Below are 57099 nucleotides of genomic sequence, written 5' to 3'. Positions count from 1 at the left end.
ATTTGAAAAGCATAAACGGCCAGCATCCATGGTATATTTACCGCCAAGGACCTAGCAAGCTAGCAGTTATGTTGGCTCAGATTGGGGCTCCGATGATAGTTGGCCAACTGGAGGAATTGGTAGCTAGAGGCTTCAAAAATTTCATCATTCTAGGTTCCTGTGGCGTTTTGGACCGCTCAATTGAGGCTGACAAGATTATTCTGCCTGCAGCCGCATTGCGAGATGAAGGAACTAGTTATCACTATGCTCCACCGGGTGACGAAGTAGCCTATGACGACTCTCTGCTAGTTAAGCTGGAAGCCATCTTTGACAAGCACGATATCGAGCATATCCGCACCAAGTCCTGGACGACTGATGCCTTTTATCGGGAAACGCCTGATAAGGTCAAGCGTCGCTTGGCTGCTGGAGCCCAAGTGGTGGACATGGAGGCTTCGGCTATCATGGCTTGGAGTCAATTTCGCAAGAGTAAAGTCTATCAGTTCTTCTACACAGCTGACTATGTGGATCATCATAACCGAACCTGGGATGCCCGCCATGAAGAGCGGACAGCTGATGCCATGACTTTTTTCACTATCGCTTTGACAATAGCAAAGGAACTAGAAAGGTAACTACAAGAATGGCAGTATATTTTTACGGCTGTATCACCATGGATGGCTACTTGGCAGACAGCCAGCACAGGATAGACTGGCTGCATCAGCTTGGTTCTGTAGAGGATACAGGCTATGATGACTTTTACAGGCAAATGGATATCACCATCATGGGCAAGCGGACCTTTGAGGAAATCCAAGATTTGCAAGATGTAGAAAGTTTTTATCAAGCTACTGAAAACTATGTCTTTACGCATGATAGGCACCTGCCTGTCAGCAATTACCAGCCAGTAGCTGGGGATGTGGTGGACTTTGTTCACCAGATTGACAAAGGCAAAAATGTCTTTGTGATTGGTGGTAATTCCTTGGTAGGACCGCTCTTGGATGCGGATCTTTTCGACCACCTCATTATTCAGATAGCGCCCCTTATCCTAGGAAAGGGGGTTCCCCTCTTTACCCAAGAGGAAGGGCAGCGCTTTTACCAACTGGATAGCCTCAGACAATTTGGCCCTTTTGCAGAGCTGGTTTTCAGCCGAAAAAGTCAGAAATAGAGAAGGGAGTGGACCGCATGATTAAAATTTACGACACCATGACCCGCAGCCTACGTGAATTTGTGCCCATTGAAGAGGGCAAGGTTCGAATGTATGTCTGCGGTCCGACGGTTTATAACTATATCCATGTCGGCAATGCCCGCTCAACAGTAGCTTTTGACACAGTTCGTCGCTATTTTGAGTATCGGGGATTTGAGGTCAATTATATTTCCAATTTTACAGATGTAGATGATAAGATTATCCATCGCGCCAAGGAAGAAGGCATCACACCAAAAGAAGTGGCTGATAAGTATATCGCAGCTTTTCGTGAGGATGTCTCAGCTCTGGGTGTAAAACCTGCGACTCGTCATCCGCGGGTGGTGGAGTTTATGGCTGACATCATCCGTTTTGTTGAGGACTTGGTTGACAAAGGCTACGCCTATGAGTCAGAGGGCGATGTCTACTTCCGCGTCGAAAAATCTCACAATTATGCCAAACTAGCCAACAAAACCTTGGCTGACTTGGAGTTGGGTGCTTCTGGTCGGACAGATGAGGAGACCGCTCGTAAGGAAAATCCAGTGGACTTTGCTCTCTGGAAGGCAGCTAAGCCAGGTGAGATTTCTTGGGACAGTCCTTGGGGAGCAGGTCGCCCAGGCTGGCACATCGAGTGTTCGGTCATGTCGACGGAGATTTTGGGTGATACTATTGATATCCACGGTGGAGGAGCAGACTTGGAGTTTCCTCACCATACCAATGAAATCGCCCAGTCAGAGGCCAAGACTGGTCAGACTTTTGCCAACTACTGGATGCATAATGGCTTTGTCAACATTGACGATGTTAAGATGTCCAAATCTCTGGGCAATTTTATCACTGTTCACGATGCCCTCAAGACTATTGATGGTCAGGTGCTGCGTTTCTTCTTTGCTACCCAGCATTATCGTAAGCCGATTAATTTCACGGAAAAAGCTGTTCATGATGCAGCGACCAATCTCAAGTATTTGAAGAATACCTATGAGCAGCCTTTTACTGGTCAGGCAGACTCTGCTCAGCTTCAGGCCTTTCTGGATAAATTCACTGCTGCTATGGACGAAGATTTCAATGCAGCCAATGGTATCACAGTTGTCTTCGAGCTAGCCAAGTGGATCAATTCTGGCAATTACACCGCTGAAGTTAAGGAAGCCTTTGCCAAGCTCTTAGAAGTTTTTGGTATTGTTTTTGTAGAAGAAGTCCTGGACGCGGACATTGAGCGCTTGATTGAGGAACGCCAAGTGGCGCGTGCTAATCGGGATTTTGCGACTGCAGACCGTATTCGGGATGACTTGGCCGCTCAGGGCATCAAGCTTTTAGATACCAAGGACGGAGTGAGGTGGACCCGTGACTGATGTCAACCTGATTAACGGCATTGCCCTCGCCTTTGAGGGAGATGCTGTCTACTCCATGTATATAAGACGTCACCTGATTTTTCAGGGGCTGACCAAGCCCAATCAGCTGCATAGGGAGGCGACCAAGTTCGTTTCTGCCAAGGCTCAGGCCAACCTCATTTCTCTCATGCTGGAAGAAGGGATTCTGACGGAAAAGGAAGAGGATATCTACAAGCGTGGCCGCAATGCTAATAGTCACACCAAGGCCAAGAATGCAGATATTGTTACTTACCGTATGTCTACTGGTTTTGAAGCGGTCATGGGCTACCTGCATATGACGGAAGAAATCGAACGCTTGGAAGAATTAATTGACTGGTGTGTCAAACGAGTGGAGGAAGCTACTCATGAAAACAAATGAACTGCTAGCTTTGTTTCCAAAGGCTAGTCTACAAGATAAACCCAGTCAAGATAGCCAGAAAGTCTCACTTCGTCTTGATCGGCAACATTGGCTAGTTTTGGCGACAGAAGATTTAACAGATCGAGAACAGCAACTGCTTGCTCTGCTGACAGAAAAAGAGTCCGTTTTTTCACAAAATCCCTGGTATAGGTATTTAGTATCTGAGTCCGAAGAGACGCTCCCCCATGAGGTTGAGACGTTACAGTTCATTCATTGTCATCTATTTCATTATGAGACAGAATCTATTTCGGCCTGGCTAGATATGATGCGAACTCTTTTGACCAATAAAGTCGCTTATTTTCAGACCAGTCCGCAAGACTATATTTTTGTTCTTGATCAAGGGCAGCAGTTGGCTGTTAAAGAGTTGCTAAGGGATGTCTTGTCAGCTGTTGAATATGACTTTAACCTGCGTTTGGCTGTTTTGATTGGACAAGTCTGGCCCAAATCGGCAAAAGATGAGTTCCCCCAGCTCTATCAGGCTGAAAGCAAACTCTTTACCCAATGGCTCAATCGCTATCAGCAGTCTTTGGTTTTACCTTTCTCACAGCTCTTCTTATGGGGCTTAGACGAGGCTAAGGACACTCTTCTTCCTCTGAAGAAGAAACTGCATCAGCTTATAGAGGGACAAGAGCAATTAACCGAGATTATCTTAGCCTTGTGGGAGAATGGAGCAGTTGTGACCAAGGCAGCTCAGCAACTTTATATTCACAGGAATACTCTCCAATATCGCTTGGATAAGTGGGAGGAGTTGACAGGCTTGCAGTTAAAAGAGTTGACGGATTTATCACTCTGTTACCATATCATTTTGAAAGATTTATTTTGATGTTTTGTGCAGGATGCACAAAACATTTTTTTTATTTTAGGCAGTTTGCCATAGTATTGTAAAACGCTTTCAAATATAATAAGAGTATAAATTTAAAAGGAGCCTATCATGGTAGAATTAAATCTAAAAAATATTTACAAGAAATATCCAAATAGTGAACACTATTCTGTTGAAGATTTCAACTTAGAAATTCAAGACAAAGAATTTATCGTATTTGTAGGACCTTCAGGATGTGGTAAGTCTACAACTCTTCGTATGATTGCTGGACTTGAAGACATCACAGAAGGTGAATGTTCAATCGATGGTCGAGTGGTTAACGATGTGGCACCAAAAGACCGTGATATTGCCATGGTTTTCCAAAACTATGCCCTTTACCCTCACATGACTGTATACGACAACATGGCCTTTGGTTTGAAATTGCGTAAATACAGCAAAGAAGATATTGACAAACGTGTTCAAGAAGCGGCTGAAATTCTTGGATTGAAAGAATTCTTGGACCGTAAACCAGCTGACCTTTCTGGTGGCCAACGTCAACGTGTTGCCATGGGACGTGCTATTGTCCGCGATGCAAAAGTATTCTTGATGGACGAGCCTTTGTCAAACTTGGATGCCAAACTTCGTGTATCCATGCGTGCTGAAATCGCTAAAATCCACCGTCGTATTGGAGCAACAACGATCTACGTAACACACGACCAAACAGAAGCGATGACTTTGGCTGACCGTATCGTTATCATGTCAGCAACTAAGAATCCATCAGGAACTGGTACAATTGGTCGCGTAGAGCAAGTTGGTACACCACAAGAACTTTACAAACACCCTGTCAATAAATTTGTTGCTGGCTTTATCGGAAGCCCAGCTATGAACTTCATCAATGTGAAGCTTGAAGGAAACGAGATCGTTACTGAAGGTGTAAGATTGAAAGTGCCAGAAGGGATCTTGAAAGTTCTGAAAGAAAAAGGCTACGAAGGTAAAGAATTGATTTTTGGTATCCGTCCAGAAGATATCAATACAGAACCTGCTTTCCTTGAAACTTTCCCTGACTCAGTAGTACACGCAACAATCTCTGTATCAGAGTTGCTTGGTTCAGAGTCTCACTTGTACTGCCAAGTTGGTAAAAACGAATTTATCGCAAAAGTAGATGCGCGTGACTACTTGCAAACAGGTGAGGGAATTGACCTTGGCTTTGACTTGAACAAGGCGCACTTCTTCGATAAAGAAACTGAAAAGACAGTTTATTAATGTTTTCTACAATGAAGAAAATTTAGTTATCAAAAACGAGCTTGGACATCCATGCTCGTTTTTTTTTTTCTATTAAGACTTATCAATCCTACTCGATAGGCTCAAAAACCTCATAGTTGAAGAGACTATTTTTATAAGTGATAGCAAATGAACTTTGGAAAATATGAATTTGTCCTTCGAAGTTATTTCATTAGAGATGAGGAAGTTCACTTCACATCTTTAAGGATAACTGAATCTTTCTCACAATCTATTAATTGCTACTAGCTCACATTGTTGAACAAGAAGAGGTTGCTTAAAAATAGAAAAAATTTCAGAAAACTGTTGACATGTTTTCCGAAAAAGAGTAGAATAGCCCTTATTTTTTAATTGAGGAGGAACTTATGTTTTCCAAGTTAAAAGGATTTTTTATTGGACGTCCATTAAAATCCGGTAAAGAAGGAGAGGATGGTCATTTATTGACAAAACTACAGGCCTTGGCTATGCTCTCTAGTGACGCCTTATCTTCCATCGCTTATGGACCAGAGCAGGTAGTTCTGGTCTTAACTTCTGTGTCTGTCGGAGCGATTTGGTGGTCACTTCCAATAGGAATTGTTGTATTGGTTTTATTAGCGAGTTTAACCATTTCTTATCGTCAGGTTATCCATGCTTATCCTCAAGGAGGAGGAGCTTATATGGTAACGACAGAAAATCTTTCTCCAACAGCAGGCTTAATTGCGGGTGGAAGTTTACTGGTAGACTATATGTTGACTGTAGCTGTTTCAGTTGCTTCTGGAGCGGATGCCATTACCTCAGCTATTCCTGTCTTACACCCTTACAACTTACACATCTCTGTCTTGTTAGTCCTCTTATTGATGCTAATGAATTTACGAGGGCTAAAAGAATCAGCGACTTCCTTAATGATCCCTGTCTATCTTTTTATTTTAAGTACTTTGCTGTTGATTGCTTTTGGATTTGTGCAAATCATGACAGGAAACTTGGAATATCATGCAACTGCTCATATTGGCACTTCTATTACTGGAGTAAGTTTGATCTTGTTGCTCCGAGCATTTACTAGTGGTTCAGCTTCCTTGACTGGAGTGGAAGCCATATCTAATTCAGTTCCCTTTTTCAAGAAGCCAAAGGCTCACAATGCTGCAACAACCCTATCAATCATGGCTTTAATCCTAGGGATCATGTTTGCAGGAATCACTTTCTTGAACTATTGGATTGGGATTGTTCCTGTCAAAGGTGTAACTACCTTGGCTCAGATGGCTCAGGCTATCTTGGGAGGTTCTCCACTTGGTCGTGTCTTATTCTATGTTTTTCAATTGTCAACAGCTTTGATTTTGGCAGTTGCAGCCAACACAGGTTTCTCGGCTTTCCCTGTACTTTCTTACAATATGGCTAAAAATAAATATATGCCACATATGTACATGGAAAAAGGAGATCGCCTAAGCTATTCAAATGGGATTTTTACATTAGCCTTTGGTGCCATTGCTCTCTTGTGGATTTTTAAGGGGAATACAGAGCGTTTAATTCCTCTATATACCATTGGTGTATTTGTGCCCTTTGCCCTCTCTCAAACTGGTATGGTTGTCCATTGGAAGAAAAAGTTTGGAAAAGATTTCTTGAAGCATTCAGTTGCGAATATTCTTGGTGCTGTTATTTGTTACGGGATTGTTCTTATTTTACTTTTATTCCGTCTTGGCGATATTTGGCCCTTCTTTCCAATTATCATTGTCTTGACCTGGCTGTTCTTAGCGATTAAACAGCACTACAACAGGGTCGCAAGACAGCTGAGATTAGAAGAACATATCGAGCGTCAGAATTATACAGGCAATACAGTAATTGTGCTAGTCGGAAATGTCACCAGAGTTAGTGTTGGAGCAATGAGCTATGCTCGCAGTATTGGCGACGATGTCGTCGCAATGCACGTCTCAACAACTGAAACTGCTAAAAAGGATGCTGAAGTTGCAGAGGAATTTGCTGACTATTTCCCTGATATTCGATTTGAGACTGTTACGACTAGCTACCGCAATATCATTACTCCAACAGTTCAGTATGTGATCAAGGTAGCAAAGCGGGCTAAAAAAGAAGGAAGGACAGTGACAGTCTTGGTTCCTCAGTTTATCCCGAAAAAGAGCTGGCAAAATATCCTTCATAATCAAATGAGTTTAAAATTGAAATATTATCTAAAGTGGTACGAAGATGTTGTAGTCGCAAGCTATTCTTATCACTTAAAAGAATAAACTACTTTCTTAATGTAAAAAAGGAACCAAATTTTTTTGGTTCCTTCTTTATTTTGTGTAGAAAGAGTTAGTTCCTTTCTTCTTGATAATTCCTATAAAAATCAACCTTTAGCTTAATAAAGGTTTCCAAGTCCCGCAGGAGCTGAAGGAGCGTAGCGCGGGTTTCAAATTCCTGGCGAGTCTTAGGAAGTGGCCGTTTTCGAAAGACTGCCAGATATTCCTCGATTTCATCCAGCAAATCATGACCTGGATTTTCTTGACTTAACTGTTTGGCTGTTTTTAAAAAGAGTTTAGCCAATATGAAGCTTTCGCTAGCTGCTAGGCGACAGGTATTGATATTACCGGCCATATCCAGCAAGATACGATTCTGAGCTCTTCGCATTTCAAAATAGTGGATATGGTAGTTGGTTTGATGAAAGAGATGGTTAGAGCGGTCCAAGTAGACCAGATTCAAGGCTTGTTCTAGAGTTTTATCAAGCTCTTTTATTAGGGTCGCATCGTTTCGTCCGTCCCCTGATTTTAAAAAGTATTCAAAACGAAGGAGAATCTTTTTTAGTTGTTCTTCCACTTGCTCATGATAGTTGTCAATCTCCTCTTGACGCGAGGGCATGTAGAGATTGGCTAAAAGAGCAAAGCCAGTTCCAATGAGAAATAGAGCAAGCTCATTGCTAAGGAGTGACCAGGAGGTGGATTTTTCTAAGAGCAGATGAGAGACCAGGACAGTGCTGGGGGTAATGCCAATTTCCCATCCAAGTTGAAAAGCTAGCGGAACGTAGATTGCGATATAGAGGGCCAATGCTCCGAGATTAAAGCCTAGAAAGCGAAAGGCTAAGCTTCCAATAGTCAGCGCCAATATGGTCGATAAAAAGCGGTCTCTGGCTAGTCTAGCTGTACTCCGGCGTGTATCGCTAACACTCAAAAGAGCAATAATACCAGCAGAGACTGAATAAGCTAATCCTAAAGTTTTTGCTAGCCAAGCCGCTAGGCAGGTGGCGAGCATCAGTTTGATCGTTCGGTGGAGAAGGGACATATGAGTCAACTTTCTTTTTCTAGAGTCGTTTAATTATATCATGACTAGAGTATAAAGTTGGTTAGGATGATTCCTTCAATTCGGATTTCTTGTTTTGTTCAGTAAAAGCTGTCGCAATTTAGGAGGCATTTATGTTATACTGAAATCATGGAAAAAAACGATATTGTCTACGGTGTGCATGCGGTGACAGAAGCGCTCGCAGCCAACACTGGAAATAAACTCTACATTCAAGATGACCTGCGTGGCAAAAAGGTCGATAAAATCAAAGATTTAGCTGCAGAAAAAAAGGTTTCGATCTCCTGGACGCCCAAGAAGACCTTGCAGGAAATGACTGACGGAGCCGTTCACCAGGGCTTTGTTCTGCGAGTCGCAGAGTTCGCCTATACTGACTTCGAGGTTCTGTTGAAAAAAGCAGAGCAGGAAGACAATCCACTATTATTGATTTTGGACGGGCTGACTGACCCGCACAATTTGGGCTCTATCTTGAGGACGGCTGACGCAACCAATGTGGCTGGAGTCATCATTCCCAAGCATCGTGCGGTCGGTGTGACACCAGTTGTAGCTAAGACCTCAACGGGTGCCATTGAGCATATTCCCATTGCTCGTGTGACCAATCTCAGCCAGACTCTGGACAAGCTCAAGGAAGCTGGTTTCTGGATTTTCGGTACGGATATGCAGGGGACGCCTTCCCATAAGTGGAATACAACTGGCAAGCTGGCCCTCATCATCGGCAATGAAGGCAAGGGTATTTCCAGCAACATCAAGAAGCAGGTGGACGAAATGCTGACGATTCCCATGAATGGCCATGTCCAAAGCCTCAATGCCAGTGTCGCAGCGGCTATTCTCATGTATGAAGTCTTTAGAAATCGGGTGGGCTAATGCAAGTACTTGGAAGTTATGAGTTAGAAAAATATCAAACAGAAAAGTTTGAACCGATTATTTATGATATCTATCATAATAAAGGAGAAGATAATTATTGCTTTTGCTTTGAAATCACTGAGGAAGCAGATCAGTATCCCTTAGAGGATTTATTGACCCAATATTCCTTGAATTGCACGGATTTATACGGTCAAGGAAGTCAGGTAAATGGTGCTTTGAAATACCTAATTGAGGTCGAAACCTTATCCAGTGATAAGGCGGATTTTATCAGTATTCTCAATTTTTCTACAATTTTAAATAAAGAGATTGTGAATTATGTAAAAGGAAAATATGAGTGCCTTGCTGAAAAGAGGTGTATGAGTTCCTTTTATATGGGAAATCAAAAAGTGGAAGTTCCTGTGCTTGCTTACCGAAATGATAACTCTGGGATGGTTTCTTTCCAAAATCAATATCCAGAAGGACAATTGACAAATTTATTTTTAGAAGATAAAAAATATGATGTTGAGTGTTTAGATGGGGAATGGACCTGTATTGAATTGCTTAATGGCAAGGCAAACCTGATTTTAAAAGATTCACAAGATGAATATTTCCAATATATTTTTGATTTGAAAGGCTTTCAAAGTGTCAGTCCTGTTTTAGACTGACCTAGCGAAATAACTTTCCTAAAAAGCAAGAATGTTTAATAGTTAGCCCCAATAAGGTGGTCATTCAAAGCACCACTAATAACCCGCTTATATCCATGGAGAAACGCTTCTGTGGGAACTAAAAAATGATGGAGAAATAAGATGACCTTTAAAATTTTAACGGATTCTACAACAGACCTGTCTGAAAAATGGGCAGCTGAACACGATGTTACAATCCTAGGCTTGACCATTCAGCTGGATGGAGTGACCTATGAAACAGTAGGGGAAAACAAACTGACCAGTAAAACCTTACTTGAAAAGATGAAGGCGGGAAGTCAACCAACTACTAGTCAAATTAATGTAGGTCAGTTTGAGGATGTCTTTAGAGAATATGCGAAAGCTGGCACACCGCTGTTGTATGTAGCTTTTGCTTCCTTACTATCTGGAACCTATCAGAGTGCAGTTATGGCTCGGGACATAGTCTTGGAAGACTATCCTCAGGCTGTGATTGAGATTCTTGAGAGTCGGGCTGCTTCTATGGGGGAAGGGCTTCTGGTAATGAAGGCGGTTGAGGCACGATCAGAAGGTAAATCACTAGCTGAGACTTTAGATATTTTACTAGCTTTACGACCAAAAGTTCAAACCTATTTCTTAGTGGATGATCTGAATCACTTGGTGCGGGGTGGAAGAATTTCAAAAACAGCTGCCATGATAGGTAGTCTGGCTAGCATTAAACCGATTATTGCAGTTCAAGCGGATGGAAGTTTAAAACCAATTGCCAAGGTAAGAGGAAAGAAGAAGGCCCAAGCAGAGTGTGTTCGTATGCTTTTAGAAAATATAACAGATGACCGTGCAGTGATTGCTCATGCAGACGCTGATCAGGATGCTGAGAATCTGAAGGAACAGCTCTTAGCAGATGGTCGAGTGAAAGAAGTCTTGATTGAACCACTTGGACCAGTTATTGCAACCCACGTTGGACCAGGAACTTTAGCTTTATTTGGCTTCGCAAAAAACGACCGAGATTAAGAAACAAACTTGAAAACGAAAACAAGCTAAAAAGTGAAATATTTCCGGCAAAGATATTGACTTTTGGCCTAAAAATTTGGTATGATAGTAGGCGGTATTGTTTACCCCATTTGTAAGGCCCCGGAACCTTTCAAATAACTTGCGGACCGGAACATCCGCCCTGTAAACAAAAACGATATTCAAATAGGAGAAATCATGAACAAAACAACATACATGGCTAAGCCAGGTGAAGTTGAACGCAAATGGTACGTAGTTGACGCTACTGATGTACCTCTTGGACGCCTTTCTGCTGTTGTAGCAAGCGTACTTCGTGGAAAAAACAAACCAACATTCACACCACACACTGATACAGGTGACTTCGTAATCGTTATCAACGCTGAAAAAGTTAAATTGACTGGTAAAAAAGCTACTGATAAAGTTTACTATACTCACTCAATGTACCCAGGTGGATTGAAATCTATCACTGCTGGTGAACTTCGCTCTAAGAACGCTGTTCGTTTGATCGAAAAATCAGTTAAAGGTATGCTTCCACACAATACTCTTGGCCGTGCTCAAGGTATGAAATTGAAAGTATTTGTAGGCGCTGAGCACACTCACGCTGCACAACAACCAGAAGTTCTTGATATTTCAGGACTTATCTAAGGAAAGGAACAAATAAGCTATGTCACAAGCACAATATGCAGGTACTGGACGTCGTAAAAACGCTGTTGCACGCGTTCGCCTTGTTCCAGGAACTGGTAAAATCACTGTAAACAAAAAAGATGTTGAAGAGTACATCCCACACGCTGACCTTCGCTTGGTTATCAACCAACCATTTGCAGTTACTTCAACTGCTGGTCAATACGACGTTTTCGTAAACGTTAATGGTGGTGGTTACGGAGGACAAGCAGGAGCTATCCGTCACGGTATCGCTCGTGCCCTTCTTCAAGTAGACCCAGACTTCCGCGATGCTCTTAAACGCGCTGGACTTCTTACTCGTGATGCTCGTATGGTAGAACGTAAGAAACCAGGTCTTAAGAAAGCTCGTAAAGCATCACAATTCTCAAAACGTTAATCAATACGATTATATCAACGTTTACAGACATTCAAGAATTATTTCTTGGATGTCTTTTTTGTTTCAAAAAATCAAAGTTCACCCCAAAATTCACCCCATATTCACCCCATCAATTTTTTAAACTACGAAAAGCAATATCACCTACAGTCTGATTGACTTTATCTTTGATATTAACGTAAGTTTTTGTAATCTCTTTATCACTATGAGTAAGAGCTTCTGAGAAGGCTTCAAGAGAAACACCTGCTTGTTTAGCAAGAGTAGCACCAGTATGTCTTAGTTTGTGTGGTGATGCTGGTGCTAATTCGGGATGTCTTCGTCTGACTGATTTCATCTTGATAAAACTTAAAATTTTTCTAATTATAACGAAGCATAGTCAAAAAGCTATGACCTCTATATTCACAAAAAAATCCAGACCAATACTAGTCCAGATTTCTTGTCTATTAAACATTCTTTTCAAAGAATGGAAGAACGGCTGTAACGGCTTTGTCAACGCAATTATTTAACTGTGAGAATCCGACGCACATAAATTTTAAATGGCGTCTCAGTCACATTTAAATTTATGAGACGCTTAGACGTTAGGCTTTCAATTTGTCAAATTTTGCTTTGACATTTGCCTTGAATTCTTCAAGTTTAGCCTTGCGTTCGGCTTTACGTTCAGCCTTCATTTGTGCACGTGCCTGGTTGTAGAGGTCTTCTTGGACTTGCAGAGCTGCTTCGATTTCGGCTACGACGGTTGCTACATCCCAACGCACGATTTGGGTGTCGTACTTGGTGAAGTAAGCATCGATGACTGCTTCGTTGTTTTCTTGCACCAAGGCGACAACGGCTGTTTCGCCGTCGATCAATTTTTGAGACACAACGTCAATCAAGCCAGCTTCTGCCGTATCAACGGTATCACCAGCAGCCAAACCATAGAGGCTGCCAATACCATAACCAAACAAGACGCCGATAGGACCACCCAAAAGCCCGATAACTGCACCGAGCAAGCCACCTTCTAGGGTTGCATCCGTCGTTGAATCTTCAAAGTCATAGCGTTCTTTTTCAACGATGTGACCGTTTTCATTTTTGACCAAGGCGATTTGAGCAACCTTGGTCGTCTGAGTTTGGCGGAAAGCCTTCAAATCCGCAAAGGACTGATAAGCTTCGCTTTCAGTGTTAAAGACTGAAACTACTAGGTTTTCCATAGTTAGTACCTCTTTTCTAAATATATACGTTCATTATAATACAGTTTCAATCACTTTTCAATCATTTTAGTGCGACATTTTAATTGATATGTCGCGTTTATCAGCGTCAAAGAACAGTTTCAGGCAGCGGTATATCTTTGCCATATCCCAGCCCAGACACTCTGGCGACTCTGAGTGATTATCAAGAAAGGCGTCCAGCAACATCTTAAAGCCTCCCGTGCAAAAAGTAAATAAATAGTGTTTTTCCTGTATGCCTGTCACACGGCTAAAAGACCGCTTGACCAAATCTTCCAGAAAATTATAGCAGATATTATGTACCAGCTCTGTGTAGCGAGTCTGATGAGCGTGCCGAATCACATCGACACTTTTATAGAATCTGCCAACTGTTTCCTTATGGTCGAATCCTTGAAAGAAGTCGCTTTATTCGTCGGTCAAGACAATTAATTTGGCTGGTGCAACTGATTCGCCAAGCTATGAACAAGCAATTATTACCTTTTGAAAGCAAAAATGGCAATTATGAAGGTGAAGCTACTCAGGTCTTAGTTCTTCTATCCAATTACTATGCAGACAAAAAACTATTTGATGAAAATACAGATGAATATGGAAATATCTTGATTTTAAAGGATTCATCCATCATTTCTAAATTATCGGCTATCCCAGATTTATTAAAAAGGGGATCTAGTAGGTAACAATAATATCGAATATATCAAAGTACGCAATATTAGGATTTCTTCAGAGGTTGAGTTAGAGTCAGATGTTGATGGGGATAAGTCGGATAATCTGCCAATAGATATAAAAATACTAGAAAACAGGCTTGAAAAAGGCTCGTAAAGCTAGCCAGTTCTCTAAACGTTAATTCGTTGCTGGACAGCAGAATACAAACGAAAACACTTTGCATCTTGCAAGGTGTTTTTTTCTATGAGAACTGGCGGTGCGCAATTAGGATAGCTCTAGCGACTTTAGTCGCATAGAGATATGCTATGCACAGTTGCCCCAAGAAAACAAGCGAAGCGATGTTTGATTGGATGGCAACCACTGCACTCAAAACGTTAATCAACACGATTATATCAACGTTTACAGACATTCAAGAATTATTTCTTGGATGTCTTTTTTTGTTCAAAAAACTAAAGTTCACCCCAAAATTCACCCCAAGTTCACCCTATTACTTTTTGAGACTTCTAAAGGCTATTTCTCCTGCTGTTTGATTTACTGTTTCAGTAGTATTGACATAAGTCTTCGTTATTTGGATGTCACTATGAGTAAGTGCTTCTGAAATAGCATTTAATGATGTTCCAGCCTGTCTTGCCAGAGTTGCTCCGGTGTGTCTTAATTTGTGAGGAGATGCTGGAGGAAGTTCCGGATGTCTTCTTCGAATAGAATTCATTCGATGATTAAGATAATCAATATGAAGTGGAACGTTAATACCGTTTGTTCTATTATTGTATGTGAAAACGAATTGCTTTTCATTCTGTCTGATTCCAAACAGCTTTAGTTGCTTTTTTTGTTCTATTTTCCAATCGGTCAGGATATTCATTAGTTCTTTAGGTGCTTTAAATAGAGTTTTTTTATTTCCTTTAGTTGATTTAACATTTCCGAATTTGTCTAATGCTTGTTCAATGAGAATTTCATTTTTTTCAAAATTGATATGTTTCCATTGGAGAGCGTAGGTTTCTGATTTTCTATCTGATAAAAAGAATGTCGTATAGAACAAAGCATAATCTTTTAATTCCATTCGATCATTTTTTAGATCGTCATCAAATGCTTGTAGCCATTGTTTAAGTTCTTCCTCATTTAATGCTAGGTCTTCAAACTTTTTACTTTCTTTGAGGGCTAATTTTTTATTAGCTTTAATTCTACTGATTGTCTTTTTTACCTTATTGACTTGAATATATTCAAGCTCTTCTGCCCAGTCCAAGACAGAATTGACGTACCCTCTAATGGATTTAAAGTTGGCATAAGAATTCGATAGTGGAGTAAGAAGTGACAAAACTAGTTGTTTATTTTCATTGAGATGATCAATAGAATAATTACCTAGGACTGGAAGAATTTGCAAACGAAAGAGATTTTCTGTTTGAAAGACAGTTACTGCTGTAGGTGGTTTAATAGTAGCAGTAGCTTGTCCTGCTTTATAGGGTTCTAGCCAAATGTCTTTGTAAAAATCTTTAAATAGGATGTCTCCTTTTCTTTGAGATAAAGTAGAAAATCTTCCTAAACGTGCATTTTCAATGTCAACAGCTAACTTAATTTCTGCTTCCTTTGCCTCTCTGCGAGTTTTGAATCTTTTTTCAAATCGTTTACCAATTCCTAACTTTCCTTGGACGTCATCGGGTATGTACACCCTTAGCCTATAAGATCCATTTTTTGTTTTTGAAATGCCCATTTTTGCCTCCTTATGCGCTTATCTCTAGTCGAGTCATCCACTGATTGATACTTTCTTTGCTGAAACGAATGGATTTTCCAATTCGAATATAGGGTAATCCCATTGCAATCCAGATATCAAGGGTATTATGTGAAACTCCAAGATAATGGCACGTTTGTTTTTTGTTCAGAAATGGAGTATCTAATCCCATATCTTCTTTGAAATGATGAATCTCATCTTTGATAAGAGTTGCAATCATTTTTTGAATTTCTTGTGTCTGTTCTTCTGGTAATTGTACTAACATATTTTTTCCTTTCTAATGTCCTAATACATAGGTAAATTGTTTTGCTGTCTGAGCGTCAAATGTACGGTAGCTAATCACTCCAAGCCCTTTGACATTACATTCTGAGACAAGAATTGAGCCATCTGATTTGACTTGCTCCACAAAGGCAATATGTCCGTATATTGGATTAGCTCCAGCTTGTCCAGGACTAAATGATAGAGCAGAGTGTTCAGTTGGTGTATGGGTTGTAGTAAAGCCTGGCTTATTCATCCATTGGCCACCATTTCCCATGAATGGATCGAAGTTAACTCCGACTTGTTTTCCACGGTTAAAGACATACCAAGTACATTCTCCCCATGGATAGGTGCTAGTGATATATCCATTTGTATCGATAGCTTTTGTGAGACTATATCCTACCGGTATATCATTTGAAGTTACTCCTCCACCATCTCTAGTTTTTCCTGTAGTTTGTTCAGGAGCTTTTGGTGTTCCTCCATGTTCATCGATATACTGATCTAGCTTTTTCATCGTTTCAGCTCGACGCTTGCCAGAGCCTGTAATATCTGTAAAATAGACACCTCCATCGACGGTCTGATTCAAAGAACCGTTCGCATATTTTTGGGCCTTATCATCTTGAATTTTGAAGGTTTCATTCTTATTTCCAATAATTGTCTGTTGAGTTAATGCGACTACGGCAACCTCATCATTGAAATTGTTGGCATTCTCAGGATTTGAATCAAATGCTCCATAACCAAACATGTTGGCACCAGGGTTTCTTGCGACTCCAGCTGTTCCGAGAGAGCTTTCATTTAAGGCAATTGCCACGATACCTCGGACATCTAGATTGGATTTAGCCTCCCATTCTAGGAGTTTTTTCCCGTTAATCCGGTTCTTATCATAGGAGATCCCTAAAGTGTCTAAAAAGCCGTCTAGTTGAGCTGCTGTAATGCCATATCGATGAACTAATAGATTGTGTGTATATGGATCTCCAGAGGACCAGTGTTCCGCATAGGTGGCTCCATCTACCCCAGATCCTCCAGTCGGACTTCCTGCTGTGGCAACCGCAAGAATGATAATGAGAAGAAAGGGGAGAATTATGGGGATTAGTCCAACCAGTAAAAACCATTTTAATTTCTTCATAGGACCTCCTTTCTAGTTAGTATTTGATATAAGCTGTGAATAGCACTGTCCCAAAGCGCCACTTGGCATCTAGTACGACAGAATGAGCTTTGACTTGATCCAGTATAGAGTCTTTCTCACTTTCCTTAACAGGAAACAAAATAAGGAAATCGACTGAGCGTTTCCCTTCTTGATAAGCTTGAAAAAGAGTCTCTTCAAGAATCCTTGGAAAAGATGTTCTTGAGTGAATTCTAATATTCATTGTATTCTCCTCTCAATTGATTGAGTCGTTCTGTTAGTTTGTTTCTTCGTTCAATATTTGTTCGTAATTTATCATCTCGTGTCATAGTCTTTCGATAGGCACGAGTAAAAGCATTGGATCCTTGAGCTTTATACATCGCTTTAGGATCTTTGTATTTATCTAGTTCACGTTCCAGTGAATTGATTCGGTGTTGTTTAAATGGGGAAATCCATTCTTCTTTTAGTGTATGGAATTCATCTTCTGTAGTAGAAGGTCGATCAGCTTGAATAGGTATTTCCACTTTTCCGCTAGGCTTTTCTGGCTTTCTTTCTTGTAGATTTGATTTTTTTGAAGTAGGCGTGCTCTCACTCTCATTCTCTGTTTTAATTTTAGGATCTATTGTGCTCTCTTGTTTAAGAGGTGTTTCAGTCGGAATATCTGGCTCGAATTCATCTTCTGGCATCGTGTCTTTCTGAGTAAAGAAAGAACCGACTTGTTGGAAGTGATCTTTAGAATGCATGACCATTCCTGCTCCAATCCCTGCTCCAGCTAAGGCGAAATTTCCTAGGTGTTGAGCGCTTGAAAGACTACGAGTTGGAACTTGAGAGGCAATCTCTTTTGTTCGAGTCATTCCGTGCTCCATTCGATTTCCAAGATCACTTGCCATCATGCGGGCTTTGGATCCTAAAATGAATTGTATCAATTCTGCCTTGTACTTCCACATGAGAATATAAATAGTGCCTTTAGAAACAACAGATACTAGGAGTTTAAAGACAAGTCCGAAAAGTATAAGAGAAGGCAGAGTTTTTAAAACTTTATCAAAGCCACTGGTAACTAAATTTTCTAAGAGCTTTTCGATGTAAAAGATAAGGAGGGTTAAAAGACTTGTAATTGCTGGAAAAGCTAGACCTCCAAACATGACTTTTAAAACTCCGAAAATCAGATCCTGCATCTGAGGGATAAAAGATACGAGAAGGACGATTGGAAAGAGCAGAATCATCATGAGGACTAAGAGTTGAGCTAAGACATTTAAAAGTTGAATTAAGATAACGGGGATGGCTAAGACAAAGGCTTCTACAATTTTAAAGATGACATAGAACATACGAATGAAGATAAAGTCTGGCATGGCAGATACCCAACGGTTTTCTTCTGAATCTTCGTTAGCACCATCCCCCAGTCTGTCTAAATAGTCTATACGAGTTTTGGCTTTTACAGGTTTGAAGTTTCCATTCTTATCTCCTGTTCCAAGAACTTGACTATCGTCAAAATTCTCCTCTTTTCCGTTTTGACTATTCTTGTATTTCCCATTTTCCTGACCCGTATTGACAAAGACATAGGCCTTATATGATGTTTCTGCGATATAGTTATCTGCCATTGTTTCCCCAACTTTGAGGGATTTCTCTTTTCCATAGTTAATCTCGATGTTTGTAATCTTGGAAGAGACATCTTTTGAAACGGAGTTGATGGTATCTAGTAAATAGAGACCTCCAGATGTTCCAGCGATGGTCCCAAAGTAACTAAAGCCAAGAAGAATGACCATACAAACATGAATCATAGTTCTTGTGAAACTTCCTTTTGAGAAGAAATACTGGTAGAAGAGATAAAAGGCAAGTCCTAATAACAAGATAGAAATCAAGGAACCACTTGCAATTCCACCATGTGTGGAACCGGTGAAGCCATTCCAGATTTTACTAGCTCCCTTATAGACGTAGTTCTTATACGCAGAGTATAAATCAACACTTTCTAATACACGGATTAAGAGAGAGAAGAAACCAACTACCGCATTGAGAATGAAAAAGAAGAAGTTGACGAAGAGTTCGTTTATCAAGACCCAAGCTCCATTGAAAGATCCGAATTCAGTTTTTTCCATATAGGATTTGAGAGCGAAGATATCGACTCCTCTTAATCTCTCAAAAGCTTCTTGCATGGATTCACCTCCTTAACTAGCATATTTATTTTCAAGACTTGACGATACTGTAGCTTTCATTGGTTTTAGAAGCATATCAATATCTTCAAAAATGTTGTGAACAGAAATCATATTGAGGTTGCCGTAGACATCAGAATAAAGGCACTGACCAGAGATCATATTATCAATCCATTCCAGGTTGTTTTCAGTCACTTCAAGATTGACGTGTTTCAAGATATCTTCTCGTTCAGACTTTTCATAAAAGGCAAAGATTGTCCCAAAACCTGTTGTATCATCATCGTTTTCCGCATCATGCACAGACTGAGTAATAAGAGCCAGGGTATTGTTTTTAGAGCGTCCAATCCGGCGCATATTTTTGATAACCGCTTTTCCTTCGGCAGACTTCATGAGGATCCAGGCTTCGTCAAAGAACTCAATGGTATCTTCATGTTCGTTGCGTTCTCCAAAGTGAGTACAGAAGGCACCAAGCGCAAACATGAGGGCGATAGAGTTTCGTTCATGGTCTGAGATCTTAGTGGAATCATCCTTTGGAAGTTTGAGATTATTAACCTCTAAAACAGTCACACGAGACTCATAATTGAGACCTTTTGTAGTTCCGTCTGAAAAAGCTAACTCTAAAATTGAATTATTGACAATGGATGTTAAGTAACGTCCGACTGAGGCTATGTCTGATGAAGCAGCTTCCCTTAAAACTTTTAGAACATGTTTAAAGCCGACCAACTCACCAGCTACTCGACGTTCGACAATGGTATTGATAGCTTCTGTAATAGCTGTCTTTTGGTCCATTGATACATCATCTACAGCTTGAAGAAGAAACTCGAGCATATTCTTTGCGACCTCTACAGCTTGTTCCTTATCGAGAACTACAATAGGATCTAAGACTCCGTGGTTTGATGGTAGTGAGCTATCCAGTGTCACAAAATTAAAGTTCTCAATTTGTTTCTTGCGTTCAGGGTAAAGTCTTGCAAATTCTGGAGAACTAATCACTTGTTGGTAGTGATTTCTAAGTTCACGTTTCGGGTCAATGTAGAGAGTTTTGACATTTTGAAGAGCGACACTTAAAAAGATAATCTGAGCGAGGAAAGATTTCCCTTGTCCTGTTGCCCCAGTGATAATGATATGAGGGTTCTTGGTAATCTTTCCTGCAATATCTTCTTTGTTTCCCACTGTCGCATTATAGAGGACGATATTTTTTGATGATTCGATGGCTTTTGAGATAGAGTCCCAGCGTCCCGTCCAGTTATCAACCCGGCCGATATACCAACCAATTCTATTTCCAGAAGTGGTATTGGTAAAGGGCATGAGTTCCGCAAAGCCTCGTGGTGTTACCATGTGAGTCCAGGTACGAGTTTTCTTTTGAAGAGGTTCCCCGTATAGGAGAGCCTGAAAGAGATAAGGTCCATCTTGTGAGGCTTCACTAATCTCAACTCCCATATCATCAAAATAATTAAGGACCACTTGTCGTCTTTGGCGGAGCTGGTGAACACTTGAAGCTGAGACAATCAAGTAGGCTCCATATTCAATAATATCTTCTTTGTTTCCGACTTTACGCATCAGATCTTTTAGAGAGATAGATCCCATAATAATCTCATCTTGTTGGACGGTGTCGGTATTCTCAGCTTCTTCCATAATGTTTCGATAACGAGTGTTGGAACGTCCCATCTTGCCTTTAATCTTATTGGTATCAATGAACTCAGATTTGACTCGTAACTCAACTGGAAAATTCAAGCGCTGGATAAATTCTCCTAAGTGAAAACCATTGAATTGAACTGGGAACTTTCCAACAGGAAGAATCGTCACAAAGGAGGATCCATAAGGACTTTCTAGCTTAAGGAAGCCTCCTTTTAGGACTTTAATCAAGGTATCTGTGATATTGAATGAAGCACGATTGGCAACCACTTCTTTCTTGTAGTGAGGGATATAGCGGAGGTATTGCATCCGCTGGTAGTAGAAAAGTTCTTCATTGGTGAGGCGCTGTGCTCGAAGAACAGAAAGAGCTTGAAAGATAGTTAATTCGTCACTTTGATATTCTTCATACCAAGTTGGGCTCAGTTCTAACTCATAGCCAAGCCCTTTTGCGATTTTTTCTGAAAAGTCTGTAAAGCTTTCATAGGCTAAGTCTTTAAGTGTTGCCCCGTGATTTTGTTTGCGAAGGGTGACTCCAATCACCCAGTCAAACTGATAAGGGATCTCCATCTCGTCTGTTAGACGATCCACCGTGTAAAGAAGCAATTCTTCTCCTAGTTCACGGCTGTCATCTGCTAGAGCATCGGAAAAGTCCCGCATTTTTTCTTCTAGGAGATAATCTTTTGGAATGAGAGAGATTTCAAAGTGCTGGTTCTTTTGGAGCTTTTTCATCATTTGCGCAACAGTAATTTTGTGTTTCCATTTTTTCTCATCATCCGTAATGGTGATGGGAGTATTGGGGATTCGATAGAAGGCGACAACGGAATGATCCTTTTTCAGAGCTAGGTTGTCATGTGTCTCTCGAATTGGATAGGTTAAGGTAATACTCATAGAACCTCCTTTTCTATAGGTTTGTTTTTTCAAAGACAATTTCATCAATTGGTTCTATTCGGTCCTCCTGGTAGATAGCTTTTTGATTAAGTTTGAAGTCCCACAGATACATCAGGTAGTCAGATAGAAAGAGATGCATCTTCTTTCCATGAGGTTCATACTCAGTGTAGAACTTGGCCAGCTTATAAGGAAGGTACCAATAGAGCAAGAGAGAAATGGAGTGAGTCATTTTAGCTAATGGAACAAGAAGGACTCCTCCAAACAGTAACATCCCCACAAAGACGAGGATGAAGACAATAAAAAAGGACAACTGCATCGGTGTCGCAAAGTACCAAATCCGTGTGCCCTTTTTTGTCTTAATTTCTTGGATCCAATAAGGAGCATTTAGCCCCTTACTGTAATCATAGAGTTTTTCTTCTTTCATGATTAAAGTCCTGTTTCAATTCCAAAGAGACGCAGGAACCAGCCAAAGGCCTTGAGGATATCCTGTCCTTTTGCGATGGAGACAATCACGGCATAGAAGCCAACGACCGAAAAGAGTTGGAGCCAGGAGCTGTTTCGCCAAGCCTTGATGGCTAAAAGTACCGCAATAGCTGTTAGGATCCAAATTCCGTCTCCTTGAAGAAAACTTCGTAGGTTGTCTGTGTTCATATAAATTCTCCTATTCTTGATTATTTGCGTAGTTTAAGGGAATAGTGTGCTCTAGTTTAGAGACATAGTAGGTTTTTTCTTTTTCGATAAGGGTAAAGGTAAAGTTTTCAGAGTGAGTAGTTCCTCCCACTTCAAAGGTTGCTTGAACATAGGCTGTTAGCCCCTTTTTATTCTTTTTGAGATAGGTGTAGTCTATACTTTTAAAGGTGGTGTTTGCGACAACATCTACATCTTTTGAAATCAAGTTGAGATTATCCTGATTGGTGGTGTAGTTGGTGAAAAAGACAGTCAGAAACTTATCTACTTTCTTGTGTACTGAATCAGAAAGACGATCTGTAGTAGTAAGAGTGAGTTTGTCTTCTTCCTTGAAGGATCCAGCTTGTGAGCTTTCTAGGGTAGTGAACCAAGGAAGGCCGGAGATATAGTAGCTGTTTCCTTTTTGAGCATAAGGGATATTGAAACCAGTCACAATTTCTGTTTCTTGTGTTTCCTTGTCATGGCGTATCCATTCCTTGTACTTGATCCGGTAAGTTGCCACATTGTTTTCTACAGTGATTAGTTGAGCGGATAGTAACTCACTAGGATTTCTGACTTGGCCTTGGGATTTTACATCCGGAACAAAGTTATAAAAGCTATTGAGGTAGTCGATCTGTCCTTCTTGTTTTTCAACTTCTTGAGGGAGAGTGAAGTAGGCATAGACAAAATCATTGAGATAGTACTGGAGCTTATAGTCGTACTGTTTTTCTTCTACAGGTGCCTGAACTTTTTTGGCATGGAGGATCTCCACATTCTTTTCTAGTTTAGAGACTTGATTCGAGAGTGTGATAGCACGAATAGCCCCCGTTAGACCAACAAAAAGGAGGAAAGAAATTCCTCCAATAACAGCCAGATTGACTGTTTTCTTGTTGGTGATTTTCAGTTTAGGTGGACCTCCTTTCTTTTCCATCTTTTTGAATTTTGAGAGGTATTCTCTCGCTTTTAGTAAGTAGTGTTTAGCTTTATCCATAAGACCTCCTTTTAGAGTCCGGCCAGTTCAATGAGTTTAGATCCCTTGGCATAGAGGCGCTTATTAGCTTTTTCAATTTCTCCGTTAATGTAATAATAGCCACGTAACTCAGTTTGGAGCTGCTCGACTAGTTCCGGACGAAGATCTTTGACTTCTTCCTTTTTTAAAAGAGAGTTCAGTTCTCCAGCCTTAGTCCAAGCTTCTCTGTGGTCTTTCTTTTTGAGTAGCTCTCCCAGTTCATTGGTGATTTGAGAGACTTTCTTTTCAAATGTTGTTTTCGTTGCCATTTCAATTTCCTTTCTAAATGTTTCTTGATTGCTTTTAATTGTTTGTTGGATATAAGAGATAAGAGACGGGCGCATTCTTTTGTTTAGACTGAGCACATCGCCATCTAGAGTGAAGAAGGCATGTTCGTAGTCATAGAAACCATTCGCATCTGGTGGTTTTTCAGTAGATCTTCCAGCACATTCATAGAAAAAGTCTTTTTCTTTTCGAAGAAGAATAAACATGTTCCAAAATTCATGTTCTGGAAGAAGCAGAAAGTCTGCTTGATAAATCTTCTTCAGCATCTTAAGAGGCCTCTAGAAGATCATCATAGCCCAGAGCTTGGTAGATAAAATCAGAATCAAACCAGAGCCAATCGTTAATCGTAGTTTCTGTCGGTATATCACCAGAGAAGATATCTTCACAGATAACAGTTAAAGTATCAACTCCACCGCGTTCACGGACAGTGTTTAGAGTTTCTAATCCACCTGACCAGGCTTTAAAATTTTCTAATGAATTGATTTCTACTTTGTATTCCATAGCTTGTTTTCCTTTCTAATGTTCATAGTGTTTACTAACTTTGAGGAGCTTTAACATAGCTTTCCCACGATCGGTAATTTCTCCGCTATTTTTGATCATCTTCATGTATTCCGTCTGTAAAATCTTATCTGCTTCAGAAACAAGGGCTAGGGAGTTTGCGACTTGGTAGGTTAGCCAGCGAATCGTTCGCTCAATACTATAGGGTTGAGGGTTAGTTGAGAGTTTCAAGGGTTCGACTCCTCCAAAGAGTCGTTGCCATTTTTCATCAGGTTTATAAGCTCCAAACTGATTGATGCCATCATAGACTTGAATCTCTTTGTTTATGATGCCTCTAGCAATTTCACCCAGATCGACACCATTGATATATTCTTCTACAACTCCTTGAGCCTTCTGGTCTGAAAAGCGAAGTTCGTAGCGATTCCAGATACCAAAAATCTCCAAGGATTCGTCCAAGGAGATATTTTCCATTCGAGCTATTTCATAGCGCTTTTCATAAAAGTTGAAATAGAGCTGACTTTGACGACTCCCAAAGTAAATGGATAAACCGTGATTGGCTTCCATGTCTTCGTTATCGGTGAAGGATCCACCTCCAGTGATATTCCATTTTTTGAGAGTATCAAGGACAATCTCATTGGCATGGAGTTTCTTTATCAAGTCAGGTATTAGAATTTGTTGGTCTTCGTGTCCATAACCCTTATAGAGTTCATCAAGGGCTATATCTAGGCGTTTAACTCGTACATCCTGATAGGAGTAGAGGATATGTTGGAGAAAGATTTGCCAGGTGATGCCCTTGTGTTCTAAGATAACCTCCATCTCACGGCATCCTTGGCCGGATAGTTGAAGGCAGACTTGGTAGTCATTAGTAATCGCCTTATCAAAAAAATCAAAGATCCATATGTTTCCTCTTTGCCAGAGATGTGTATAGTTCATGAGACGTGTTTCTTGTTCTGTAAACTCACTCAAGGGGCAGTGAAGGAAGTTCACACAAAAGTCATCTAAATCTTTGAGTCTTGGGAAAGACAAGCGGAGGTAGTCAATCTGAGCTCGAAGGCTATCTCGTTCACAATCTTTATGGTAACCCAGTTTTTCTTTTAGTTCTCTAAACTTCTCAATCGTTAGTCCTCTTTCGCCAGCTTCATAAGACCGATAGGTTCTAGTTGGAAGATCCACAGCTCGTGCAAAATCTTTTTGGCTAAGTCCTGTCTGTTTTCGGAATTTCTTGATATGAAAAGGACTAATTTTGTCCATTCATTTGACCACCTCTTTCTAACTAAGTGACACACTTTTTTGACGAAAGTGACACACTTTTTAAAATTCGAAAACCCAACTCCCACAAGGAATGAGGAGGGGTTGATATGGCGTTTTTGCCAATTGTAACCCCCCTATTAGAAATAGTGGGAAAATATGAAAAAAAGCCCTTTAAAATGAGGCTTTTTGAGGTGTATTTCCTTTTTTGGTAGCTAATTTGGTAGCCAAAGAGATTTAGTCGATAAAATCACTTGATATCAGATTGAGTTTATCTGTTAATTCGGAATCAGCGTTTGGGTATAAATGACTATAAATGCTAAGTGTAGTTTTGACATCAGAATGACCTAATCGTCTTTGAATATATAGAGCATTTACATTATATTCATTAATAAGTAATGACGCATGGGAGTGTCTTAAACCTTTTGGTTGAATGTATTTAACTCCTGCTCGTTTAGAATATTTTAGAATCTGGTCTCTAATACTACGTTTACGATATGGATTTCCATCAAGTGATAGAATGAATGGTATCTTGTCAACTTTTGCTTGTCGTTCTTTCCATTCTTTAAGTACGTTTAGAGTATTATCATCAAGGCCAATGGTTCGTCTGGAGCTTTCAGTTTTTAGTTTGTTACGCCGAACCCAATTTTCACGGTTTATATACTGTAAGTTGTGATTGATTGCTAGAGTTTTCTTTTCAAAATCTAAATCTTCCCAATAAAGAGCAGTCGCCTCATTTACACGCATTCCTGTAAAATAATAAAGCCAAAAAAGCGTATAAACAAAGTGCTCAAAATAACTCTTTTTATCAAGACATTGTATTACTTTTTGGAACTCGTCTTTTGTCCAAAAATCTATATGTTTTTTTATGATTGGAATTGGACTGATATTACTTGTGGGAATTTCATGAAAAATCAATCCATATTTTTTTGCAGTTTTCAAAACTTGATTAAGCAAAGTCATCTTGTTTCTTGCATATGAATTTGAATATCTCTCTAATAAACCGTTTCTATAATTAATCACATCATAAGTAGTAATTTCTCTAGGTTTTTTCTTACCAAAGTATTGAATAAATTCATCGAATATAACTTGACGTCTGTGTTCGAGATCCGGACTTGTTGTAGCGTAATAATTTGGCATAAAAACTTCTTCCATAAACTGCTTAAAAGTCCATTGAGTATGCTTAATTCCTCCTTTTTGTTGTACCTTGTTCAATGCTCTTGTACGTGCTTCAAAGGCTTCTTTTGCGGTTTGAAAACCACGTCTACGTTCTTGATAAGGTTTACCAGTAGCTAGGTCAACTCCAGCTTTAAAATAATAAGTATATTTGCCAGTCTTATCATCTTTCGTAACACCGGTATATCTAGTTTTTGACATGGAGTTCCTCCAATCCAAGTATCTCTGCTACAACTGATACTGGAACAGTTCCAAGTCCTTTATTGTTATAGAAATCGAAACCACGCTCGACCATAATATGTTTTGCTTGCCGTAAAATATTATAAGCAGTCCATTTTGAAAAACCTAAGTCCATAATTTCTTGTACTGTCATAGTTAATTTATCGTTCATAAATCAATTTCTCCTTTACTAGTAAGTTCTAGGAATTCTCCTATTAATTGTTTGAGTTCATTATTTAATCGTGGGGTTTGTTCTTTAAGTGCATCTTGTAGCTCTAAAGAAAATGAGCTACTATCAAATGCTTTTAAATGTTTTCTAAGCCTAGTCTTTTTAACTCTAATAGTGTTAGGTTTCAGATAGGGGAATAATTCGGGTAAGAGTGCAGGTTCATGGAGAAAGATATAAGCAAATGCTTTGCTATCATCTGGAACACTTGAAAGACTAAAAAAGCTAAAATTCTCCAATCGTTTAGAAATCTCTGAAATGGTTTCTTCGTTTATAGCCTTTGTCCGAAGTTGGAACTCTAACCGCCACCAAAAGGGCTTGCTTTCTATTTTTAATTTATCATCTCTTTTGTGACTTAATACCTCTATATTCTTATCGTACAAACGTACTTGAACGTTGCTACCACTTGCACCCCAGTATTTACTTTCTATATTTCCCCCTCTACCGTAGAATATTTTATGACTAACCCCTCCTTTGATATGTTGTAAAAAAACTATTTCTGGCCTATTAAAGATATCAAAAGCAAGATCTAATCGTGACAGTCTAATTTCTAATCGATTTAATCGAGCGTAATTCATAATCTGCCTCCACACTTGTAACCCCTCAAATTCTTTTAGTGAGTTTGGGTTGAAGTCTAGGCGTATGACTTGATAACCACCATAATCCGATAGTTGAAAGAAAATTAGATTTATACTATCTTCGTTTATCATTTTATAAAGAGTAAAATAGTCTTCTCTTAGATTTTCTTGAATACTAAATTCTTGAATTATATTATCGAGTGATTTTCGTAATTCACGAAATATTCGTCTAAGTGATTGGTTCTCACTATCAAAGATTACTGTTAATCTGTCAATGCTGATATAAATAGATTTTTCTAGTTTTGATAAATCTACTTGACTTTGATATTCTCGTAGAGATTGAATGGTATTTTTCAACTGTAACGCCTCCTTTCTATACTTAAAATCTGCGTAATTCGTTGCTACTATTGATTTTTGCCGATGACTCGTTACTTAGGGCGTTGCCTTAAGTGTATCTGATTGCTGGCTGTTAGAAACGCCAGCTTTTATGTTAGAGATTGGGAGAACTTCGAGCTTCGGGCGCTCTGCCTTCGGCCCGCGCCCTTGCACTTGTCTCCCAATCTCTAATTTATTAGTTTTTAAACTACCCAAAATACTTGTCTAGAAAACTCGAGAGCAGTTCAAGTGCTCGAAGTTCAATTTCTTCGTCTCGAATATCGTTAAATACATCATCATTTACTTGAATATATTCTTCTAAACTAGGCGAATAAAAAGAATGAGTATTGTTAATTTTGTTGTTTTGAAATGCCAATTGTGTTGATGTCATAATATCCTCAATCTAGCCATATCTCGCTTTTTATGGACTTTTTATTACCATTTTGGTATAATTGTATTGGTTTTAAACGAAAGCCTCAGAACGCTTTGCAGAGCTTTCTGGGGTGTTTTTGCATACTCATAAAGTTAACTAGTATCACTTATTTTGTATGCTTTGTTTTTATATAACCATTTTGGTTATATAAGTATAATACAACCATTTTGGTTATAAGTCAATAGAAAAACGAAAGGAATTTTAAAATGTTAAAAGACAATATAAAAAAAGCCCGACTAGATGCAGGACTTACTCAATTAGAAGTTGCTGAAAAGTTAGGTGTAGCTCAAGCTCAATATGCTAGGTGGGAAAATGGAGGGAGAAATCCGAAAGATGAAACAGTAGAAAAATTAGCTGAAATCTTTGGTACGTCTCTTGAGATTTTAAAAGGACGTGATGACGGACTAGAAGAAATTGTTAGTTTATTGAGAGAATATGAATTGACAGAAGCAGATAAAAACAAAATTATTAAAACTTTAAAGGATTTATTACATAAATAAATCAAAATAATGTGGTAGTTGGAGAGCACAAAGTGAATAATATCCGGGAGTAAAAAAAGCAAGCTAAAGCATTTATTAAACGCTGGGAAAATAGAGGAAACGAAAGGCAGGATAGTCAATCTTTTTGGTGGTTAAAGATTAACTATCTTTATGCTATTGATTAATATATTTGTCATAGTGCTCTTGGTACTGTGCTTTTATATTATGTTCTCCTAGAATTTCAAATACCTGAAGTGCTTGTTTCATCTTTTCGATTCCGTTCGCAGGATTGCACTTAAATTCAAAGTATCCACATGTATACATGTATATAAGAAGACGGTTTGTTCATAATAGTTTAATTCATTATTTAGTAATTTTTTTGGGTCTTCGGAATATATAGTGGAATTACTTTCTTAATAGTTTAAAAACAACTGGTGTTTAAATCGGATTTTCTGGTGGGATGTTAGGATAATCAATAGTATTATATAAAAGTATCAATCACATACGAGTGATACTTTGGGAAAAAAATAAAATAGTCCAATTTACTTGACCGTGTACTATGGTACATGGTTTATAATATTCAGGGGGTGAAATAAGATGATTTATCGCATTAGTGAGTTTGCAGATAAATGTGGAGTTAATAAAGAAACGATCAGATATTACGAGCGAAAAAATTTATTACAAGAACCTCACCGAACGGAAGCTGGTTATCGGATATATTCATATGATGACGTTAAGCGTGTTGGGTTTATTAAACGAATACAGGAACTTGGTTTCTCTTTAAGCGAGATTTATAAATTACTTGGTGTTGTAGATAAAGATGAAGTTCGTTGTCAAGATATGTTCGAATTTGTTTCTAAAAAACAAAAGGAAGTGCAAAAACAAATAGAGGATTTAAAACGAATTGAAACTATGTTAGACGACTTAAAACAACGATGTCCAGATGAAAAGCAATTACATTCGTGTCCAATAATAGAAACATTAACATGAGAGATTAATTAACGAAAGGAGCTTTTTTATGAATAAATTTAAGGTAAACATTTCAGGAATGACTTGTACGGGTTGTGAAAAACACGTAGAATCAGCACTTGAAAAGATAGGTGCTAAAAATATTGAGTCTAGTTATCGTCGTGGTGAAGCAGTATTTGAACTGTCCGATGATATTGAGGTTGAAAGTGCAATAAAGGCGATTGCTGACGCAAATTATCACCCGGGCGAAGCAGAAGAAATACAAGTGCAATCGGAAAAAAGGACAGATGTAAGTTTAAATGATGAAGGTAACTATGATTATGATTACATCATCATCGGTTCTGGTGGAGCTGCCTTTTCATCTGCCATTGAAGCCGTTACTTTGAACGCAAAAGTGGCTATGATTGAGCGTGGAACGGTGGGTGGAACTTGCGTTAATGTCGGATGCGTTCCTTCTAAGACCTTATTAAGAGCAGGGGAAATCAATCATCTAGCAAAAAATAATCCATTTGTGGGATTACACACTTCGGCTTCAAATGTTGATTTAGCGCCATTAGTAAAACAAAAGAATGATTTAGTAACCGAGATGCGAAATGAAAAATATGTGAATTTAATTGATGATTATGGTTTTGAATTAATAAAAGGTGAAGCAAAATTCGTAAATGAAAATACAGTTGAAGTAAATGGCAATCAAATCACAGCCAAAAGATTTTTAATAGCTACAGGTGCTTCTTCAACTGCACCTAATATTCCCGGATTAGATGAAGTAGATTATTTAACAAGCACTAGCTTATTGGAATTAAAGAAGGTTCCAAATCGTCTTACCGTAATTGGTTCAGGATATATCGGCATGGAATTAGGACAACTATTTCATAACCTCGGGTCAGAAGTCACTTTGATTCAAAGAAGCGAGCGTCTATTAAAAGAATACGATCCTGAAATTTCAGAAGCCATTACTAAGGCCTTAACAGAACAGGGAATTAATTTAGTAACAGGTGCAACCTATGAACGAGTTGAGCAAGATGGAGACATTAAAAAAGTTCATGTTGAGATAAATGGTAAAAAGCGAATTATTGAAGCAGAACAATTGCTAATTGCCACTGGAAGAAAACCAAATACAGAATCATTAAACTTACATGCAGCAGGCGTTGAAGTTGGTTCCCGTGGTGAAATTGTCATTGATGATTATCTTAAAACGACCAATTCCCGAATTTATTCAGCTGGAGATGTCACTCTCGGTCCCCAATTTGTTTATGTAGCTGCTTATGAAGGTGGACTTGCTGCTCGTAATGCAATCGGAGGACTAAATCAAAAGGTCAATTTAGAAGTGGTTCCAGGCGTTACGTTTACTTCTCCATCGATTGCAACGGTTGGTTTAACGGAGCAACAGGCAAAAGAAAAAGGATATGAAGTGAAAACATCGGTATTGCCGTTGGATGCTGTTCCAAGAGCGCTCGTTAATCGGGAAACAACAGGTGTTTTCAAATTAGTGGCAGACGCGAAAACATTGAAAGTGTTAGGGGCGCATGTAGTGGCAGAAAACGCAGGAGACGTAATTTATGCAGCAACATTAGCTGTGAAATTCGGTTTAACTGTTGGAGATCTGAGAGAAACGATGGCTCCATATCTAACAATGGCAGAAGGATTGAAGCTGGCTGCCCTAACTTTTGATAAAGATGTTTCGAAATTATCTTGCTGTGCAGGCTAAGGGAACTTTTTTACAACTCCCTATTCAAGTGAACCAGCTAATGCTTTAAGGGATTTTCTAAGTGCATTTGTGGTCACAAAAATAATTTAACACTGATGATTTCGACATCAAATCTATAATTGATACCTTAACACCGCAGAGTAATAAAGGATGAATAATATGTCAGACTTATTATCCTTACCAGACATTAAAACAATAGAACCGCCACAAGAAAATGAAACCGATATGATGTTTAAAGTTGAAGCAGTCGGACCACCTGAATGTTGTCCTGAATGTGGTTTTGACAAGTTGTACAAACACAGTTCAAGAAATCAACTAATTATGGATTTGCCCATTCGTTTAAAGCGAGTGGGCTTACAATTGAACCGTAGACGATACAAGTGTCGTGAATGCGGATCTACCTTCTGGGAACGCCTAATATCTGTAGATGAAAAGCGTAGTATGACCAAAAGGCTTTTAAAGTCCATTCAAGAGCAATCCATGTCTAAGACCTTTGTAGAAGTCGCAGAAAGCGTTGGTGTTGACGAAAAAACCATTAGGAACGTTTTTAAGGACTATGTGGCACTCAAAGAACGTGAATACCAGTTTGAAACTCCTAAGTGGCTTGGGATAGACGAGATACATATTATCCGTAGACCTCGGCTTGTATTGACTAATATTGAACGCAGGACTATTTATGACATCAAGCCTAACCGTAACAAGGAAACAGTCATCCAACGTCTTTCAGAAATCAGTGACAGGACTTACATTGAGTACGTCACAATGGATATGTGGAAGCCCTACAAAGACGCAGTGAACACTATCCTTCCACACGCTAAAGTTGTCGTAGATAAGTTTCATGTAGTTAGAATGGCTAATCAAGCCTTAGATAACGTCAGAAAGTCTTTGAAAGCCCATATGAGCCAAAAAGAAAGACGTACCTTATGCGTGAAAGGTTTATCCTTCTAAAGCGTAAACACGATCTAAATGAACGTGAATCATTCCTCTTAGATACTTGGTTAGGTAATCTTCCTGATTTAAAAGAAGCCTATGAACTCAAAGAAGAGTTTTACTGGATATGGGATACTCCTGATCCAGATGAAGGTCATCTTCGTTATAGTCAATGGAGACACCGTTGTATGTCCAGCAACTCTAAAGACGCATATAAAGACCTCGTGAGAGCCGTAGACAACTGGCATGTTGAAATATTCAACTACTTTGATAAAAGGCTCACTAATGCTTATACGGAGTCAATTAACAGCATTATTAGGCAGGTAGAGCGAATGGGTAGAGGTTACTCGTTTGATGCCTTACGAGCCAAAATCCTTTTCAATGAGAAGCTCCATAAAAAGCGTAAGCCACGATTTAATTCAAGTGCTTTCAATAAAGCTATGTTATACGATACTTTCAATTGGTATGAAGTGAATGATCACGACATTACAGACAACTTAGGTGTCGATTTTTCCACACTTATTAAGAATTTGGAGAAGGGTGATTTATAAGCCCTTTTCCACCATAAAATCCGAATACCCTAATTATTAAGGAAGATTAGTAGAAAAATTATCATTATCTAAATAGAATCATATCATCTAGAAAATTTGATACTTGACTTTTGGTATAAATCATATTAAAAATAATTCCAAATTTGTTGGTAGCTTTTTGGTAGCTAAACAGACAAATTTTATAATGTTTATCAAAATGAACATAAAGAGAATGTTGATTTGTCAGCATTCTTTTTTATTTCAAATGTATTCTCGGAATTAGAAACGGGGCACTAATTTTTGGGGAAGATTGCCCGTCCAAGCACGGGCACGCCATTATGGGCTACCGTGTTTCTACACACTCACCCATGGCGTTGTGCTTCTAGCCGTGCTCACTTCCCAAATAATTTTTTCCTCTTTGATTTCTCTAAAACTTCAATCTGTTTTCTTAACTGCTCTATACGAATAGCTAATACCTGTTCCTGTTGTGTTAAGTCTGTTACTTTTTGACTTAACCCTTTTAATTGAACAGTTAAACGATTGACTTTTTGGTTAATAGATAAGGGAGAGGCTCTACTCGGTGCATAGGCTTTTAAGATTGCTTTATCAAGCCCAAGGTTTCCTTTGGTATCTGCAATTTGTTGGAGTTTTTCAATATCATCATCTGTAAAGAGATAGATTTTACTGTAAGAACGTTTACCAGTTCGGACTCGACTTTCTTCAAAGGTAGTCCCTGTGAGTTGTTCAATCTTTAAACGCCATTTTTTTAGTGTAGAGATAGAGTTCAATCCCTTAACAAGTTCAATTATTTGGGTATAACCATAAAACTGTGTCATTTTTGTCTCCTCTCATTTACTTTTATGGTAAAATATTATATAATCAAGAGGTAAATAATTATTTTACCTTGAATTATCTTTATTATACAAAACAAAATTTTACCTGTCAACCCAAAAAGTAAAAATATATTTTACCTAGAAAGTGAGATACTAATGGCTCCTTTATATAATTATACGACTGTTCTACGAGCTGGAGAATTAGATATTAAGTCAGCTCGCTTAAAAGCAGGAATGACTCAAAAAGAATTGGCTAAGATTATTGGTGTCACAAAACAAACGATTATTAACTACGAAAAAGGCACTACCGACCCAAGCTGGGAACGCCTTGAAGATATAGCTAAAGCTTTAAAAGTTGATGTGGATGCGCTTTTTCCTTACAATGAGTTTGGAGAGATGAAAGGGGATGTGAAATGGGCAGACCATTTGGAGCGCTTAGCTAATGATTGGCATTATGCTCGTATGGCAGAAGAAGAGTTACTGTTAGAAAATCTTTTTGAGTATGCTCAATTTCAACGAGAAGTGGAACAGAAAACTTATACAAAAGAACAACTGAATCAAGAGTTAGGACTTGAAAATAATAACATGTCTGACGAAGATAAAATAGAACTCATTCAACTTAAGTATGAAAAGGATATTCAAAGGAAAACGGAAAATTTAATTTCTTTGTATAAGGAACAATCGGATAAAGAAATTGATGTAATTCGATTTGAGCATACAAATTTATAAAGTAATTAACTTTGTAAAACATGAAATTACTTGAAAGAGTTAAGTGAAGCCTGATATACATGAGAATTTAAGTTTTTAGTTTTATATCAATAGCTAAAAAATAGGGAGACATAACTATGATTTTAAAAATACATTGTATTTTATTTATCTATTATCTTATTCAATAACAGGTGCTATCTCTGTGATAACAAGTCTATTTATCACAATAACAAATTTATTTACTTTACTAATGAGTTTAGGTAATTATGTTTTAGTAGCTTTATTATTATTTATTGAATTAAAAAAGGCCAATGTATCTAAAAAAGTTAATACTCTATTGACGTTGGTAATTCTAATTGGAAATAGCTTAACGGTTGTGTATATGCTATTGCAATCTTAGCGAGGTGTAAAAAATGAATACAAAACCAGTATTAGAAGTGCTAAACTTAAGCAAGCGGTATACAGATTTTCAACTACAAATCAATAATTTAAAAATCCAAGAAGGAAGTATTGTTGGATTGATTGGTGAAAATGGTTCAGGAAAATCAACTTTTCTGAATTTGTTGTTAAATCAAATAAAAAGTGACTCATGTAATATGAAAATTTTAGGTTTGGATTCTGATAAAGATGAATATCAAATAAAACTTAACCTAGGAGTGATTTTAGAACAAAATTATTTTCCAAATTCGTTTTCAATTCAACAAATTGAAAAAATGCTAAAAATGATTTATCCAAGTTGGGATAAAGAACTTTATTACAGCTTAATTGATAAATTTGCCTTACCTATTAACAAAGCTATTGGAGATTTTTCAAGGGGAATGGTTGTAAAACTAAACTTTGCTGCCACATTATCCCATCATCCTAAACTTTTGATTGCTGACGAAGCAACAAGCGGGCTTGACCCTATTGTAAGAAAAGAGATTTTAACTATACTAAAAAAATATGTAGATAATAATAGAATGACTGTACTATTGTCTTCGCATATTTTAAGTGATTTGGAACAAGTCGCTGATTATTTTATTTTTATTGAAAATGGGAAAATTCTACTAAAGGGCGAGAGGAGTGAGTTACTTAACCATTACGCTATTAAAACCGAAATAGCACATTTGCCATTGAAAAACATCAAATATAAGTTGTCTCAAGATAACATTATTCAATATTTAGTTGACGTATCACAAAATGAAGTTGATAGTGAAGACTATGCTACATTAGAAGAAATATTATTATTTCTAGCAAAGGGAGTGAGGATAGATGAAGGGACTACTCTATAAAGATTTTCAACTTATTCTGAATAAAGTAAGTGTGACGAATAGATTGTTAATTGTCTGTGCGTTATTGTTAATAACAATTTTTGGTAGAGAGTCTGGAGCAATTTTTTTATCAATAATGGGACCAATTGGCTTGGCATCTATACCAACCAGTCTATTAGTTTCTGACTATGAAAGTGGTTGGAACAGGTTTGTTGGTGTTTTCCCAATTTCCAAAAAAACGATAGTTCTAGCTAGGTACATTTTTTGTATCTCTCTAATAATATTTGTTAGTTTTATAACTCTGATTTTGAGTCTTATAACCGCTCTAATTTTTCAACAATTCAGTATACAAATACATATATTCATATCAATAGCTGGCTTATTGATTGGCATTATGTATGTAGTATTCTTACTTCCGTCGGTTTATGCCTTTGGTACATTTGGAAGCACAGTCGTAAATATACTGGTTTTGGTATTCATTATGGGAGCAGTTTACATTTTGCAGAAAACAGCTTTTGGTCTAGTATTTATTTCTTGGATTAGCAATACTAATGCTATTCTACTAATAATTGCAAGCTGTATCTTAATTATGACAATAACGGTTGTTTCTATGATAATATCAACCAAAATATACTCTAGTACATTTAATAGATAGGAGTTTAATTGTTATGAGTAAAAAAATATATCATCAAGTAGCTGTTGCTTTAGCAATAATTTCAATTATATTGGCAGTTGGATTGCTAATTTGGGGAGAAAGAGGTACAATCTTTTTTGCAATTATCCCTCTTTTAATTGCAGGATTGGTAGAACGAATGGGAAAGCAAGGGGAGGAATAGGAATAGATTTCCATCATAGTTAGTTTTTAGAATAATAGAAAAGACGCTTGTTTTATACTCAAGTGTCTTTCTCATTTGTTTTCTATACGAAAAAATAAAGGGAGTATTCTACAAAAAAACATAATAAAAATTAGATTATTCAATGGTGTGAATTTTAGATATTAGTTAGCTCAATTCAGTGATTTTTAGGTTAAAATTCACACCATTCAAGTACAATTACTTGAAATTAGATAAAATAATTTATATTGCAAACTCGTGAAAACGCTGATTTTAAAGGCTTTTGAATTTTATCAAAACATATTTTTTTCAAACCAGGCTTGAAAAAAGCTCGTAAAGCATCACAATTTAGTAAACGTTAAAACTTATTTAAACTTATTGAAAGCATTTCGTATCAAAAATACGGGATGCTTTTTCTGTTCACCCCAAATTTTTGTAACTAGGTGATACTTGAAATTAATACAAATTTGGTTGTTTTTGATAAATCTAAGCAACACTAAATGATGAAGTGAAAGGGGATGAATCTTTGATAGTATTCATTTATTGTGAAATATGATATATTTATTAATTAGATGGATGAATACTTCTAGAGTTAAATATAGCATAATAGGGACAGACTTTTTGGTTTATTTTTGTTTGTAGTCGGATTATGAAAGAATATCCAATATTATGCGATAAGATAGAATGTTACAAAAAAGAAAGGGGATGCAATCCGATGAAGAAAGACAGATTAATTGTATTGACAGATGCTGTTCTAGCAATTATTATGACCATCTTGATTTTAGAGTTAGAAAAACCAACAACACCAAGTCTTGAAGCTTTTTGGGATTTACGGCAAAATTTCTTTGCTTGTTTTCTTTCCTTTTTCTGGTTGGGATCGTTATGGATGGCACTAAACACATTATGGGAAAAGGTTGAGAAAATTTCCTCAGAAATTATTTGGTGGAATTTGTTTCTACTCTTGGAGCGGCAGGAGTTCTCTTTGGAGAATTTCATGCCATCCAAGATACCAGTCTGAATGATGTGGTGGACCGGATCTATATAAATGTCAAGGATTTACCGTTTCAGTCCTTGGGAGCTTTAGCTAATATCCTGTCTGATGTTAAGAAGGGACTGATTCAAGACAGTCATATCTGGTCTTTCTTCCAGTCATTTTTCAAACAATATCAGTTGATAATCAGCTTAAATCAGATCTATCAGTTTGTCTATCTTTCTCTGATGGAGATCATGTCCTATCTTCACTTTGATTATTGGAAAAAACGGCTCAGTCAGGAGCTAGTATGAATAAGGAGAACAAATGAGACGTTTAAAAATGTTATGGCATATTATACAGGTTACGGGTTTTACTCGGTTTGCTCTGAGTTTTGTGACCTTTGTTTTTGGGTCAGGAGGCGTGCTTTTCCTAGTTGAACCTGCTATCACAAATTACGGAGACGGTCTTTGGTATGCTTTTGTGACTTCGACGACTGTCGGCTACGGGGATCTCCTAGCTGTGACCTTGATTGGAAGGATTACCAGTGTCTTCTTGACGATTTATGGGCTCATATTTTTTGGCTGTTTATCAGCTGTTATTATTAATTATTATACCGATTTAAATAAGGAAAGAGGAGAGGACAAATGACTGCCAATTATTCAACACGGGAATACCGTGAGAAATTATACGATGACCTTCATGTTCGATTGAGAGATACAGCGATTTTGATGTGTGCAATTTTTATTGCCTCTATCGGTCTAAATATGAATTCAACAGCTGTTATTATTGGAGCCATGTTAATTTCACCTCTCATGACACCGATTGTTGGACTGGGATTCGGTTTAGCTATTTTTGATACGCGTTTAATCAAGCAATCTCTAGAGGTTTTATTGACTCAAGTGTTGGTCAGTTTGCTTGTCTCGACTCTGTATTTCTGGATTTCTCCCTTGTCTTATGCAAGTAGCGAGTTGATCGCACGAACCTCTCCAACCATTTGGGATGTTCTCATTGCTATTGCTGGTGGGATTGCTGGTGTGATCGGTTCAAGGAAAAAAGAAGCAAACAATATCGTGCCAGGAGTAGCCATTGCTACAGCTTTGATGCCGCCTATCTGTACTGCTGGCTATGGTTTAGCTAATGGGAATGTACGATTTTTATTGGGGGCTCTCTATCTTTTCTTGATCAACTGTGTCTTTATCATGCTAGCCAACATTGTTGGAACAAGAATTTTGATGAGAAAATCTCCTTTAACTTCATTTAAAGAGCTGAGCATTAAAATGAGAATTGGCTTGATTTCTTTGATTGTATTGTTGATTCTTCCAGCTAGCTATTCGGCAGTTACTCTGACAATAGAACAAGCGCGCAAAGAAGGGATCAAACAGTTTGTAGGAAAAGAGTTCGCCAATTATATGGTTATTAATCAAGTCTACAAGTCAAGTAACAATGAATTGGTCTTGACGGTTGTTGGAGATCCGATTTCAGAAGAAGAATTAGAAACACTCCACCAAAAACAAGCCTCTTACGGTATTCAATCTGTTCAATTGAAAGTGAATCAAGTTCAGAACTCGCCAACATTAGATAGTGAAGCGACCAAGGAATTTTATGAAAACATTGACAAGTATATTGATCAAAAACTCTCTGAAAAAGATTCACAAAACGATCTCGTAAAAGAAAATGAAGCAGACAAGGATTGAGGACAATGAACTGAATCGGTTTTTACGCCGTGTTTTTCTTGTATCTTCCTCTTTCTTACTTATAGCAGGTTGTTTTTGCTTGAATAAGAAATAAATTAGAAGTTCTATCATCTAAGAAAAATGATGAAAAAAATCATTTAACTAATGGTGTGAACGTTTAGTGTTTATCAGCTCCATTCTCTGTAATTTTGGGGGTAAAATCCACACCATTTAGATAAAATTAGTTGAATTTGATTGGAAAAACGCTTTTATAAAAGCGGAGAAAAGTCTTGATATTACGCTGTTTTTAGTCCAACTGAAATTCATACTTTCCAAACCAGGTCTTAAGAAAGCTCGTAAAGCATCACAATTTAGTAAGCGTTAATTCGAAAGAATTACTATACTTACAAAGAGCACCTTTCGAGGTGCTCTTTTTGTTCTTTCATGTTAAATTGTGGCAGTTGACGTAGTTGTTGTGGCTTTAGTCGCTTACAAATGTGGCTGCAAACTGACAGAGTCAGTTGCCTCAAAACGTTAATCAATACGATTATATCAACGTTTACAGACATTCAAGAGAACTATCTTGGATGTCTTTTTTGTTTAAAAATCAAGAATTTCCCTGAGTCATTTTTTGAGATTCCTAAAAGCAATTTCACCGACTGTCTGATTAACGGTATCAGCTGTATTTACATTTACATACATGTTTATCGCTATGGGTTAGCGCTTCAGAAATTTTCTCAAGCGAAACTCCAGTTCAGGGTATCTTCGTCAGACTGGTTCGATACTATAATTTACGTAGTTCCTAATTACCTTGAAATTCTAACTAAATGGTTAAACCATTATGTATAATAAAAGACTCCATTTATCAGATGAAATCTTAATTAATGGAGTCAAATTTTTCTTATTTTGATGTTACTTATAAGCTTTTAGTTGTGAATTTTAACCACTCAGTTAGGTATTCGTTAATTTCTTTCATTAACACATCTAGATCTTCTGTTAAATCAATTGCACCATATAATTCTAAATGGTTAGAAAAGAGTTTCTCGTACTTTATTTTCTTGGTAAGAAGAATGATTGATTTATAATCAGTGGTGTTAGTGTTCTTTATACTGCCTATTTTAGTATTCACTGTATTTTGGGAGAGAATTATGATAAAATATAAGCTATTATTTGTATCCTTAAATACTTTAATAGCTTTTTTGTTAGGCAATATTTGATATTTTAATGAATAATTTTTACATAATTTGTTGATTTTAATTATCAATTTGATTATTTTTAGACAGAAAATATTTTTTGCCTCTCATTCTGTTGTTTTACAATTATGATAAAATAAATTAAAAATGAAATATCGTTTTGTCATAATTGGCCAGAAAATTGTCATAATATAACTACCCATATATAGTTAGAGGGAATAGAGATGCTAAACATTTATGTTTTGGAAGACGAAATGCTACAACAGTCTCGCATGGAGACTATTATTTATAAGGTGCTAAAAGATGAAAATTTAAAAATTAATAAGTTTGAGATTTTTGGAAAGCCATCTCAATTATTAGCAGAGATAACTGAGAGAGGGGATCATCAGTTATTTTTTTTAGATATTGAGATCAAGGATGAAGAAAAAAAGGGATTAGAGCTTGCTTATCAAATTAGAAAACTCGATCCCAATGCAACTATTGTCTTTGTGACTACCCATTCTGAGTTTATGCCATTAACATTTAGATATAAAGTTAGTGCTTTGGATTTTATTGATAAGGCACTTGGTGATCTTCATTTTTATGAAAGAGTAAAATCAGCGATTGAATATACATTGGAAAAAAATGGAAGTACTGTTGCTCATGATTCTTTTAAATTCGAAACATCACTATCTCGTGTCCAAGTTCCATTTAATAAAATTCTTTATTTCGAAACATCGCCTACTGTGCATAAGGTTATTATGCATACGGTAGATGAAAGATTAGAATTTTATGCTGGAATTTCTGAGATCGAAAAAACGGATAATAGGTTATATAGATGTCACAAGTCATTTGTCGTAAATCCTGAAAATATTAGTAAGATTGATAAGGAAAATAAGCTAATTCTATTTGAAAATGGAGAAAGTTGCCTAGTTTCTAAGACTAAATTAAAGAAACTCAAGGAAAGGTTAGATTTTTAAAAGGTTTTAACTTTGTATATCAATAATTTTTTGCTTGAAGAAATAACGTTTGTTGTTCATACTATCGTAGTTTTAATGCTATATCAACAAATTACAGGGGACAAGGTACGTTTTTATCTTTATTTTCTATTACCAATCATTTTTAGAGTATTATTTTATATTGTTCCACCAATAGGATATTTTTCTTCATTATTATTTTGGTTATTTTACTCATTGTATAAAAATAAATTTAGTAATCGAACATTAGCTGTATTTTTTGGTCTATATCCAGTAGTTGTCGAAAGTTTATTTAGTAGGGTTATTGCATTTGATTTATTACCGATGTTTGGTGTATCAATAAATATTACAAATAAATTTCCGGTATTATCACTATTAATTGAACTATTAATATTTCCAACATTTTATTATTTGACCAAAACTATCCAGATCGACTTTAAAAATTTGCAAATTGGGTTTTCTAAAAATCAATTAAAATATTATTTGTTAACATTTGATATTTCAATGGCATTTTATTTTATATTGCTTCAAATTTTTTCTATTTTTACAGACGTGATTCCAAATGCACTTAAATTAAGAGAGAATTTAGTAGGGATATACGTTATTTACTTTCTGATTATGCTAATTTTTTTGCATTCTAAGATCACTGATGAGATTGATAGAGAGTTGAAAGAGCAGAAAGATAACCAACTTCAGAACTTAGAAAAATATAGTAGTCACATTGAATCTTTATATGAGGAGATACGATTATTTAGACATGACTATATAAACATTATTACAAGTATAAAATCAGGTATTGAGTTAAACGATATAGCATCTATTCAGAATGTATATGATACAGTTTTATCAAAAACCGTAAAAGATTTTTCGGATAGAAAATACGATATTGCTAATCTTTCCAAAATTGAAAACACTGCCCTAAAAAGTGTCTTATCAGCAAAATTACTTGAGGCTTATAATAAGGGGGTTGAAATTGCTATAGAGGTGGATGGTAGGCAAGATTTATATTCATTTGAATTGCTAGATTTTATTACAATTATTTCAATTCTTTTAGATAATGCCATAGAAGCAACATTATTATCAAAAGATCCGGAAATTAACATTGCTATTTTTTCTCATAATGATAGATTTTATTTTATAGTTGAAAATAAGACAAAGGAGGAAAGTGTAAATACGAATAATATTTTTAAAAATGGTTTTTCAACAAAAGGTGAAGAACGAGGGATAGGGTTATATAAAGTGACACAAATTTTAGATAAGTATCCTAGTGCATCTATTAGAACTCAAAGTTTTTCATATGTGTTTAGACAGACAATAGAAATACAAAAAAACTACAGATTTAGTTATCTGTAGTTCTTTTATATTTTTTAGTGACTTCCAAAGATTTTCCACCAATTCATGAGCTACACCTCTTTTTTATTTGCTAAAAGTATAAAGTCGGTAATGAAGGAAGCGATTGGATTGTTTTTGAGGAGCCAAACCCTAATTTCGATGAAGATTACCTAACTGAATATATTATTGAAAGTAATAATACTGTTTCTGATAAAGTAGGGTCCGATTCTGATAATTGATAAAAATTAATGTTGAATAATGTTATCTTATAGTCATCAAAACAAAGGAGATAGTCATGTTTTCATTGCATAATATTAAGAAAAAATTTGGATCAAAGAATGTGCTTAAGGATATCTCGTTTACTATTAAGGAAGGCGATAAGATAGCTTTGCTTGGATGTAACGGGGCAGGGAAATCCACTTTATTTAAAATTATTGCTGGACAAGTAAAGAGCGATAGTGGACTTATAAAAACTCAATTGGATTTTAAAAATGATATTGGAATGATGCCTCAAGATGATCTTTTGATTAAAGATTTGACAGTAAAAGAACTAGTTTTGCTTAAAGCATATATGAACAAACTAAAGGACTTTGAAGTTGAATCAATGCTTTCTAAGGTAGAACTATCAGATAAGAAAAAAGACCTAGTAGGTGATTTATCGGGGGGGCAACAGAGAAGATTGTCCTTATTATTATCATTATTAAATAACCCTAGATTACTTTTTTTAGATGAACCAACAACTGGTATGGATTTGGCTTCTATAGATAATTTTTGGGAATTATTAAAAGATAGTAGTTGTACATCTGTAATTGTAACTCATGATTTCAATCAGATTGACCAGTTTTTTTCAAGGGTGTTGATTTTAAAAAATGGATATATTTTAGCGGATGAATCTGTCGCTGAAATTCATAAGACAGGAAAAACAATTGAACAATATTATCGAGATTTGAGTAATTTGGAGGAAAAACATGATTAGTCTTATTCAATTTAAACAAGTATTGAGAAATAAACGTTTTATTCTTTTTACTTTATTTATTCCAGTTACATGGTATATGATTTTGAATAATCTTCAAGGGGATATGATGCCAAATATCTTATTGAGTATTGCGGTATTTATCGGTGTAATTGGGAACAGTTTGGCGACATTTAGTAAAAGGATTTCTTCGGAAATAGAGTTTTATAAATTAGAATCAAGTTTTTCAAATTATAGCATAGTTAATTATCTTTTGAGTCAAAGTTTAGTTCAGGTCTTGTTGAACGGATTGATTTTTGCGGTAGTAACTTTAGTTGCAACCATATTTTTTAGATTGCCATTTAGCAATTTGTTAATCTATCAGTTTATTTTATTAATGTTTATGGGAATGTACTTTAGTTTTATTGGTTTTGTAATTGGAGTTCGTGTTGATTCTAAAGTTATTGATACTATTAGCTTTCCTATTATTGTACTTGCTTCAATTACCATTATTCCTTTCTCTCACCTAGCTGTCGAAAGTGATTTTGTAAACACAGTAAGTACAATTCAAAAGATATTTCCAGGATATTATTATAGTCAGATAGTTAATTCTTTAGTAACGTCAAAAGAAATTCAAATTACGGATGTATTGCTATTTGTACTCACAATTGTTATTAATTTACTGCCATTATATTTATTAATACCAGATAAAAAATCTCTGAAAATGAATAAATAAATTTTAAATAGATGACAATCGTATTTATAGTTTTAGATTGTTAATTTCTGAATTGGTCTTTAAAATTACTTTTGGGAGATCAGTTTCATCATAACGGACAACTAATTTTTGAACAATCTAGTGTATGAGTTTTACAATCAGCTATATTTGCTCAATGTTGTTTGATTGGATGGCAACCACAGCACTCAAAACGTTAAAATTTATTTACGTATATTCCAAGCATCTCCTTATTGGGATGCTTTTCTTATATTCTAAAATCAAATGCCTTAGCAATACTTAAAAACACCCTCATCCATAGTTTTACTAAAACTGTAGGATAAGAGTGTTTTTTATAAGAACGACAGACGATGATTATTTATCGTCTTTTTTGATAATGTTTTTAACGCCTTCGATAGCCCCTTCAACTGCACCTTTAGCATCTTCTGCAACTTCTTTTGCTTTTGAAGCAACTTTTTCAGCAACGCCTTCAGCTTGTGTTTTTGTATCGCCAGTTAATTTACCGACTCCTTCTTTAACAGAACCTTTGGCTTGGTTAAATTTTTCTTCTAATGACATAGTGTCACCTCCATTAAGTGAATGATTTGTTTCTCTGAATTCAATACAGTTGATTTTAAAAATTAAATATATTCATCTCAGATTATTACGAGTATATTCTTTTTAAAATGATAAGTCAAATTATTGCTACGGTATTCTGAAAGCAGGAACGAGTCATTATTAGACAGCAAATAATGATGGGTTAATAGGTCACCACATTGATTTCGCCTTTGTCATATTCTGCAATGAAGATATCTGATACATCGTCAAATCCTTCTTTTTTGAGTTCATCCATTAACCATTCTTCAGTTTTACCAATAGTCTCTAAAATTTCAATCTGAACAACACCATCTGTAATGATTGGGTATTTGGGATTTTCATCTCCCATTCGAACGATTATGAGTTGGCCATTTTGTTCGATGACGGCTCTTTTGACTTCTTTCAATTGGAAGACCCCTTGAGAGCGCAACTTAAGAGCGACGTCAGAAGCAGAAAGGCCTTTTGAGCGACAAGCTTCTGGATCTAATTTTCCGTTTTTTATGATAATAGTTGGTTTTCCATCAATCAGATGTTTGATGAAGTAAACATTGGTATTAAGCCATTTGAGTGACAGAATCAAAATCGTCCAGATGATGAGGATGACGACATATTGAAGGATGGTAATCGAGCTATTGTAGATGACCCCGCCGATAATACCCCCGAGAACAAAGTTCTGTATTTGGTCTACTGCAGAACTTGGCGCTAAATTTCCTTTTCCTGTTACGTTAATAACAAAAACAAGAGAAAGAAGCCCCCAGGCCAATTTAATTGCAATTGTAGCAAAAAAGCTTATCATTTTTCAACCTCCACCAGTTCTACATCTGTTTTATATAAGTCCATTTTTTCAAGTAAATAGCTATCTTGGTCAGTCCCGCTAATGCCGCGATAAAAATTGTCGCCAACCTTAATAATAGCTCCATCAGTAGTAGCTGAAGTATTGACATAAATATCTTTTTTATCAACACCTAACTCTTTTGATACAATCTCGATGAAGTGTAAGGAACTACGAAATTGATTATCATTGGATTGATTGTTTTGGAAATTACTAATGCTAATCAATACAAAAGCAATTAACGTCAAAATAGAAATGAGCGATAATTCACGGAACTTACTCCCTCTTTTATCTTTGAAAGCCTTAAATGCAAAGAATCCAGTCACAATCACTAAGAATGTCGACACAATAATCATGGTCCAATTCTGTTGACTAATCTGACTGAGAACATAGTCATATGAATAGAATTTCATAAACATCACTCCTAATTTTGAATTCAAACTATTATAAAACAATTTGTTGCTTCTATCAATATATTTATTTGAAAAAGTAACTTGCTTCATCAAGGGATTGTATTACTTTTCGAAATTCATCTTCTGTCCAAAAATCAACATGATTTTTATGATTGAAATATTGGTGTTTTGAATTGTTAATTGTTACGATGTCATAATACCCTCACTCTATCACAAAAATTTTTAAATAAATAATAATCTAGTGGTATAATAAGAGAAATAATTTATTTGAGGTTGCTGGGGGTATTTATGGCTTTTTTAAATTACAATAAAGATGAAAAGTTAGAATTTAATTATAAGAGAGCATGTGGACTATGGTTAATTGTAGTAGCAGTGATTATTTCAGTAGCTACCTTAACAGGAGGAAAACAAATAATAAATATGCCAGTGTTTAGTATTGGGTATGTTATTAGTTTTATCTCAATCAATATGAATAAAAAAGTATTGAATAGATTATCCAACGGTTATTCAAATACATTTCAAAATAAAGTATCTTTATATGCTATTTTTTTACTATTTATTTTAATGTTTTTACTAGGTGGTCCTTTTTTTGCGACTGAAAATTGGAGATTAATTTGGTTGGGTGCATTAATGGCAACCGCACTACATTTTTTTCCCTATTATTTTGTACATGGAAAATCAATGATATTTTTAGGTCTTATTTGTGTCATTAATATCTCTGTAGGATATATTTTTACGGATATTCCATTAGAGGTGATCGCATATATTGACTCAGCAATTAAGTTTGTATTTGGAATATATTTACTATTTTTTTCAAAGCCATCAAAACAGAGCTAAGGCATAGTTCATAGTGTACTGTTGCAAAATTATTTGAGATATATGAAGAATTAGCAAAATAATAGGGGTACTATTTTGGGTAAACATCAGAAAATATGGATGTAGATAATGATGGGAGGTGCTTTACATTGATAAGTTTAGAGCTACTTTCTGAAGAAAATAGTATAGATGTCTATTCTTTTGAAAAAGAAAATCGGGAGTATTTTGAGCAGAGTTTGCCTCCTAGACCAGCTAACTATTTTGATTTAGAAGGTTTTAAAGAAATTACAAGGGAATTGTTAACGGAACAAACGAATCGGGATGTCTACATGCATCTTATTAGAGATTCGCAAGGTGCTTTGGTCGGAAGAATCAATTTAAGTGTCTTAGAGAATGATCAAAAAACAGCGGAACTTGGATATAGGATTGGAGAAAATTACACTAATTTAGGCTATGCAAGCGAAGCGGTTAAACTTGTTTTAGACAAGGCATTTCATACTTATGGTTTAAATAAGATCGTTGCGGGAACGGCAACGGATAATCTAGCCTCTAAGAGAGTACTTTTAAAAAATGGTTTTACATTTAGTAAGATTATAGAAAATGACTTACAAATTCATAATGAGTGGGTTCATACAGCAGTATTTGAGATAACGAGACCATAATATCATCATTTCCAGTTTACTGACAGAACCAACGGAGTTATCGATCTATACAGACATTCAAGAATTTTCTCTTGGGTGTCTTTTTTAAGTTTTTTCAACTCCCCCATAAAATTCTTCTATTACTTTCATAGAAAATATATATTAGCCAGGTTGGGAGAATCATAGTAGAATAGCTATCAAAATAGAAAAAGGAGTTTGGGGATGAAAATTTTTTCTTTATGGTCAAAGGTTTCTTTGGGGTTGCAACTCTTGATTGCTTTGGTTTTGGGTGTTCTTGTTGCTCTTGTATGGCCGCAATTTTCGGCTTTCTATCAATTTTTGGGACAAGCTTTTATCAGTCTGATTAATATGGTGATTATTCCTCTGGTATTTCCGGTTGTGGTCGTAGCGGTGGCTGGTGTGATTGGTAAGAAATCTTTTGGGAAGCTTTTGACAAAGAGTTTGCTCTATTTCTTTGGTGTCACGACGGTGATTACTTTGATCTTTATCTTTGCTGCTTATTATCTAGGCTTTGGTCAAGGAGTCAATATCGGTCAGACTGGAGGAAATATTGATGGGATTGCTAAAAGTATCCAGTTAAATGAGTTCTTTCTCAGTTTCATTCCGGCTAATATTGTTAAGTCGCTTTCTGAGGGGGCTTTGCTTCCAATCATCGTCTTTGCGATATTCTTGGGTTATGGTCTTGGAAGTCTTAAGGAAGACAAGTCACAGAAGTTTATTGATTTATTGCAAATTTGGATTGAAGCCATTTACAAAATTGTCGGTGTGATTATCAAGCTATCACCAATTGGGATTTTCGGTTTTATTGCCAAAGATGTAGCTACAACAGGAGTTGACAAGTTGGTTGGTTTGGGTCAATTTGTAGCAGGAACTTATCTGGCCTATGTGGTTCTAGCTTTAGTGATTTTTCCTTTGATTGCATTGGTTTTCGGAGTTCCTTATCTGACAAGTATTCGTCAGAATTGGAGCCTCTTGACTTTGGCTTTTGTTTCTGGTAGCTCCAGTGTTGTTTTGCCACCTCTGTTGAAAGATCTAAAGAAGCAGGGGCACGATGAGCATGTCATCGACCTGGTTGTGCCTTTGGGTTATACTTTTAACCTCGAAGGAGCTGCTGTTTATTTCTCAGTAGCTACTATCTTTATCGCCCATGCTTATGGAATTGCATTTTCTATTTCTGGTCTATTCTTTACCATCTTACTATTAACCTTGGTTGGGAAGACTGCAGCAACTGTGCCTTCTGGAGCGATTGTTGTCTTGCTGGCTGCAGCACCTCAATTGGGATTGCCAGTGGAAGGAGTTGCCTTGATTTTTGCTGTTGATTTCTTTGTTAATGCTGGTCGTACTGCCCTCAATGTTCTAGGCCAGGCTTTGGCCGTGAGTGTGATTGAAAAAACAGAAGGTCACGTAGTGGAAGAATCAAAAAGTAGCGAACTGGCTGTTCGGTATTCTTAAAGGAGAGAAGACTTATGAGTCAAGCAAAAGTATACGTTATTCATGAAAATTTGGAGTGGACGCAGCACTTGGTCAAGTGGCTAGAGGAGAAAAATGTCCCCTATGAACTGTGGGATTTGTCAAGTGGGATCTTAGATTTGCAGAGTCCGCCCCCAACAGGAATTTTCTATAATCGGATGTCTGCTTCTTCTCATACTCGGGGACACCGCTACGCACCAGAATTTACAGAGCAGGTTCTAGCTTGGCTGGAAGCTCATGGCCGTAAGGTCGTCAATGGTAGTGGAGCTATCAATCTAGAAATCAGTAAAATCAAGCAATATTTGAAACTTTCTGAAGCTGGGATTGCTTCTCCAGAGACTGTAGCTGTTTTGGGGCAGGACAATATTCTGGAAGCAGCTAGAAAACTCAATATTTATCCTCTGATTACCAAGCATAATCGCGCTGGGAAAGGTTTGGGTGTGCAACTCTTTAACAGTGAGTCAGAGTTAGAAGCTTATGTAGACAGTCCTGCTTTTGAGCCTTCTGTGGATGGGATTACCCTGCTTCAGGCTTATATCAAGCCAGCGGATGGTCGTATTCGTCGTTCGGAGTTTATCAACCAGAAGTTTCTTTATACAGTGTCGATTGATTCATCAGATGGTTTTCAGCTTTGTCCGGCAGATGGGTGTCAGATTGGACAAAGACCTGCTCAGTTGGAAACATCGGATAAGTTTCAGATCACAGATCCGCTACCTGCTAGTCAAAGACAGGCTTACGAGACATTTCTAGCTCAGGCTGGTATTGATGTGGCGGCTATTGAGTGGGTAGAGTCGGAGGCGGGTCAGATCTATGTCTATGATGTGAACACCAATACCAACTATAATCCGACAGCAGAAGAAAAAGCAGGGATTTTTGCACATCAGCATTTGGCAGAATATCTAAAGAACGAGCTGGTAGCATCCTATTCAGAATAAATTTAAAACAAACAAAAGCTTTCCGTTTTGGAGGCTTTTTGTTTTTTCTTCATTTCTAAAATATGACATCTGTCATTTTGTTTTTGTGACAAACGTTAGATGAAGCGCATACAAAGATTTGTTATATTTAGATTATTGAAATTGCTTCTTTTTTATAAAGGAGTTAGGTGCTAAACAAGGTGTTCATTTTGAACAAGAAAAGGTGAAAGGAGTGCGTTATGTAGAAGTAATTTGGTTGTGAGGAGTCTGACTTTATTTTTAGAATATTGAGGTGTGTCATGAAAAATCATCAGGAAAAAGTGTGTAAAAATTGGTTTATGAGAAAAAGCGGTAAGCGTTGGTTTTTTGGGTGTGCCCTGCTGGCTTTTGGAGCTTTCTTGTTAGATGGCGGTGGAGTGGTTTATGCAGATGAGGGTAAGGCTAATCCGGCCCCTGCTCAGGTCTTGCAGGCTGATTCATCAGCTGTCTCGGAGCCTGAAAGTGGGCAAACAGCTGCTCCTACAAGTAATGCCGATAAGACAGAAAACTCTGTAGCTGGAGAGACTGCTGCGATGGAAGCGAGTGGTCAGGATGCAGCAGTAGAGTCAGCCAATCAAAAGGCTGATAAGGAAAATCAAGCCACAGCAAATGCTAAAGAGACCAAACAGGAAGAAGACGAACAGCCAGCAGCGAAGGAAGTTGCTTCGGAAAAACTCCCTGCCATAGAGACTGTAGATAAGCAGCCAGGCTTCAATACTAATTTGGCAGAAGCCAAGGGAGACAAAAATGGAGTTTGGGAAGTCCGAGAGCAAGGACTTTATAGTGATGCCAGAGGCAAAGGTGATAGTTTCCTTTACTCTCAAAGTCAGGGTAAGGATTTTGTTTACTCAACGGATGTAACCTTCCTCAGTAAGGAAGGGGCGGCAGCCCTCATTTTCCGCAGTAATAATAATCCGGATGACAAGAGCAGCTATGCAGTTAATATTGATGGTGGCAGCAACAATGTGAAGTTTTGGCGTTGGCAAGGCGGTCGGGACTATCAGTTTATCAATGAAAAACATATCGAGCCAACGGATGATAATAAATATCGGCTCAAGGTTGTTTCTATCGGCTCTTGGGTATCCTACTATGTCAATGATATCCTAGTGGCCAGCTCAGGAGATTACACGCTTCAGAGAGATGATAAGGGGCAGAATACTTATCTGTCAGCAGGCTATTTTGGCTTACTTAACTGGAACAGTGAGCTGCTTTTTCAAAATACCTTTTATAAAGAAATCACTCCTCAGTCTAATCCCGAGTTGGAGGATATAAGGGTGACTTCTTCGGTTGGGAAAGTGGAACAGAAAGGTCAGTTTACTGCTCCTATTACCATCCAGTATGTCAAGCATGATGCTGAGACTGTAGACTTGACTGTCGTAGCGAAAAATCCTGCTGCTAAGGTAAGCGTGACTGATGCTGCAGGTAGGGTTTATAGTGATTTGAAGAATATTCCGCTGGCAGTGGGGGCAAACTATCTGACTGTGACCAGCACTGTGACGGATGCGGATGGACAGGAGGTCAGCCTGACTTATCGGCTCAATGTCCATCGTCGGCAGGCAGATGAGGTATACTATAATGAGCTCTATCGCGGTCAGTATCATTATTCGGTCAAGGACGGTTGGGCCAATGATCCCAACGGGCTGGTTTATTATAAGGGAGCCTATCATTTCTTCTATCAGTTTTATGACGATACCAAGTGGGGGCCTATGCACTGGGGTCATGCGACCAGCAAGGATTTGATTCATTGGGAAGAACAGCCTATTGCCTTTTATCCGGATGCTAATGGGGCTATGTTCTCAGGCTCTATCGTAGCAGATACTACCAATTCCTCTGGTTTATTTGACAATGACCAGGGCGGTTTAGTCGCACTGATTACTGCTGACGGAAATGGTCAGCGCATCAAGTTAGCCTACAGTAAGGATGAGGGTCGGACTTGGACGAAGCTTGATCAAATTGCAGCTGACTGGACGGATGATCCATTGCAGTCTCAGGATTTTCGTGATCCCAAGGTCTTCCGTTGGGAGGGCAAATGGTTTATGGTCGTTGCAGGCGGACCGCTGAGAATTTATTCGTCTGATAATCTGCGTAATTGGAAGGTGGAGTCAACTTATGCAGATCTCCATACGGAGTGCCCAGATCTCTACCCTCTGCTGGCAGACGATGGTAGCCTAAAATGGGTCCTGTCTCGTGGCGGGCGCTCCTATAAGGTCGGTGATTTTAGACAGGTGGAGGGCAAGTGGACCTTCGTCCCAGATGCTGAGTTTGCTCAGGCTGATCAGGTCATGAACTTTGGTAAAGACTCTTATGCGGCCATGACTTACTACGTTCAGGACTTTGGTAGCAAGGCTAATCCAACCCTACCTGACATCATCGCGTCTAACTGGATGAATACCTGGGAAGATTACTGTAATCTGGTAGCCGATACCGTCGGTCAGAAGTTCAACGGCACCTTCAATCTTAACCTCAAACTAGGCCTTATCAAGCAAGACGGCAGCTATCGGCTGACTCAGACGCCAATTACAGCTTATCAGTCTCTGCGTCAGGAAGACAAGGCTGTGTTGTATAAAGACGTAGAAGTTAGTGAGAAGAATGGGCTGTTGAAAGATTTTTCCGGTGATCAGTATGAAATTGTCTCTACTTTCCGTCCGAGTGAAACGACCAAGAAAGTCGGTTTTAACCTGCGGGTTGGAGATGGAGAAGTGACTAGAGTTACCTATGATTTAGAAAAGGAAACTCTCTCTATTGACCGCAGCCAGTCTGGTATTCTTCTCAGTAATAAATTTGCTCAGGTGGATAGTCAGTCTGTCAAGCGCAATGCGGATGGCAGCATAGATCTGCATCTCTATGTGGATCGTTCCAGCCTAGAAGTCTTTGCCAAAGGATATACTGTGGCGGGTGCCAATCAGATTTTCCCTGCACCAAATAGTCTTGCCGCTAGTGTGTTTGTAGAAGGTGGTGCTGCTAAGGCTGACATTGCTCTTTATCCGCTGAAGGGCATCTGGAAAGACAAGCAGGCAGTGACCAAACCACTGGAACTAGTGCAGGCTTCTCCTGTGACAAATAATATTTATGTCGGCGAAACTTTGGATTTGAAAGCATATATCATGCCAGCAAGTGTCTCTCAAGCGGTCAGCTGGAGTGTGGATCAGCCAGACCTAGTCTCTGTCACGGAAGATGGCAATAAGCTACGAGTGACTGCTCTGCAAAGGGGTGTGGTCAAGGTAACGGCAACCTCTAAGGAAAATCCAAGCCTTTCCAAGGTCTTCACCATCAATATTAGCCGTAATGACTTTAAGACCAATGTTCCAGATCTAAAAGCTGTTTCCGGTAAGTGGTATGTCGACGGTGAAAGTCTCTATAATAAGAATACCAGCGCCAATGATTATTATATGGGAGGTCAGAAGATTCCTTTCCCTGAGTATAACTTGGATGTGGACCTCAAGTATCAAAAAGGCTTGATTAACATTTTCTATGCGTCTGAAAATGTTGATCCTCGCAATGCCTATTCTATTCAATTTGGCGATAATGATAAGATTCGACTTTACCGCTTTATGGGAGAGACGATTGCAGAAAGTAGCATGAATGGCAAGCATCTTAATGACGGCCAGCTCCACCATGTTAAGCTAGTGAAAACTAAAAATGGTGTCAGTGTATCTGTGGACGGTGTAGAATACCTGAACCACCAATTTGATACGGTTGAGCCTTATTATAATGATGCCTACGTCGGTCTGGGACTCTGGGATGGGGATTTGGAAGCTCGCAATTTCTTTGTGACCAATCTTCATGCCCCAGCAGTTAATAAGGCTTCTCTGCAGAAAGTGGTAGACAGTACGGCTAGTCTAGATCCAAGCCTCTACACAGATGAGACAGTTCAGGCTTACCAGTCAGCCTTGGCTCGAGCCCAGTCTCTCTTGGCAGATGAAAAAGCGGAGCAGGCAGATTTAGATAGAGCAGAACAGGATCTGAAGACAGCTCTTGCTGCTCTGGCTGTGAAACCAAGTCATCAGGTCACTCCGGAAGAAGGGATAAAGGACCTAGTGGAAGAAAAGCCGTTCTTAGAAATCGTAATGGAAGAGATTGCATATCAGACCCGAGAACAGGAAAATCCAGAACTGGAACAAGGGCAGCGGCGAATACTTGTAGCCGGCCAAAAGGGTCAAAAGCGAGTCTTTGTAGAAGTCTTGAACGGTCAGAGAACTGTCCTCGGTCAGGAAGTGCTTTCTCTAGCAGTTGACGAACTAGTAGAAGTTGGCAGCAAGGTGGTGGCTGAAAGTGCTAAACAGCCTTTGACAAGGACCCAGCCTCAAGCTCTCAATCAAGGTGAGGAAGAGAAAGTTATTCCGTCGCCAAGATTGCAGCCAGCTCCCGACTCAGCCCTGCCTAAGACTGGCACTCAAGAAGACAAGTTTCTGCCTCTGGCTGGTTTAGCTTTTCTGGGAATGGGTCTTCTAGCTGGAAGAAAGAAACAAGAAGACTAAGGTGCTAAGCAATGGTTATTTGCACATAAAAAGGATGGGTGTTTTCCCGTCCTTTTTTGATATAATTACGGTTTATGAAATGATTAGTTTTTGGCTAAGCATGCTGCAGTATCTGGCAAGAATTCCGATACATCCATCGGCTTGCATTTTAATTCTCTATCTTAACTTGCATCCGGATGAACATATCGCGGTGCTGCTCCTGGAGTTGTGGCTGTTCATGAATGACCTCGCAGATATAATCGCCCACAGGAGTATATCCAGCTTGGGTCAGAGCTTGGTGAAAATGTGGCAGAGCTTTAAGTTCATCTGCAAAGGAAGAGCAGTAAGCAACAGCATAATTTCCTGCCGGTAGCAACATTCGATTTAAGTGAGGGAGTTCATTGGGAGTATGATGGAAGAGACAGAGTTGCTTTGAAATCCATCTTTCTTTTTGGAAATCTTCTTGTTTCATAATGGAGCCAACACGGCTGAAATGAGCGAAAAAAGGACTGTAACGCAGGATTTCTTGCTTGAAGCAGCGGAGAGCAAGTTCGTATTCTTCACTTTTCATTTGATAAATATTTTGAGCAATTTCAAAAATAAGCAGCTGCCGTTCAGGAAAAGTTTGGATTTCCAGTTCTTGCTCGCTCTGTTTTTCGCCATAGATACGGGCACCAGACCGAAAGATTTCGATTTCTTGGATTTGTTTTTCTAAATTCTCTTTTTCCTCTAGAAGGCGCTGATAGCGCTCTTCGATAAGCTGGTGCAGTTGAAAATGGTCTTTGTCAGATAGGATTTCTTTGATGTCTTCTAGAGAAAAATTCAGTTGACGCAGGTACTGAATGGAGTCAACCAGAGAAGATTGATTGATGTGGTAGTAGCGATAGTTGGTTTCTGGATCGACTTTATAGGGTTTTAAAAGACCGATTTGGTCATAGAATCGTAGAGTTTGGATGGAAATTTGATTTATTTGGGAAAATTCTCCGATACGCAAAATTTTTTTCATTTTTTAAAACCCTCTATTGACTCTCTAGTTACTAGAGATATTATACTATAATTGTGAAAATAATAACAATTAATGGAGGGTTTGCCATGAGAAATACAAAAATTCGTGCTGTCCAGTATGGCTGCGGCAAGATGTCTAAAGTGATTTTCAAGTACCTGCTGGATCACGGTGTAGAAATTGTCGGAGCTATTGATAACAATCCTGCTGTAGTAGGACAGGATGTTGGTGATTTTGCAGAGCTAGGCTATAAGACTGGTGTCCTGATTTCTGATAATGCTGAACGTGTCTTTGAAGAGTGTGACGCAGACATTGCCATTGTCACCATTGCTTCCTATATGCCGGAAATGTATGATTTTTTTGAAACAGCCATCAAGCATGGAGTTAATATCATCACGACCTGTGAGGAAGCGATCTATCCTTGGACGACGTCGCCATCCGAAACAAACCGCTTGGACAAGCTGGCTAAAAAATATGGTGTCACTGTAATGGGTTCAGGCATGCAGGATATTTACTGGATTAATATGCCTTGCTTGGCTATGTCTGGCCTTAATCACATTCAAAAGGTGAAAGGGATTGTCAGCTATAATGTGGAAGATTATGGTCTGGCTTTGGCAGAAGTGCATGGTGCTGGTTACGATTCAGAGCGATTTGAAAAGGAAATTGCCAGTGCTGAGAGTCTGCCGTCCTATATGTGGAATGCTGCTGAAGCTATTTGCTCTAAGATGAACTGGACCATTCAGGATATTTCACAAAAGAGTGTTCCTTACATTTTGGACGAAGATGTTTATTCTGAAACGCTGGGACGTACAGTTCCGGCGGGGCAAGTAACGGGTATGTCAGCTGTGACAACCATTCATACCCATCAGGGAATTGAGTTAGAAGTAGAGTGTATTGGCAAGGTCTATCGTGAAAATGACGGAGATATGTGTGATTGGGAAATTACTGGTGAGCCAAATCTAGTCTTCTCAGTCAGCAAGCCTGATACTGTAGCCTTGACCTGTGCCACTATCGTCAATCGAATCCCTTCTGTGTTAGATGCACCGGCAGGTTATGTGACTTCAGAGTTGGCGCGTGACTTGGCCTATCCGACCTATCCACTTCATACCTATGTGGAAAAATAACAAAGCTTATAACTAAAAATACACCTCCCGCATCAATTGGGAGGTGTGTTTTTAAGTATTAATTTTCTTTTTTCTTCAAAAGGAAGAGTCCAGCAGAGCAAGCGATTAAAATACTTGCTAACTTGAAGATTTCAGTCATTTCCTGTGTTCCAGTTTTTGGAAGAGAGTCTCTGCTATAGGTCAAAGGAATCTCTTGAACAGGCTCAACTTTAGTTGCGGGTTTAAAATCAAGTCTTGTTTGATTTGGAGCTTGATAAGTCTTGCTTGGAGCCTGGTAAGTAGGAGGTGTTAATGGCTGAGGTTTAGGAATTGGATTTGGAGTTGGACTTGGCAAAATATAATCTGTCAAGTTTGCCAACTGACTACCAAAAACAGCATTCGAGATCCAACGGTAGAAGTGAATTGTATGCAAGCGGTTGGTAGGATTTCCAGCGTATACAAATAATGGGTTTTCATTGTATTTTCCAGAGATAGCTACAATTTTGTTAGCCAATTTTTCATTGCCTGGCCACCATCCAGCTATATAGTAATCACTGCCAGCGATTGTTGCCAAAGTTTTGA

Annotated in this window: 59 protein-coding genes and 4 pseudogenes (2 of these 63 cut by a window edge); 36 read left to right on the top strand and 27 right to left on the bottom strand. The window is 37.9% G+C overall.

All coding sequences use genetic code 11. The features are described 5' to 3' along the window. From O3640_RS01370 to O3640_RS01340, 7 genes are all read left to right on the top strand, one after another. Positions 1 to 608: the 3' portion of a nucleoside phosphorylase gene (locus tag O3640_RS01370; protein WP_125369306.1), read on the top strand. The gene continues 157 nt to the left of window position 1, outside the view; 608 of the gene's 765 nt are visible here — the last part of the coding sequence; the start codon falls outside the window, past its left edge; the stop codon is at positions 606 to 608. An 8-nt stretch (positions 609 to 616) separates the two neighbouring features. Further along, complete coding sequence (locus O3640_RS01365) at positions 617 to 1138, top strand: dihydrofolate reductase family protein (protein WP_000301974.1); 522 nt, start codon at positions 617 to 619, stop codon at positions 1136 to 1138. Positions 1139 to 1155: 17 nt separating this feature from the next. Then, positions 1156 to 2499, top strand: coding sequence for a cysteine--tRNA ligase (cysS, locus tag O3640_RS01360; protein ID WP_219967805.1), 1344 nt, complete (start codon positions 1156 to 1158; stop codon positions 2497 to 2499). Next, positions 2492 to 2896, top strand: a complete 405-nt coding sequence (locus O3640_RS01355) for a Mini-ribonuclease 3 (RefSeq protein ID WP_125369310.1) — start codon at positions 2492 to 2494, stop codon at positions 2894 to 2896. The genes cysS and O3640_RS01355 overlap by 8 nt, the downstream gene beginning before the upstream one ends. Continuing rightward, on the top strand, positions 2883 to 3758 hold the full coding sequence (locus tag O3640_RS01350; protein WP_125369312.1) for a helix-turn-helix domain-containing protein: 876 nt from the start codon (positions 2883 to 2885) through the stop codon (positions 3756 to 3758). The genes O3640_RS01355 and O3640_RS01350 overlap by 14 nt, the downstream gene beginning before the upstream one ends. 108 nt (positions 3759 to 3866) lie before the next feature. After that, the gene (locus O3640_RS01345; RefSeq protein ID WP_053794156.1) at positions 3867 to 4997 is read left to right on the top strand and encodes an ABC transporter ATP-binding protein; all 1131 of its coding nucleotides are present in this window, start codon (positions 3867 to 3869) and stop codon (positions 4995 to 4997) included. A 380-nt stretch (positions 4998 to 5377) separates the two neighbouring features. Beyond that, positions 5378 to 7225 carry an APC family permease gene (locus O3640_RS01340; protein WP_125369314.1) on the top strand — a complete coding sequence of 616 codons (1848 nt, stop codon included), beginning with the start codon at positions 5378 to 5380 and terminating at the stop codon, positions 7223 to 7225. A 67-nt stretch (positions 7226 to 7292) separates the two neighbouring features. Here O3640_RS01340 and O3640_RS01335 read toward each other — a convergent pair whose 3' ends face one another. Next, positions 7293 to 8255 carry an aromatic acid exporter family protein gene (locus tag O3640_RS01335; RefSeq protein WP_048777335.1) on the bottom strand — a complete coding sequence of 321 codons (963 nt, stop codon included), beginning with the start codon at positions 8253 to 8255 and terminating at the stop codon, positions 7293 to 7295. 147 nt (positions 8256 to 8402) lie between these two features. On the opposite strand from O3640_RS01335, the gene rlmB reads away from it, so the two are divergent. From rlmB to rpsI, 5 genes are all read left to right on the top strand, one after another. Beyond that, the gene (gene rlmB / locus O3640_RS01330) at positions 8403 to 9134 is read left to right on the top strand and encodes a 23S rRNA (guanosine(2251)-2'-O)-methyltransferase RlmB (RefSeq protein WP_048777334.1); all 732 of its coding nucleotides are present in this window, start codon (positions 8403 to 8405) and stop codon (positions 9132 to 9134) included. Further along, the gene (locus O3640_RS01325) at positions 9134 to 9778 is read left to right on the top strand and encodes a hypothetical protein (RefSeq protein WP_048777333.1); all 645 of its coding nucleotides are present in this window, start codon (positions 9134 to 9136) and stop codon (positions 9776 to 9778) included. The genes rlmB and O3640_RS01325 overlap by 1 nt, the downstream gene beginning before the upstream one ends. A 141-nt stretch (positions 9779 to 9919) precedes the next feature. Next, positions 9920 to 10783: a DegV family protein gene (locus tag O3640_RS01320; RefSeq protein ID WP_125369318.1), complete on the top strand. Its 864-nt coding sequence runs from the start codon at positions 9920 to 9922 to the stop codon at positions 10781 to 10783. Between the two features lie 195 nt (positions 10784 to 10978). Then, positions 10979 to 11425: a 50S ribosomal protein L13 gene (gene rplM, locus O3640_RS01315; protein WP_003026230.1), complete on the top strand. Its 447-nt coding sequence runs from the start codon at positions 10979 to 10981 to the stop codon at positions 11423 to 11425. Positions 11426 to 11444: 19 nt separating this feature from the next. Beyond that, positions 11445 to 11837, top strand: coding sequence for a 30S ribosomal protein S9 (gene rpsI, locus O3640_RS01310; protein WP_111723269.1), 393 nt, complete (start codon positions 11445 to 11447; stop codon positions 11835 to 11837). Positions 11838 to 11946: 109 nt separating this feature from the next. Here the strand turns inward: rpsI and O3640_RS01305 are convergent, their stop codons facing one another. Together O3640_RS01305 and O3640_RS01300 are read right to left on the bottom strand one after the other, a co-directional pair. Further along, positions 11947 to 12168, bottom strand: coding sequence for a tyrosine-type recombinase/integrase (locus tag O3640_RS01305; protein ID WP_002893762.1), 222 nt, complete (start codon positions 12166 to 12168; stop codon positions 11947 to 11949). 244 nt (positions 12169 to 12412) lie between these two features. Beyond that, the gene (locus O3640_RS01300; protein WP_002893760.1) at positions 12413 to 13021 is read right to left on the bottom strand and encodes a DUF1269 domain-containing protein; all 609 of its coding nucleotides are present in this window, start codon (positions 13019 to 13021) and stop codon (positions 12413 to 12415) included. Between the two features lie 350 nt (positions 13022 to 13371). On the opposite strand from O3640_RS01300, the pseudogene O3640_RS01295 reads away from it, so the two are divergent. After that, positions 13372 to 13515 (top strand): annotated as a pseudogene (locus O3640_RS01295) (IS982 family transposase); the annotation flags it as partial. Between the two features lie 3 nt (positions 13516 to 13518). Further along, positions 13519 to 13852: pseudogene (locus O3640_RS01290) on the top strand (diacylglycerol kinase family lipid kinase); the annotation flags it as partial. Between the two features lie 331 nt (positions 13853 to 14183). Here O3640_RS01290 and O3640_RS01285 read toward each other — a convergent pair. From O3640_RS01285 to O3640_RS01210, 16 genes are all read right to left on the bottom strand, one after another. Further along, positions 14184 to 15401, bottom strand: coding sequence for a site-specific integrase (locus O3640_RS01285; protein WP_037611323.1), 1218 nt, complete (start codon positions 15399 to 15401; stop codon positions 14184 to 14186). A 10-nt stretch (positions 15402 to 15411) separates the two neighbouring features. Continuing rightward, entirely contained in the window at positions 15412 to 15684 is a 273-nt protein-coding gene (locus tag O3640_RS01280) for a helix-turn-helix domain-containing protein (RefSeq protein ID WP_105026077.1), read from the bottom strand. Positions 15685 to 15696: 12 nt separating this feature from the next. Further along, complete coding sequence (locus O3640_RS01275; protein WP_105026076.1) at positions 15697 to 16803, bottom strand: CHAP domain-containing protein; 1107 nt, start codon at positions 16801 to 16803, stop codon at positions 15697 to 15699. Between the two features lie 16 nt (positions 16804 to 16819). Continuing rightward, positions 16820 to 17044: a hypothetical protein gene (locus O3640_RS01270; protein WP_125376090.1), complete on the bottom strand. Its 225-nt coding sequence runs from the start codon at positions 17042 to 17044 to the stop codon at positions 16820 to 16822. Further along, entirely contained in the window at positions 17034 to 18950 is a 1917-nt protein-coding gene (locus O3640_RS01265; protein WP_125376089.1) for a conjugal transfer protein, read from the bottom strand. The genes O3640_RS01270 and O3640_RS01265 overlap by 11 nt, the downstream gene beginning before the upstream one ends. Before the next feature lie 12 nt (positions 18951 to 18962). Then, the gene (locus O3640_RS01260) at positions 18963 to 21467 is read right to left on the bottom strand and encodes an ATP-binding protein (RefSeq protein ID WP_125376088.1); all 2505 of its coding nucleotides are present in this window, start codon (positions 21465 to 21467) and stop codon (positions 18963 to 18965) included. A gap of 13 nt (positions 21468 to 21480) precedes the next feature. Next, positions 21481 to 21891, bottom strand: coding sequence for a conjugal transfer protein (locus tag O3640_RS01255; RefSeq protein ID WP_061564372.1), 411 nt, complete (start codon positions 21889 to 21891; stop codon positions 21481 to 21483). A gap of 2 nt (positions 21892 to 21893) precedes the next feature. After that, entirely contained in the window at positions 21894 to 22118 is a 225-nt protein-coding gene (locus tag O3640_RS01250; RefSeq protein WP_048789269.1) for a TcpD family membrane protein, read from the bottom strand. A 10-nt stretch (positions 22119 to 22128) separates the two neighbouring features. Further along, positions 22129 to 23124, bottom strand: coding sequence for a conjugal transfer protein (locus tag O3640_RS01245; protein WP_125376087.1), 996 nt, complete (start codon positions 23122 to 23124; stop codon positions 22129 to 22131). Between the two features lie 11 nt (positions 23125 to 23135). After that, a complete protein-coding gene (locus O3640_RS01240) occupies positions 23136 to 23693 on the bottom strand; it encodes a conjugal transfer protein (RefSeq protein WP_125376086.1) in 558 nt (185 codons plus the stop codon). 1 nt (position 23694) lies between these two features. Next, positions 23695 to 23928, bottom strand: a complete 234-nt coding sequence (locus tag O3640_RS01235; protein ID WP_048789266.1) for a hypothetical protein — start codon at positions 23926 to 23928, stop codon at positions 23695 to 23697. Positions 23929 to 23943: 15 nt separating this feature from the next. Next, complete coding sequence (locus O3640_RS01230; protein ID WP_125376085.1) at positions 23944 to 25176, bottom strand: replication initiation factor domain-containing protein; 1233 nt, start codon at positions 25174 to 25176, stop codon at positions 23944 to 23946. A gap of 234 nt (positions 25177 to 25410) precedes the next feature. After that, on the bottom strand, positions 25411 to 26550 hold the full coding sequence (locus O3640_RS01225) for a site-specific integrase (protein WP_268723033.1): 1140 nt from the start codon (positions 26548 to 26550) through the stop codon (positions 25411 to 25413). Beyond that, the gene (locus O3640_RS01220; protein ID WP_000998327.1) at positions 26537 to 26740 is read right to left on the bottom strand and encodes a DUF3173 family protein; all 204 of its coding nucleotides are present in this window, start codon (positions 26738 to 26740) and stop codon (positions 26537 to 26539) included. The genes O3640_RS01225 and O3640_RS01220 overlap by 14 nt, the downstream gene beginning before the upstream one ends. After that, positions 26737 to 27729, bottom strand: coding sequence for a hypothetical protein (locus O3640_RS01215; RefSeq protein ID WP_000799122.1), 993 nt, complete (start codon positions 27727 to 27729; stop codon positions 26737 to 26739). Before O3640_RS01215 ends, O3640_RS01220 begins: the two co-directional genes overlap by 4 nt. A 226-nt stretch (positions 27730 to 27955) precedes the next feature. Further along, positions 27956 to 28138, bottom strand: a complete 183-nt coding sequence (locus O3640_RS01210; RefSeq protein WP_000204837.1) for a hypothetical protein — start codon at positions 28136 to 28138, stop codon at positions 27956 to 27958. Positions 28139 to 28386: 248 nt separating this feature from the next. On the opposite strand from O3640_RS01210, the gene O3640_RS01205 reads away from it, so the two are divergent. Beyond that, positions 28387 to 28680 carry a helix-turn-helix transcriptional regulator gene (locus tag O3640_RS01205; RefSeq protein ID WP_000910341.1) on the top strand — a complete coding sequence of 98 codons (294 nt, stop codon included), beginning with the start codon at positions 28387 to 28389 and terminating at the stop codon, positions 28678 to 28680. A 153-nt stretch (positions 28681 to 28833) separates the two neighbouring features. Here O3640_RS01205 and O3640_RS01200 read toward each other — a convergent pair whose 3' ends face one another. Beyond that, positions 28834 to 28983 (bottom strand): hypothetical protein, encoded by a 150-nt coding sequence (locus tag O3640_RS01200; protein WP_371586493.1) that lies wholly within the window; start codon positions 28981 to 28983, stop codon positions 28834 to 28836. A gap of 273 nt (positions 28984 to 29256) precedes the next feature. On the opposite strand from O3640_RS01200, the gene merR reads away from it, so the two are divergent. From merR to O3640_RS01185, 3 genes and pseudogenes are all read left to right on the top strand, one after another. Then, positions 29257 to 29649, top strand: coding sequence for an Hg(II)-responsive transcriptional regulator (gene merR / locus O3640_RS01195; protein ID WP_001863748.1), 393 nt, complete (start codon positions 29257 to 29259; stop codon positions 29647 to 29649). Positions 29650 to 29677: 28 nt separating this feature from the next. Further along, positions 29678 to 31336 carry a mercury(II) reductase gene (merA, locus tag O3640_RS01190; RefSeq protein ID WP_080974505.1) on the top strand — a complete coding sequence of 553 codons (1659 nt, stop codon included), beginning with the start codon at positions 29678 to 29680 and terminating at the stop codon, positions 31334 to 31336. Between the two features lie 159 nt (positions 31337 to 31495). Continuing rightward, positions 31496 to 32817: pseudogene (locus O3640_RS01185) on the top strand (ISL3 family transposase). Positions 32818 to 33188: 371 nt separating this feature from the next. Here the strand turns inward: O3640_RS01185 and O3640_RS01180 are convergent. Continuing rightward, positions 33189 to 33632 carry a hypothetical protein gene (locus O3640_RS01180; RefSeq protein ID WP_125367657.1) on the bottom strand — a complete coding sequence of 148 codons (444 nt, stop codon included), beginning with the start codon at positions 33630 to 33632 and terminating at the stop codon, positions 33189 to 33191. Between the two features lie 153 nt (positions 33633 to 33785). Between O3640_RS01180 and O3640_RS01175 the strand changes: the two genes are divergently transcribed. The 8 genes from O3640_RS01175 to O3640_RS01140 all read left to right on the top strand — a co-directional run bounded on the left by O3640_RS01175 (position 33786) and on the right by O3640_RS01140 (position 39087). After that, complete coding sequence (locus tag O3640_RS01175) at positions 33786 to 34358, top strand: helix-turn-helix transcriptional regulator (RefSeq protein WP_008808384.1); 573 nt, start codon at positions 33786 to 33788, stop codon at positions 34356 to 34358. A 392-nt stretch (positions 34359 to 34750) separates the two neighbouring features. Next, complete coding sequence (locus tag O3640_RS01170; RefSeq protein WP_001093359.1) at positions 34751 to 35608, top strand: ABC transporter ATP-binding protein; 858 nt, start codon at positions 34751 to 34753, stop codon at positions 35606 to 35608. Continuing rightward, a complete protein-coding gene (locus tag O3640_RS01165; RefSeq protein WP_000677415.1) occupies positions 35589 to 36242 on the top strand; it encodes an ABC-2 transporter permease in 654 nt (217 codons plus the stop codon). The genes O3640_RS01170 and O3640_RS01165 overlap by 20 nt, the downstream gene beginning before the upstream one ends. Before the next feature lie 13 nt (positions 36243 to 36255). After that, complete coding sequence (locus O3640_RS01160) at positions 36256 to 36423, top strand: hypothetical protein (protein ID WP_020992799.1); 168 nt, start codon at positions 36256 to 36258, stop codon at positions 36421 to 36423. A 712-nt stretch (positions 36424 to 37135) separates the two neighbouring features. Further along, positions 37136 to 37438, top strand: coding sequence for a TMEM175 family protein (locus O3640_RS01155; RefSeq protein ID WP_004240734.1), 303 nt, complete (start codon positions 37136 to 37138; stop codon positions 37436 to 37438). Further along, positions 37363 to 37704 carry a hypothetical protein gene (locus tag O3640_RS01150; protein ID WP_268723032.1) on the top strand — a complete coding sequence of 114 codons (342 nt, stop codon included), beginning with the start codon at positions 37363 to 37365 and terminating at the stop codon, positions 37702 to 37704. Before O3640_RS01155 ends, O3640_RS01150 begins: the two co-directional genes overlap by 76 nt. A 13-nt stretch (positions 37705 to 37717) precedes the next feature. After that, positions 37718 to 38041: a potassium channel family protein gene (locus tag O3640_RS01145; RefSeq protein ID WP_001253404.1), complete on the top strand. Its 324-nt coding sequence runs from the start codon at positions 37718 to 37720 to the stop codon at positions 38039 to 38041. Further along, entirely contained in the window at positions 38038 to 39087 is a 1050-nt protein-coding gene (locus O3640_RS01140; RefSeq protein ID WP_268723031.1) for a DUF389 domain-containing protein, read from the top strand. Before O3640_RS01145 ends, O3640_RS01140 begins: the two co-directional genes overlap by 4 nt. Before the next feature lie 603 nt (positions 39088 to 39690). Here O3640_RS01140 and O3640_RS01135 read toward each other — a convergent pair. Then, positions 39691 to 39817, bottom strand: a pseudogene (locus O3640_RS01135) (site-specific integrase); the annotation flags it as partial. A gap of 666 nt (positions 39818 to 40483) precedes the next feature. On the opposite strand from O3640_RS01135, the gene O3640_RS01130 reads away from it, so the two are divergent. The 4 genes from O3640_RS01130 (at position 40484) to O3640_RS01115 (ending at position 44235) form a co-directional block, all read left to right on the top strand. After that, complete coding sequence (locus O3640_RS01130; protein WP_268723030.1) at positions 40484 to 41218, top strand: LytTR family DNA-binding domain-containing protein; 735 nt, start codon at positions 40484 to 40486, stop codon at positions 41216 to 41218. 12 nt (positions 41219 to 41230) lie between these two features. Then, positions 41231 to 42568, top strand: coding sequence for a sensor histidine kinase (locus O3640_RS01125; RefSeq protein ID WP_371586487.1), 1338 nt, complete (start codon positions 41231 to 41233; stop codon positions 42566 to 42568). A 274-nt stretch (positions 42569 to 42842) separates the two neighbouring features. Continuing rightward, positions 42843 to 43523 carry an ATP-binding cassette domain-containing protein gene (locus tag O3640_RS01120; protein ID WP_008808391.1) on the top strand — a complete coding sequence of 227 codons (681 nt, stop codon included), beginning with the start codon at positions 42843 to 42845 and terminating at the stop codon, positions 43521 to 43523. Further along, on the top strand, positions 43516 to 44235 hold the full coding sequence (locus O3640_RS01115; protein WP_008808392.1) for a hypothetical protein: 720 nt from the start codon (positions 43516 to 43518) through the stop codon (positions 44233 to 44235). The genes O3640_RS01120 and O3640_RS01115 overlap by 8 nt, the downstream gene beginning before the upstream one ends. A gap of 351 nt (positions 44236 to 44586) precedes the next feature. Here the strand turns inward: O3640_RS01115 and O3640_RS01110 are convergent, their stop codons facing one another. From O3640_RS01110 to O3640_RS01100, 3 genes are all read right to left on the bottom strand, one after another. Continuing rightward, entirely contained in the window at positions 44587 to 44790 is a 204-nt protein-coding gene (locus O3640_RS01110) for a CsbD family protein (RefSeq protein WP_008808393.1), read from the bottom strand. Positions 44791 to 44971: 181 nt separating this feature from the next. Then, a complete protein-coding gene (locus O3640_RS01105; RefSeq protein ID WP_371586484.1) occupies positions 44972 to 45604 on the bottom strand; it encodes a DUF421 domain-containing protein in 633 nt (210 codons plus the stop codon). Next, positions 45601 to 46053, bottom strand: coding sequence for a DUF3290 family protein (locus O3640_RS01100; RefSeq protein ID WP_371586482.1), 453 nt, complete (start codon positions 46051 to 46053; stop codon positions 45601 to 45603). The genes O3640_RS01105 and O3640_RS01100 overlap by 4 nt, the downstream gene beginning before the upstream one ends. 288 nt (positions 46054 to 46341) lie before the next feature. Here O3640_RS01100 and O3640_RS01095 point away from each other — a divergent pair, with 288 nt between their 5' ends. The 5 genes from O3640_RS01095 to O3640_RS01075 all read left to right on the top strand — a co-directional run bounded on the left by O3640_RS01095 (position 46342) and on the right by O3640_RS01075 (position 54432). Continuing rightward, positions 46342 to 46890 (top strand): DUF6609 family protein, encoded by a 549-nt coding sequence (locus tag O3640_RS01095; protein WP_371586480.1) that lies wholly within the window; start codon positions 46342 to 46344, stop codon positions 46888 to 46890. Between the two features lie 128 nt (positions 46891 to 47018). Continuing rightward, complete coding sequence (locus O3640_RS01090) at positions 47019 to 47531, top strand: GNAT family N-acetyltransferase (RefSeq protein ID WP_371586653.1); 513 nt, start codon at positions 47019 to 47021, stop codon at positions 47529 to 47531. 201 nt (positions 47532 to 47732) lie between these two features. Next, a complete protein-coding gene (locus tag O3640_RS01085; protein WP_223344283.1) occupies positions 47733 to 48983 on the top strand; it encodes a dicarboxylate/amino acid:cation symporter in 1251 nt (416 codons plus the stop codon). Between the two features lie 14 nt (positions 48984 to 48997). Continuing rightward, complete coding sequence (locus O3640_RS01080) at positions 48998 to 49936, top strand: RimK family alpha-L-glutamate ligase (protein ID WP_046165037.1); 939 nt, start codon at positions 48998 to 49000, stop codon at positions 49934 to 49936. A 278-nt stretch (positions 49937 to 50214) separates the two neighbouring features. Beyond that, positions 50215 to 54432, top strand: coding sequence for a GH32 C-terminal domain-containing protein (locus tag O3640_RS01075; RefSeq protein ID WP_227955782.1), 4218 nt, complete (start codon positions 50215 to 50217; stop codon positions 54430 to 54432). Between the two features lie 148 nt (positions 54433 to 54580). Here O3640_RS01075 and O3640_RS01070 read toward each other — a convergent pair whose 3' ends face one another. Next, entirely contained in the window at positions 54581 to 55417 is an 837-nt protein-coding gene (locus O3640_RS01070; RefSeq protein ID WP_060970577.1) for a helix-turn-helix domain-containing protein, read from the bottom strand. 86 nt (positions 55418 to 55503) lie between these two features. Between O3640_RS01070 and O3640_RS01065 the strand changes: the two genes are divergently transcribed. Continuing rightward, positions 55504 to 56538 carry a dihydrodipicolinate reductase gene (locus O3640_RS01065; protein WP_096754761.1) on the top strand — a complete coding sequence of 345 codons (1035 nt, stop codon included), beginning with the start codon at positions 55504 to 55506 and terminating at the stop codon, positions 56536 to 56538. 58 nt (positions 56539 to 56596) lie between these two features. Here O3640_RS01065 and O3640_RS01060 read toward each other — a convergent pair whose 3' ends face one another. Next, positions 56597 to 57099, bottom strand: the 3' end of a protein-coding gene (locus tag O3640_RS01060; protein ID WP_371586479.1) for an LPXTG-anchored zinc carboxypeptidase. The gene runs 2755 nt beyond the window's last position; only the last 503 of its 3258 coding nucleotides appear in the window; its start codon lies beyond the right edge, outside the window — the gene reads right to left on this strand; the stop codon is at positions 56597 to 56599.

It is taken from the genome of Streptococcus sp. 27098_8_75, assembly GCF_041432475.1.
GTDB classification, from domain to species: domain Bacteria; phylum Bacillota; class Bacilli; order Lactobacillales; family Streptococcaceae; genus Streptococcus; species Streptococcus gordonii.
This window is presented reverse-complemented; position numbering and strand designations above follow the sequence as displayed.

Bases quoted from the DNA above. Each gene is read 5' to 3' on its own strand.
- O3640_RS01260 (WP_125376088.1), bottom strand. From the start codon at position 21,467: ATGAGTATTACCTTAACCTATCCAATTCGAGAGACACATGACAACCTA.
- O3640_RS01225 (WP_268723033.1), bottom strand. From the start codon at position 26,550: ATGTCAAAAACTAGATATACCGGTGTTACGAAAGATGATAAGACTGGC.
- O3640_RS01160 (WP_020992799.1), top strand. From the start codon at position 36,256: ATGAGTAAAAAAATATATCATCAAGTAGCTGTTGCTTTAGCAATAATT.
- O3640_RS01240 (WP_125376086.1), bottom strand. From the start codon at position 23,693: ATGCTGAAGAAGATTTATCAAGCAGACTTTCTGCTTCTTCCAGAACAT.
- O3640_RS01265 (WP_125376089.1), bottom strand. From the start codon at position 18,950: ATGCAAGAAGCTTTTGAGAGATTAAGAGGAGTCGATATCTTCGCTCTC.
- O3640_RS01165 (WP_000677415.1), top strand. From the start codon at position 35,589: ATGAAGGGACTACTCTATAAAGATTTTCAACTTATTCTGAATAAAGTA.
- O3640_RS01205 (WP_000910341.1), top strand. From the start codon at position 28,387: ATGTTAAAAGACAATATAAAAAAAGCCCGACTAGATGCAGGACTTACT.
- O3640_RS01140 (WP_268723031.1), top strand. From the start codon at position 38,038: ATGACTGCCAATTATTCAACACGGGAATACCGTGAGAAATTATACGAT.
- O3640_RS01145 (WP_001253404.1), top strand. From the start codon at position 37,718: ATGAGACGTTTAAAAATGTTATGGCATATTATACAGGTTACGGGTTTT.
- O3640_RS01110 (WP_008808393.1), bottom strand. From the start codon at position 44,790: ATGTCATTAGAAGAAAAATTTAACCAAGCCAAAGGTTCTGTTAAAGAA.
- O3640_RS01270 (WP_125376090.1), bottom strand. From the start codon at position 17,044: ATGAATATTAGAATTCACTCAAGAACATCTTTTCCAAGGATTCTTGAA.
- O3640_RS01340 (WP_125369314.1), top strand. From the start codon at position 5,378: ATGTTTTCCAAGTTAAAAGGATTTTTTATTGGACGTCCATTAAAATCC.
- O3640_RS01210 (WP_000204837.1), bottom strand. From the start codon at position 28,138: ATGACATCAACACAATTGGCATTTCAAAACAACAAAATTAACAATACT.
- O3640_RS01300 (WP_002893760.1), bottom strand. From the start codon at position 13,021: ATGGAAAACCTAGTAGTTTCAGTCTTTAACACTGAAAGCGAAGCTTAT.
- O3640_RS01275 (WP_105026076.1), bottom strand. From the start codon at position 16,803: ATGAAGAAATTAAAATGGTTTTTACTGGTTGGACTAATCCCCATAATT.
- O3640_RS01325 (WP_048777333.1), top strand. From the start codon at position 9,134: ATGCAAGTACTTGGAAGTTATGAGTTAGAAAAATATCAAACAGAAAAG.
- O3640_RS01130 (WP_268723030.1), top strand. From the start codon at position 40,484: ATGCTAAACATTTATGTTTTGGAAGACGAAATGCTACAACAGTCTCGC.
- O3640_RS01200 (WP_371586493.1), bottom strand. From the start codon at position 28,983: ATGTATACATGTGGATACTTTGAATTTAAGTGCAATCCTGCGAACGGA.
- O3640_RS01080 (WP_046165037.1), top strand. From the start codon at position 48,998: ATGAGTCAAGCAAAAGTATACGTTATTCATGAAAATTTGGAGTGGACG.
- O3640_RS01115 (WP_008808392.1), top strand. From the start codon at position 43,516: ATGATTAGTCTTATTCAATTTAAACAAGTATTGAGAAATAAACGTTTT.
- merA (WP_080974505.1), top strand. From the start codon at position 29,678: ATGAATAAATTTAAGGTAAACATTTCAGGAATGACTTGTACGGGTTGT.
- O3640_RS01175 (WP_008808384.1), top strand. From the start codon at position 33,786: ATGGCTCCTTTATATAATTATACGACTGTTCTACGAGCTGGAGAATTA.
- O3640_RS01085 (WP_223344283.1), top strand. From the start codon at position 47,733: ATGAAAATTTTTTCTTTATGGTCAAAGGTTTCTTTGGGGTTGCAACTC.
- O3640_RS01170 (WP_001093359.1), top strand. From the start codon at position 34,751: ATGAATACAAAACCAGTATTAGAAGTGCTAAACTTAAGCAAGCGGTAT.
- O3640_RS01280 (WP_105026077.1), bottom strand. From the start codon at position 15,684: ATGTTAGTACAATTACCAGAAGAACAGACACAAGAAATTCAAAAAATG.
- O3640_RS01365 (WP_000301974.1), top strand. From the start codon at position 617: ATGGCAGTATATTTTTACGGCTGTATCACCATGGATGGCTACTTGGCA.
- O3640_RS01100 (WP_371586482.1), bottom strand. From the start codon at position 46,053: ATGAAATTCTATTCATATGACTATGTTCTCAGTCAGATTAGTCAACAG.
- O3640_RS01345 (WP_053794156.1), top strand. From the start codon at position 3,867: ATGGTAGAATTAAATCTAAAAAATATTTACAAGAAATATCCAAATAGT.
- O3640_RS01095 (WP_371586480.1), top strand. From the start codon at position 46,342: ATGGCTTTTTTAAATTACAATAAAGATGAAAAGTTAGAATTTAATTAT.
- rlmB (WP_048777334.1), top strand. From the start codon at position 8,403: ATGGAAAAAAACGATATTGTCTACGGTGTGCATGCGGTGACAGAAGCG.
- O3640_RS01070 (WP_060970577.1), bottom strand. From the start codon at position 55,417: ATGAAAAAAATTTTGCGTATCGGAGAATTTTCCCAAATAAATCAAATT.
- O3640_RS01105 (WP_371586484.1), bottom strand. From the start codon at position 45,604: ATGATAAGCTTTTTTGCTACAATTGCAATTAAATTGGCCTGGGGGCTT.
- cysS (WP_219967805.1), top strand. From the start codon at position 1,156: ATGATTAAAATTTACGACACCATGACCCGCAGCCTACGTGAATTTGTG.
- O3640_RS01320 (WP_125369318.1), top strand. From the start codon at position 9,920: ATGACCTTTAAAATTTTAACGGATTCTACAACAGACCTGTCTGAAAAA.
- O3640_RS01250 (WP_048789269.1), bottom strand. From the start codon at position 22,118: ATGAACACAGACAACCTACGAAGTTTTCTTCAAGGAGACGGAATTTGG.
- rpsI (WP_111723269.1), top strand. From the start codon at position 11,445: ATGTCACAAGCACAATATGCAGGTACTGGACGTCGTAAAAACGCTGTT.
- O3640_RS01230 (WP_125376085.1), bottom strand. From the start codon at position 25,176: ATGGACAAAATTAGTCCTTTTCATATCAAGAAATTCCGAAAACAGACA.
- O3640_RS01155 (WP_004240734.1), top strand. From the start codon at position 37,136: ATGAAGAAAGACAGATTAATTGTATTGACAGATGCTGTTCTAGCAATT.
- O3640_RS01220 (WP_000998327.1), bottom strand. From the start codon at position 26,740: ATGAACGATAAATTAACTATGACAGTACAAGAAATTATGGACTTAGGT.
- O3640_RS01285 (WP_037611323.1), bottom strand. From the start codon at position 15,401: ATGGGCATTTCAAAAACAAAAAATGGATCTTATAGGCTAAGGGTGTAC.
- O3640_RS01065 (WP_096754761.1), top strand. From the start codon at position 55,504: ATGAGAAATACAAAAATTCGTGCTGTCCAGTATGGCTGCGGCAAGATG.
- O3640_RS01235 (WP_048789266.1), bottom strand. From the start codon at position 23,928: ATGGAATACAAAGTAGAAATCAATTCATTAGAAAATTTTAAAGCCTGG.
- O3640_RS01350 (WP_125369312.1), top strand. From the start codon at position 2,883: ATGAAAACAAATGAACTGCTAGCTTTGTTTCCAAAGGCTAGTCTACAA.
- rplM (WP_003026230.1), top strand. From the start codon at position 10,979: ATGAACAAAACAACATACATGGCTAAGCCAGGTGAAGTTGAACGCAAA.
- O3640_RS01120 (WP_008808391.1), top strand. From the start codon at position 42,843: ATGTTTTCATTGCATAATATTAAGAAAAAATTTGGATCAAAGAATGTG.
- O3640_RS01075 (WP_227955782.1), top strand. From the start codon at position 50,215: ATGAAAAATCATCAGGAAAAAGTGTGTAAAAATTGGTTTATGAGAAAA.
- O3640_RS01255 (WP_061564372.1), bottom strand. From the start codon at position 21,891: ATGAAAGAAGAAAAACTCTATGATTACAGTAAGGGGCTAAATGCTCCT.
- O3640_RS01305 (WP_002893762.1), bottom strand. From the start codon at position 12,168: ATGAAATCAGTCAGACGAAGACATCCCGAATTAGCACCAGCATCACCA.
- merR (WP_001863748.1), top strand. From the start codon at position 29,257: ATGATTTATCGCATTAGTGAGTTTGCAGATAAATGTGGAGTTAATAAA.
- O3640_RS01245 (WP_125376087.1), bottom strand. From the start codon at position 23,124: ATGGATAAAGCTAAACACTACTTACTAAAAGCGAGAGAATACCTCTCA.
- O3640_RS01335 (WP_048777335.1), bottom strand. From the start codon at position 8,255: ATGTCCCTTCTCCACCGAACGATCAAACTGATGCTCGCCACCTGCCTA.
- O3640_RS01180 (WP_125367657.1), bottom strand. From the start codon at position 33,632: ATGACACAGTTTTATGGTTATACCCAAATAATTGAACTTGTTAAGGGA.